Here is a 56,987-nt window from a genome sequence, read left to right on the forward strand (position 1 = left end):
GACGTCAACATGGAAATAGCTTGCTAGGCGAAGAGATCTGGAAAGGTCTGCGATAAAAGGTAACAGCCCTGTAGCCAAAAGCGAGCGAAATTCCTAGACGGATCCTGAGTACGGCGGGACACGTGAAACCCCGTCGGAATCTGGCAGGACCATCTGCCAAGGCTAAATACTCCCTAGCGACCGATAGTGAAGCAGTACCGTGAGGGAAAGGTGAAAAGCACCCCGGAAGGGGAGTGAAAAAGAACCTGAAACCGTGCGCTTACAAAAAGTCAGAGTCCGTTAAGGGATGATGGCGTGCCTTTTGTAGAATGAACCGGCGAGTTACGTTTGCATGCGAGGTTAAGGTGATAAGCCGGAGCCGCAGCGAAAGCGAGTCTGAATAGGGCGAATTTTAGTATGTAGACGTAGACCCGAAACCGTGTGATCTACCCCTGTCCAGGGTGAAGGTGCGGTAACACGCACTGGAGGCCCGAACCCACGCATGTTGAAAAATGCGGGGATGAGGTGGGGGTAGCGGAGAAATTCCAATCGAACTCGGAGATAGCTGGTTCTCCCCGAAATAGCTTTAGGGCTAGCCTTGGAAAGAGAGTAGTGGAGGTAAAGCACTGATTGGATGCGGGGCCCCCCAAGGGTTACCAAGTTCAGTCAAACTCTGAATGCCACATACTTATATCCAGGAGTCAGACAGTGAGTGCTAAGATCCATTGTCAAGAGGGAAACAGCCCAGATCATCAGCTAAGGTCCCCAAGTGTGTGTTAAGTGGGAAAGGATGTGGAGTTGCAAAGACAACCAGGATGTTGGCTTAGAAGCAGCCATCATTTAAAGAGTGCGTAATAGCTCACTGGTCGAGTGACTCTGCGCCGAAAATGTAACGGGGCTAAACACACCACCGAAGCTATGACAACAGATGAATTTCTGTTTGGGTAGGGGAGCGTTGTGTACAGCAGTGAAGGTTGATCGTGAGGACAGCTGGAGCGTACACAAGTGAGAATGCCGGTATGAGTAACGAAAAGACAAGTGAGAATCTTGTCCGCCGAAAACCTAAGGGTTCCTGAGGAAGGTTCGTCCGCTCAGGGTAAGTCGGGACCTAAGGCGAGGCCGAAAGGCGTAGTCGAATGGACAACAGGTTCAAATTCCTGTACCACCAAAAACCGTTATGAACGATGGAGTGACGCAGTAGGATAGTGACGCGAGCCGATGGATATGCTCGTCCAAGCAGTGAGGCTGATGTGTAGGCAAATCCGCACATCGATAAGGCTGGGCTGTGATGGGGAGGGAAACTTAAAGTACCGAAGGTCATGATTTCACACTGCCAAGAAAAGCTTCTAGTCAGGTCAAGGTGCCCGTACCGTAAACCGACACAGGTGGGTGAGAAGAGAATTCTAAGGCGCGCGGAAGAACTCTCGTTAAGGAACTCGGCAAAATGACCCCGTAACTTCGGGAGAAGGGGTACCCCGGTAGAGTGAATAGCTCGAGGGGGTCGCAGTGAAAAGGCCCAAGCGACTGTTTAGCAAAAACACAGGTCTATGCGAAGCCGTAAGGCGAAGTATATGGGCTGACGCCTGCCCGGTGCTGGAAGGTTAAGGGGAGTGGTTAGGGAGCAATCCCGAAGCTGTGAACCGAAGCCCCAGTAAACGGCGGCCGTAACTATAACGGTCCTAAGGTAGCGAAATTCCTTGTCAGGTAAATTCTGACCCGCACGAATGGCGTAACGACTTGGGCGCTGTCTCAACGAGAGATCCGGTGAAATTTTAATACCTGTGAAGATGCAGGTTACCCGCGACAAGACGGAAAGACCCCATGGAGCTTTACTGCAGCTTGATATTGAACTTTGGTACGATCTGTACAGGATAGGTGGGAGCCTTAGAAGCCTGAGCGCCAGCTTAGGTGGAGGCAACGTTGGGATACCACCCTGATCGTATCGGAGTTCTAACCTACTACCGTATAACCGGTAGAGGGACCGTGTCAGGTGGGCAGTTTGACTGGGGCGGTCGCCTCCTAAAGAGTAACGGAGGCGTCCCAAGGTTCCCTCAGAATGGTTGGAAATCATTCGAAGAGTGCAAAGGCATAAGGGAGCTTGACTGCGAGACCAACAAGTCGAGCAGGGACGAAAGTCGGGCTTAGTGATCCGGTGGTACCGCATGGAAGGGCCATCGCTCAACGGATAAAAGCTACCCTGGGGATAACAGGCTTATCTCCCCCAAGAGTCCACATCGACGGGGAGGTTTGGCACCTCGATGTCGGCTCATCGCATCCTGGGGCTGAAGTAGGTCCCAAGGGTTGGGCTGTTCGCCCATTAAAGCGGTACGCGAGCTGGGTTCAGAACGTCGTGAGACAGTTCGGTCCCTATCTGTCGTGGGCGTAGGAAATTTGAGAGGAGCTGTCCTTAGTACGAGAGGACCGGGATGGACGTACCGCTGGTGTACCAGTTGTTCCGCCAGGAGCACCGCTGGGTAGCTATGTACGGAGGGGATAAGCGCTGAAAGCATCTAAGCGCGAAGCCCCCCTCAAGATGAGATTTCCCAATTAGTAAGACCCCTTGTAGACGACGAGGTTGATAGGTTGGAGGTGGAAGCACAGCAATGTGTGGAGCTGACCAATACTAATCGGTCGAGGGCTTATCTAAAAATTTTACGAAGTAAAGTTGCTTCGTAAGCATAAAGGTTTGTGCTGGTAGGTGTTTTCGTAAGAAAACCCGAGAAGCATGCTCTTATGTTATTCCATGTTTTACTTCACTTCAATTCGCATCTAGTTTTCAAGGTACAAACCATAGGGTTTGTAAATGGATCTGTTATCACTGTGAGTGATTACAGATTTTTTTGCGTTGTATGCAATAATTTCGCCGAAAGGTATTTCTGAACTGCTGAATAGCCTTGAACGGCTTGACTAATAATAATGAAGTAAGAGGATTTCCAACTAGGCCCTTGTCAATTGTTGCAGGTTTGATTATAATATAATTAAGGTCAAAGAAAGTCAAAGTCAATTAACACCGAGCGGAAAGGAGGGGAATGGATGCGTAACGTATCCGAAATCATTGAACAATATTTGAAGCAAATATTGCAGCAAAGCCCCGATCAGGCCGTCGAAATTCAACGCAATGAATTAGCTGAGCAATTTCAATGTGTTCCTTCACAAATTAACTACGTGATCTCGACTCGGTTTACTCTAGAAAAAGGTTACTTGGTTGAGAGTAAGCGTGGTGGCGGTGGTTATATACGTATTCAGAAGCTCTGTTTGCAATCGCATGCCTCGATTATTGATTTTATATTTCAGACGATTCAGGATCAGATTGATCAAGCTTCATCTGAGGGTTTGATATATCGTCTGAAAGATGGCGGACATATCACAGTTAGAGAAGCGAATCTGATGAAAACGGCTATTTCGAGAGAAACATTACAAATTAAATTGCCAATGCGTGATCAGCTTAGAGCGAGAATTTTAAAAGCGATGCTAATTTCTTTATTAAGTTAGTTGAAGGAGAGGTAACCTATGAACTGTCAAGAATGTGGTAAAAAACCAGCTTCCTTGCACTTCACAAAAATAGTAAATGGTGAGAAAACAGAATTTCATTTTTGTGAATCGTGTGCGCGGGAAAAAGGGGATCTATTGCCAGGTACGACAAATGGGTTCTCGATTCATAATTTACTATCGGGATTGCTTGATTTCGATCTGAGTAATGGTAACAATGGATTCACTGCAAAAACGGCACCAACAATTCATTGTGATCATTGTGGGCTTACGTACACACAATTTACGAAGCTGGGTCGTCTTGGATGTGTTGACTGTTATAACAATTTTGCCGAGAAGCTGGATGGGGTATTACGGCGAGTACATGGGAACACCGTTCATGTTGGGAAAGTGCCGAAGCGTTCTGGTGGTCTCATTAAATATAAGCGAGAAATTGAAGATTTGAAGAAGGATATGATGACACGTATTGAGCGTGAAGAGTTTGAACAGGCTGCAAAGATTCGAGATGAAATTCGTGAAATAGAGAAGAAGATATCCGCCCAAGAAGGATAACACTATTGAAGTGTTTGGAGGAGGGAATTGTATGGCATATGAACGGTTTACTCGTGAGGCGTTAAGTGATTGGATGAAGGGAGATGGTCCTGACTCTGATGTTGTCATATCATCGCGGGTTCGAATTGCTCGAAACCTGCGAGGTGTCCCTTTTCCGATGCTTGCCACGAATGCACAGTCTGAGCAAGTATTAAATCAAGTCACCGAGGCCGTTGCAAGCGAAGAATTAGGGACAATCGGTAATTTCACAATCGTACCTTTATCTGAATTAAATGAATTGGAAAAGAAAGTACTCGTAGAGAAGCATTTGATATCACCTAATTTAGCGAATGACTCGCGTAATGGGGCAGTCGTTTTAAGTGAACAAGAATCGGTCTCAGTCATGGTCAATGAAGAAGACCACCTAAGAATTCAGTGCTTATACCAAGGATTTCAGGTAAAAGAAGCATGGGACTTAGCTTCCCAAATTGACGATGTGTTTGAATCGCACCTAAATTACGGTTATGACGAGAAGAAAGGTTACCTAACTTGTTGCCCTACAAATGTAGGAACGGGTATTCGCGCTTCTGTGATGATGCATCTGCCAGCGCTTGTTCTGACGCAGCAGATTAATCGAATATTATCGGCTGTCACTCAAGTAGGATTAGCTGTAAGAGGCCTGTATGGTGAGGGTAGTGAAGCGGTAGGGAATATTTTTCAGATTTCTAATCAGATTACCTTAGGTCAATCTGAAGAAGAAATTATTAATAATTTGCATAGTGTAGCAAGACAGATTATAGAGCATGAACGTGCGGAGCGCCGGAAGCTCATGCTTGAGATGAAAACTCGCATTATTGATCGTGTTTCCCGATCACTCGGTACCCTCACCTATGCAGCGATCATGGACTCCAAAGAAGCTGCACAGCGCTTATCCGATGTGAGGTTGGGAATTGACTTAGGAATTATAGAAAATGTTTCTCCTACTGCGCTTAATGAGTTGTTAGTTATGACGCAGCCCGGTTTTTTACAGCAGATTGCAGGAGTTAAGCTCTCTGCAGAAGAAAGAGATATACGTAGAGCACAGATTATTCGTGATCAATTAAACGGAAGCAAGTAAATTTAGACGGTTAAACCGTCTCTCCTTGTAATAAAGATATCATTGGAGGTGTAACATTATGATGTTTGGAAGATTTACAGAACGCGCACAGAAGGTGCTGTCACTCGCACAGGAAGAAGCAGTTCGTTTAGGTCATAATAATATTGGTACGGAACATATTTTGCTAGGTTTAATTCGTGAGGGTGATGGGATAGCAGCAAAAGCGCTTATCGCTTTGAATCTTGGGTTAGAAAAAATTCAAGATGAGGTAGAATCTCTAATTGGAAGAGGTCAAGAACAGCCAACGAATATCGCTTATACACCACGGGCGAAAAAAGTAATCGAGCTATCCATGGACGAAGCTCGTAAGTTAGGGCATACGTATGTAGGAACCGAGCATATCCTTCTGGGCCTCATTCGTGAAGGAGAAGGGGTCGCGGCCCGTGTACTTGGCAATCTGGGCGTTTCCTTGAATAAAGCGCGTCAGCAAGTGCTGCAATTACTCGGTTCAAGTGAAGTCGTATCTAGTTCTCATGGCAACAGTTCCAATGTGAGCACACCTACACTGGATTCCCTTGCGCGTGATTTAACGGCTTATGCCAAAGAGGGTCACCTTGATCCGGTTATCGGTCGTGCTAAAGAAATTGAGCGTGTGATTCAAGTGCTAAGTCGTCGGACGAAGAATAACCCTGTTTTAATCGGGGAGCCTGGTGTAGGTAAAACAGCAATTGCTGAGGGACTTGCGCAACGTATTATTCTCAATGAAATTCCCGAAACGTTAAAAGATAAACGTGTCATGACACTAGATATGGGCTCAGTTGTGGCTGGTACGAAGTACCGTGGGGAGTTCGAAGACCGTTTGAAAAAAATCATGGATGAAATTCGCCAAGCGGGTAACATCGTCTTGTTCATTGATGAACTTCACACACTGATCGGTGCTGGTGGCGCAGAAGGTGCAATTGATGCTTCAAACATTTTGAAACCAGCTCTTGCACGTGGTGAATTGCAATGTATCGGTGCGACTACACTGGATGAATATCGTAAATATATTGAAAAAGATGCGGCTCTTGAGCGTCGTTTCCAACCGATTACGGTTGATCAGCCATCACCAGAAGAAGCCATTCAGATTCTTCATGGGCTAAGAGACCGTTATGAAGCGCATCACCGTGTCAAAATTACAGATCAAGCAATTGAAGAAGCTGTGAAATTGTCTGATCGCTATATTCCGGATCGCTTCTTACCTGATAAAGCAATTGACCTAATTGACGAAGCGAGTTCCAAAGTCCGACTTCGCTCTTATACAATACCACCTTCACTCAAACAGCTTGAAAATAAGCTTGAAGATATTCGTAAAGAGAAAGATGCTGCAGTCCAAAGCCAAGAGTTCGAGAAAGCAGCATCACTACGCGATACAGAGCAAAAGCTGCGTGAAGAGTTGGATAGTACGAAGAATGATTGGAAAGAGAAGCAAGGTCGTCTAGATACGGAAGTGACACCAGAAGATATTGCTCAAATCGTAGCTTCTTGGACTGGAATTCCAGTATCCAAATTAGCAGAGGAAGAAACAGCACGCTTGCTCAAGATGGAAGATATTCTTCATGAGCGTGTCATTGGGCAAGAAGAAGCTGTTAAAGCGGTATCCCGTGCGGTAAGACGTTCCCGTGCAGGTCTTAAAGATCCGAAGCGTCCGATGGGTTCCTTTATATTCCTAGGTCCTACGGGTGTTGGTAAAACGGAGCTTGCTCGTGCACTCGCTGAATCCTTGTTCGGTGATGAGAATGCTGTCATCCGCATCGATATGTCGGAATATATGGAGAAGCATTCAACTGCTCGTCTAGTTGGGGCGCCTCCAGGGTATGTTGGATTTGATGAAGGTGGTCAATTAACGGAGAAAGTACGCCGTAAGCCATATTCGGTTGTCCTTCTTGATGAAGTAGAAAAAGCGCATCCTGAAGTATTTAATATTTTGCTTCAAGTTTTAGAAGATGGTCGTCTAACGGATTCGAAAGGACGTACCGTTGACTTCAGAAATACGCTCATTATTATGACATCCAACGTAGGTGCTGAAGCAATCAAGAAAAACTCTTCGCTTGGTTTTACAGCTGTGCAGGATTCGGGTCGTGATTACAACAACATGAAGGATAAGGTCATGTCGGAGCTTAAGAAATCTTTCCGTCCTGAGTTCTTGAACCGGATTGATGAGATTATCGTATTCCACTCACTGGATGAGAAGCATATTGCAGAGATTGTATCGATCCTTGCGAACGAATTGCATAAACGTTTAAAAGAACAAAGCATTGATTTCTCTTTAACTGATACAGCGAAAGCATTTCTTGCCAAAGAGGGTTATGATCCGACTTATGGTGCAAGACCTCTGCGTCGGGCTATTCAAAAGCACATTGAGGATCGTTTATCTGAAGAGTTGTTAAGAGGAAACATTGTAAAAGGTGATTCCGTGACAATTGATGAAAAAGATGGGGAACTTGTCGTACTTCGCAATGAAGGAGTAACAGTTCAATCGTAATACAAATTTTTAATAGGTAAGTAATCCGGGAGATAACTCTCCCGGATTTTTTTGTGTAAAAGTATTTATTGTGATAAAAAAATCATAGCATGGTTTTACTTTTATATCTGGTGCAGAAATGGTAAACTTTGAAGGGTATGTATAGTTCGGTAAATGAAGGGGTAACAAGAGAAGGGGCGTCTAATCGTAGTGAGTAAAACTAAAACAAAATTTGTTTGTGGGGAGTGCGGTTACGAATCACCCAAATGGATGGGGAAATGTCCGGGTTGTCAAAATTGGAATACGATGACGGAAGAAGTAGAATCGGTTATCAAGACACAAGGAGTTTCGGCATCTTCTTTTTTACGAACGAAAGAAAAGCCAATTTCAATCATACATATAGAAAGTAGTCCGGAACCGAGGGTGGTAACTTCGAATGAAGAGTTTAATCGAGTGCTCGGCGGAGGTATTGTTCCGGGTTCGCTTATTCTAGTTGGTGGCGATCCTGGTATTGGTAAATCGACATTATTGCTGCAAACTTCGCATTCACTAGCTGAAGCAGGGCAAAAAGTCCTTTATATCTCTGGCGAGGAATCGATTAAACAGACAAAGCTGCGTGCAGATCGCTTACAGACTGTATCCCCGCTGCTTTTTGTACTGTGTGAGACAAATTTAGATCATATCGAAGAAGCGATTTCGGAGATTGCGCCGGATATTATGGTAATTGATTCGATTCAAACCGTCTATCATCCTGCCAATACATCAGCACCAGGAACTGTTGGTCAGGTGCGTGATTGTACGGGGCACTTTATGCGTATAGCTAAGACAAAAGGAATAGCAACCATACTTGTCGGACATGTGACTAAAGAAGGAGCTATTGCAGGACCAAGGCTCCTTGAACATATGGTGGATTGTGTGCTTTACTTTGAAGGAGAGCGGCATCACAGTTATCGTTTGCTTCGCGCGGTAAAGAATCGATTCGGATCAACGAATGAAATCGGCATTTTCGAAATGCGTGAGCAGGGTTTAGTTGAAGTGAGCAACCCTTCAGAGTTATTTTTATCAGAACGGCCATTAGGAGTTGCAGGTTCGACTGTTGTTGCTTCAATGGAGGGAACAAGACCTATTTTGGTGGAGATACAGGCACTTGTCTCTGCCACTAATTTCCCATCACCAAGACGGATGGCTACAGGTATTGATCATAATCGATTATCACTCATTATTGCTGTATTGGAAAAACGTATCGGCATGTTTTTACAGAATCAAGACGCATACTTGAATGTAGCAGGTGGCGTGAAGCTGGATGAACCAGCTGTTGATTTAGCAGTCGCGATTGCTATTGCGTCTTCTCTAAAGGAAAGACCTACTCAACCTTATGATGTTGTTTTTGGTGAGATTGGGTTAACAGGAGAAGTTCGTGGTGTATCAAGGATTGATCAGCGGGTGAAGGAAGCACAGAAGCTTGGTTTTCGCCGGGTGATTTTACCTGAAAAAAGCATGAAAGGTTGGCAGCATCCCGAAGGTATTCAATTGATCGGAGTAAATACAGTTGCTGAAGCGTTAAAAGCAGCATTTGAATAAAAAGAAAGAGGAACCTTAAGTTTCAGGAGGAAACAACATGACGAAAGAAGAAATAAAAAGGGATGTCATGAGCCAATTGTTGCAGTTAGTTGCACCTGGCACAGCATTGCGGGATGGGTTAGAGAATGTCCTGCGTGCAAAGACGGGTGCGCTGATCGTGGTCGGTTGTAATGAAGATGTTATGAGTGTTGTTGACGGTGGATTTTCGATCAATTGTGATTTCTCACCTGCTTATTTATATGAGCTTGCTAAGATGGATGGTGCAATTATTCTTAGTGAGGACGGCAAGAAGATATTATATGCGAATACGCAACTTAACCCCAGCCCAGATGTTGCATCGACAGAAACAGGGATTCGCCATCGTACAGCTGAGCGAGTAGCGAAACAAACGGGTAAGCTTGTCGTATCCATTTCACAAAGACGCAATATTATCACGCTCTATCAAGGTAATCTGCGGTATTCACTTAAAGATATTGGTGTCATTCTGACAAAAGCGAACCAAGCGATTCAAACGTTGGAGCGCTATAAGGTCGTGCTTGATCAGTCCATCACTAATTTGGGTGCGTCCGAATTTGAAGAACTTGTGACATTACACGATATTATCCATGTCTTGCAACGTATTGAGGTTGTTTTACGTATAAAAGGTGAGATCAATAAATTTATTAATGAGTTAGGTACAGAAGGAAGACTCATTTCCATGCAGTTAGAAGAGATGGCTGGCAATATGGAGGTAGAAGCTCGTTTAATTATTAAAGATTATGTACGTGAACTGACGGATGAAAAAGTAAAAGAAGCTTTCGCTGGTTTGACTCGTGTTTCTAACGGTGATGAGCTGCCTGATGCGCATCATATTATTCGATTACTTGGATTTCTTCATACCAGCTCTATTGCAGATGAACAGGTTTCACCAAGAGGTTTCCGCGTACTCAATAAAATTCCAAGATTACCGTCGGTTATTATTCATAACCTCGTAGAGGAGTTTGGACATTTACCTCAGATTGTAGCGGCAACAATTGAAGATCTGGATGAAGTTGACGGAATTGGTGAAGTTCGAGCACGAGCAATTAAAGAGGGGTTAAAAAGAATTCAGGAGCAAGTGTTCATTGACAGACATATCTAATTTGCATACAATCGTAATATTGATCTTTCGTTTAGGGAACAGTAGAACTTAGAGGTGACAATAATGATAAAAAAATCATTGCCCAATCTTTTTACAATAGGAAATTTATTTCTCGGTGTACTTGCGATTATTCTCGTGTTTAACAACCATGCTGATCGCGCAGCTGTACTCGTCATCATTGCGATGCTTTTAGACGGACTTGATGGCCGTGTAGCACGAGCGCTTAATGTACAAAGCGAATTTGGTAAGGAATTGGATTCTCTCTCTGATGTCATTTCGTTTGGTGTAGCACCAGCTTTCATCATGTACTATGTGGCATTTACAGAACTAAACCCAGTTCTTGCTTGGACGGTAACAGCTCTTTTCCCAATCTGTGGTGCAATCCGTTTAGCAAGATTTAACGTAGTTGCAGGAACTCCAGGTTATTTTATCGGCTTGCCGATACCAGCAGCAGGCGGTATCTTGAGTACATTAGCGTTGTTCCATAATGATATGCCGGCTGCAGTAACAGTAATCGCTACAATCCTTTTATCATACTTAATGATTTCTCGTTTGAAATATCCAAACTTCAAGAAGTCTGGTATTCCGAAAGCAGCAATTTGGGGTACACCTGTAGTGATCGGGGTTGCGATTTACTTAGCTCTTCAATTTCCGACATATATCTCTAACGGTATATTAGTCCTCTTGTTGCTATATGCGCTTTTGGGCTTAAAAAAAAACGTTGATGGAGTCTTCACCAAATTGCGTAGAAAAAAACGTAACGAAAAATCAGGCGAAGATGTAAATCAGAAATTGAATTTCTAAATGCAAATGAATGATGTGAGAAAATAAAAAAGCATTTATTACTCCGAAGCTGGAGTGATAAATGCTTTTTTTTGCGTTGTTATTGCTTTTGTTAAGACATATTAAATAATCCAAGAGTGGAGCATTTTTGAGATTCTTTTTGAAGGGTTTCTTGAAGATCAACGTCAAGTAAATTAGATAGTGCTGACAAATAAAAGATGTGCTTGCCTATCTCGGATCGTACGACTTCAGCACAATGTTCGCATAGATGTCCATTCATATGTGTTCCGATGTTTTCCTGCGCTTCTTCAAGGGACATATCAGGTGTATAAGGTTGCTTGGAAGCATTGACTTCTACACATCCGCATTCCGTAATCGCTTTAATGACAGAGCGGTTTACTGCCGCACCTGATTGTTGGAATTTAGACAGGACATCAAGCAAGCTTCGGTGACGGAGCAATAATTCAGAAACTTGGTCCTGAAATTGTTTAAGTGTCATCACGTTCAATCCATTCACCTCTTTTGTTATTCATTGGTAACTATTATATAAGAAACTGGGTATTATTTCAATTTTATGATTACCAAGTCAATTTTTGGACCATAATTATAAATAGATGGAAGAAAATAGAATAAATATTGTAGGAGGTGAATCTGCCTTGAAAAAATGGATTGGATTTTTATGTGCAATTATGGGTGGTTTATATGGGTACCAATGGAGTGATACCCTCATTCGCGTTCTTTTTATTTCTGAAGGCAGTGGACAAGCCCTTATTGTAAAATTGATTACGATAGTGAGTTTGTTTGCAGTGGGTGCAGGGGTAGGAAGAGTAGTTGTTAAGTTATTGCATCAAGGAGAAGTCTCAGCAACACAAGTTTCAATTGGGGATTTGTTTTCTGGGGCAGCTGGCCTTGTTTTGGGGCTATTAATATCGGTATTATTGTTCCCTTCGTTAAATAATTTCGCAGGGTATGAGCCATTACTTCCACTGGTAGTGACGGCTATTCTCGGAATCCTAGGTTATCGAATTGGTTTGAGTAAAAGGGAAGAGCTATCACAATGGGTTGGTAAATTGCGTTTGCAGATGAGTGGTGCTCCAGCAGTAAAACCAACTGCCGAACATAAAATTTTGGATACATCCGTCATTATTGACGGCCGCATTTCGGATATATGCAAAACTGGATTTATCGAAGGAACCTTAGTCATTCCTGAATTTGTTCTGGAGGAATTGCAGCACATTGCAGATTCATCAGATCTGCTCAAACGTAATCGCGGACGCAGGGGTCTTGATATTTTGAACAAAATCCAAAAAGAACTTGATGTGAAAGTGTTGATTTATGAAGGTGACTTTGAAGATGTATCTGAGGTCGATTCCAAGCTGGTTAAATTGGCTAAAGTATTGGGTGGAAAAGTCATTACAAATGATTTTAACTTAAATAAAGTGTGTGAATTGCAAGGTGTAGCTGTACTAAATATTAATGATTTAGCAAATGCAATAAAGCCAGTGGTACTACCCGGTGAAGAAATTCTGGTCCAAGTGATTAAAGATGGGAAAGAACATGGGCAAGGCGTTGCTTATTTAGATGATGGCACAATGATTGTCGTAGAAGGTGGACGCGACTTCATCGGTATGATGCTGGAGGTTATGGTAACGAGTGTTCTTCAGACTTCAGCGGGAAGAATGATATTTGCCAAACCAAAACTATTGGAAAAAGCCCAGTAATCCTTGTATGATTGTGTTAGAAATATATTCTTACACGAATTGATGGATATACCGGGGGTAGAGATGACAAAGCTAGGCGTAGTTGTGGTAGCGGCGGGCAGAGGGGCGCGTATGGGGACGGCAGAAAGTAAACAATATTTACTCCTCGGCGGTAAACCGATTCTCGCTCATACTTTGGCAAGATTGGATCAGATGGCAGACATTAACTCCATCGTACTTGTCGTAGGACAAGATGATGTCGCTCGTTGCCAAGCTTACATAGAAATGTATGGCTTCACCAAGTTGCGTTCAGAGGATGTAATCGCAGGAGGCCTAGAGCGTCAAGATTCTGTGCGAGCAGGGATTAATCAACTTCCAAGCGACGTAGAATGGGTGCTAGTCCACGATGGGGTGCGTCCATTTGCATCTGAAGCGCATATTGCGGCTTGTTGGCGTGAGGCAATGAAGCGGGATGCTGCGGTACTTGCTGTTCCTGTAAAAGATACAATTAAAGTTGTCAATGAACAAGGTGGAATTCAATCGACACCTGACCGTAGAAGCTTGTGGGCTATTCAAACCCCACAGGCTTTTCGACTGTCTTTATTAAAAGAAGCACATCGCCTGGCGAGCGAAGAAGGTTTTGTAGGGACAGATGATGCAATGCTTGTAGAGAGACTAGGCGTAACGGTACAAGTTGTTGAAAGTGATTATTATAATATCAAAATAACGACTCCAGAGGATTTGCCATGGGCGGAGTGGATTTTGCACAACGTGAGGGGAGAGACGAAATCATGATTCGAGTAGGACAAGGGTTTGATGTTCATCAGCTAGTAGAGGGGCGCAAGTGCATTATTGGAGGCGTGGATATTCCATATGAAAAGGGGCTTTTAGGTCACTCTGATGCAGATGTGCTGCTGCACGCAGTGACAGATGCAATTCTAGGAGCGCTGGCACTTGGGGATATTGGCAAGCATTTTCCGGATACAGATGCAGCATTTAAAGATGCAGATTCATTGAAATTGCTTAAAGCAGTTTGGGTAATGGTACGAGAGCGTGGTTACCGTCTAGGAAACATCGATTCTACAATTATCGCTCAAAAGCCTAAGATGTTGCCTTACATTCCACAGATGGCTGCTATTATTGCTGAAGCACTGGATGCAACATTGGATCAGGTCAATGTAAAAGCGACAACAACCGAGCAGCTTGGTTTTGCCGGTAGAGGAGAAGGAATTGCCGCGCAATCTGTTGTTTGTTTAGTGAAAGATATGCTATGATTGGCTATCGATAATATACATGTTCGTGTTTACATCTTAAGGAGAAATGAGGAATTTCCATGACAAAGCCAGTTCGTGTGCGTTATGCACCAAGTCCAACGGGTCTTCTACATATTGGTGGCGCTCGTACAGCACTTTTTAATTATTTATTAGCTCGAAAAAATAACGGATCCTTTATCGTTCGTTTTGAAGATACAGATCAGACAAGACATTTAGAAAGCGGAATCGACTCCCAATTAAACGGTCTTCGTTGGTTGGGTATCAATTGGGACGAAAGTGTGGACATCGGCGGTCCTTATGGTCCTTACCGTCAGATGGAGAGATTGGATATTTACCGTCCTTATGTCGAGCAACTAAAACAGGATGGGCATGCTTACCCATGCTATTGTACAGAGAGTGATCTGGAGAAGGAGCGGGCTGAGCAAGAGGAACGTGGCGAGACGCCAATGTATTCTGGCAGATGTCGTAACTTAACAGCAGATCAGCGTGCACAATTTGAAGCGGAAGGTCGTAAACCGTCGATTCGTTTCCGTGTACCTCAAGATCGCATCATTAAATTTGTCGATAAAGTGCGTGGTGAAGTTGAATTCGATACGAACGGTATCGGTGATTTTATTATCATGCGTCCTGATGGCATTCCAACTTACAATTTTGTTGTCGTAATCGATGACTTTATGATGAAAATGAGTACGGTAATTCGTGCGGAAGAACATCTGACGAATACACCGCGCCAAATTATGATTTATGAAGCATTGGGTCAGGAGTTACCTGAGTTTGCGCATTTATCGTTAATTTTGAATCCAAATCGTAAAAAGATGAGTAAGCGTGACGCCAATCTCATTCAGTTTATCGAACAGTATCAAGAGCTAGGTTATATGCCAGAAGCTGTTGTGAACTTCATTGTTCTCATTGGCTGGTCGCCAGTTGGAGAAGAAGAGTTCTTCACAATCGAAGAACTTATTGAGCAATTTGATCTGGATCGCGTAGCCAAGAGTCCAGCCGTGTTCGACATGGATAAATTGAACTGGATGAACAATCATTATATTAAAAAAGCACCTATAGAGCGTGTTGTTGAACTCGCATTGCCTCATTTGCAAAAAGAAGGCCGTTTGCCAGCTGAACTTGATGATGCAACACGTGATTGGGCAGTGAAATTAATTGCCCTTTACCAAGAGCAGTTAAGATTCGGTGCTGATATTGTGAACCTATCCGAAATGTTCTTCAGTGAGGAGTTTACAATGGAAGATGAAGGGGTAACTGTTATGCAAGAAGAGCAAGTTCCTGCCGTTCTTCGCTCCTTCTTGGCACAGGTAGAAGCTTCAGAATCATTTGCAGCGGAAGATATTCAGCCATTAATTAAAAAGGTTCAAGCAGAGACAGGTACGAAGGGCAAAGGTTTGTTCATGCCAATCCGTGTTGCATTAACAGGTCAAGTACATGGCCGTGATCTCAATATGACGATTCATTTACTTGGAAAAGAAAAAGTTATCGCGCGTCTGCAGAAAGCCTTGGCATAAAGGGTTATTTTCGCTTATACTAAATCAATCCACACGATGTGTGTTATGAAGATTGCTTCGAAGATATCTGCAGCAGGTTAATCTTCATCGCACAAACGTAATCAAACAATAGCTACGAATAGGAGAAGTACGCTTATTCAGGGTTTTCAGAGAGGGCGAACGAGGTGTCAATGCACCTTGTGCTGAGAGTCGTCTAATCCCGATAAACGGAACATGCGCCTAGGAGCTGCTGTGTCGATCTGTATGGAATGTTTACAGGGTAGATTCAGCCGGTTTGCTACCGTTATTAGCTATTGAGTTGGCGATCAATTAAATCGTCAAAGCAGAGTGGGACCGCGCATATATGACGCCTCTGCAGCCATGTTTCCGGTATTGGGATGGCTGCAGAGGCTTATTTATTTTTAAGCTGATAATGGAAAGGTGACACACGATGTGGGAAAGAATAAAAGCAGATATCCAAGCGGTTTTCGAGAATGATCCAGCTGCCCGCAGTAAATTTGAAGTTGTGTTTACCTATTCCGGTCTACACGCGATTTGGCATCATCGTTTTGCACATTGGTTTTATAAGAAGAGGTTCTTCACAATCGCACGTATAATATCGCAAGCCTCTCGATTTATTACTGGAATTGAGATCCACCCGGGTGCGCGTATCGGCAATCGATTGTTTATTGATCATGGTATGGGAGTAGTCATAGGGGAAACTTGTGAGATAGGTGACGATGTTGTGTTATATCAAGGGGTAACCCTTGGAGGTACAGGCAAAGAAAAGGGCAAGCGTCATCCCACTATTGGTAACAATGTCGTTATCGCTTCTGGCGCTAAAGTGCTCGGATCATTCAGTGTGGGAGATCATTCGCGGATCGGTGCCAACTCTGTCGTGTTACAAGAAGTACCACCAATGAGTACAGTAGTAGGTATACCCGGTAAAATCGTCAAACGAGACGGCGTACGTGTCAATCGATTGGATCATGGGGTTCTTATTGACCCGGTTATCGAGATTTGCCGTAAGCTTCAAACCCAAATTGATGAAATGCAGTGCTTATGTGAACAAATCAATGAAATTCCGAAGTTGCGGGAACAAATCGTGAATTTGAAGCACCAGCTCGAAATCGAGCGTACCAAGAATGGAGGCGTAAGCAGATGACATTACACATTTACAACACCATGTCACGGCAAAAGGAGCAATTCGTTCCACTCGAGCCAGGCAAAGTCAAAATGTATGTATGCGGTCCAACCGTTTATAACTATATTCATATTGGAAATGCACGTCCGGCTATTTTTTTCGATGTCGTTCGTCGGTATTTAACACACATTGGCTATGATGTGAATTATATTGTCAATTTTACAGATGTAGATGATAAGTTAATTCGTAAGGCAGAGGAGACAGGGGAAACCGTCCCTGAACTTAGCCAACGGTTTATTGACGCCTATCTAGAGGATGTGAAGGCAGCAGGAATTCGCCCAGTATCCCATCATCCGCGTGTAACCGAGAACATCCAAGAAATCATTGATTTTGTACAAAAGCTAGTTGAGACAGGTTATGCTTACCCAAGTGGAGGCGACGTATACTATAGAACTTCCAAGTTCACGGAATATGGAAAGCTATCGCATCAGAACTTAAGTGAGCTGCAGTTCGGCATTCGAATTGAAGTTGACGATCGCAAAGAAAACCCACAGGACTTCGTCCTATGGAAAGGTGCGAAACCTGGTGAGATTTCATGGACTTCTCCGTGGGGTGAAGGTCGTCCAGGTTGGCATATCGAATGCTCCGCGATGGTGCATAAATATTTGGGAGAGACGATTGATATTCATGGCGGTGGTCAAGACTTACAATTCCCACACCACGAATGTGAAGTGGCTCAAACTGAGGCGATGACAGGTGTACCGATGGCGAAGTACTGGATGCATAACGCATTTATTAACATCGATAATGAAAAAATGTCCAAATCGCTCGGTAATGGTATTTTACTGCGTCAAGTATTAGAACAAGTGCGTCCGCAAACGTTCCGCTTCTTTATTTTGAACGCGCATTACCGCAATCCACTTAACTTTAGTGAAGATAGTATTACTCAAGCTGATAATTCCGTCGATCGTATTCTCAACTGCGTAACTAATTTACGTCACCGCCTAGAAACAGCACTAGAAGGTGAACTTGCGGAAGGTGTTATGGATCGAATTAATCAGATCAAATCGCAGTTTGATAGCAAAATGAATGATGACTTTAACACACCAGATGCGATTACCGCATTGTTTGAACTCGTCTCAGAAGCAAATGTGTATTTGCAGCAGGAGCAGGTAACGGCGTCAACACTACGAGCATTGCTTGATGCATGCCTAGTGTTTGATAATGTACTTGGCTTACTTACTGAGGAGACCGATGAACTTCTGGATGAAGAGATCGAACAATTGATCGTGGAGCGTATTGAAGCTCGTACATTGAAGAATTGGGCTCGTGCAGATGAAATTCGGGATTTACTTACGGAGAAAGGGATTTTCCTTGAAGATACGCCACAAGGCATCCGCTGGCGCCGAAAATGAGTGATATGTTGAATCCATTTTTCATCCCGCCAGGAAAGAAGCCGAATTTGATCCAGCCGCTAGTACTAGCTTATTTAGGGGATGCTGTCTTTGAAATGTTCATCAGACAGCATGTCATTACACAGCCTAATCATCGACCCAATCACTTACATCGTTCATCAACAAAATACGTGTCAGCCAAAGCGCAGGCACGTATTTTGGAGCGCTGGATGCCGATACTTAACGAAGAAGAACTGGATATTGTTCGGCGTGGACGTAATGCGAAGTCAGGTACAGTTCCGAAAAATGCAGACTTATTGGAGTACCGTCATGCCACAGGTATGGAGTGTCTTGTCGGTTATTTATACTATAAAGAGGAATACACGAGGTTACGTGAACTACTAGAAATCGCCGTGGCTCCGTAAACGAGAGCATCATATATAGCATGCGAAGCCATTTGCTTTGCTTTAGACTTGGAGGGTTAATAACGAATGAGTAATGAAGAAGAATACATCGCAGGGAAACACTCAATCATTGAAGCGCTGCGTGCTGGGCGACCAATCAATAAAATTTGGGTTGCTGAAAATGCACAAAAGGCACTCACACAGCCAATCATCGCAGAGGCGAAAAACCATGGGATCATCGTGCAGTTTATTGACAAGCGTAAGCTGGATCAAATGACACCAGGGGTTCAGCATCAAGGTGTTGTGGCACAAGCTGCCGCTTATGAGTATGTAACCATAGAGGATATTTTGGATGTTGCTAAGCAAAAGGGTGAAGATCCATTCATTTTGATTTTAGATGAAATTGAAGATCCACATAATTTGGGTTCCATTTTACGGACTGCGGATTGTACGGGTGTGCATGGTGTCATCATTCCGAAACGCCGTGCGGTTGGTTTAACTGCAACAGTATCCAAGATCTCTGCTGGCGCTGTGGAATATGTGCCTGTAGCACGTGTAACAAATATTGCACAAACAATTGAGAAGCTGAAAGAGCAAGGTGTATGGGTAGCGGGTACGGATGTGACAGCAGCCGAAAATGTATATCGTAACAATTTTAAACTCCCACTTGCCCTTGTGATTGGGAATGAGAATAAAGGTGTCGGTCGATTGATTAAAGAGAAATGTGACTTTCTTGTTAAATTGCCGATGCATGGACGAATTAATTCACTCAATGCTTCCGTAGCGGCAGGCGTGCTCATGTACGAAGTTGTGCGTCAAAGAAGTACGAGCTGATGATCGATGCAGGAGTTTCTTGTCGTAGACGGCTATAACATAATTGGGGCATGGCCGGAGCTTAAACAGCTAAAAAATACGAAACTTGAAGAAGCTAGAGAGCTGTTAATTCATAAGCTCTCCGAATATCAGTCCTTCTCAGGTATGAAAGTGTATGTGGTCTTTGACGCCTATCAAGTATCTGGTCTGGGTAAAACGTATAATCAGGGTCGGCTAACAATTCTATACACCAAGGAGAAAGAGACCGCGGATGAATTGATTGAGAGCTTGGTTACAGGTTTGATTGGTAGAAGGAAACAAGTGTATGTGGCCACTTCAGATATGATTGAGCAGCACGTTATATTTGGAGCGGGTGCATTGCGATTAACAGCAAGTGAGTTACGAACGAAGGTTCGACAAAACCAAGAAGAAATCAAGGGAATGATCAAATCTGAGAAAATTTACAGAAGAAATACGGTAAGTGGAAGTATGGATGAGAAGACCTTGGCGCTACTCGAACAGATGAGGAGGGGCAAATAGCGCGTCACTAAGCCAAAAAGACTGATTATTCCCGTTGACGTCCTCGGAATTATTCATGTATACTTGACCTATCTTTACTTTGTGAAATGGTAGCACTTTTAGGCCGGGCCGGAGGGATTGTAGGTGAGTGTCGACCTCAAGGATTTAAGGATTGGCGATTTTGATCTGGTTTCAGATGAAGATATAATCGAAGCGGTTCGCCACGGGAATAGTGATGCGCTTGAGTATTTAATTCATAAATATCGAAACCTTGTTCGAGCAAAGGCTCGTTCCTACTTTTTAATTGGCGCAGATCGCGAAGACATCGTACAAGAAGGCATGATCGGCTTATATAAATCGATTCGCGATTTTCGAGGAGATAAGCTGGCATCTTTTAAAGCCTTCGCAGAAATTTGTATAACCAGGCAAATTATCACCGCAATCAAAACCGCAACAAGGCAAAAGCACATCCCCCTCAACTCCTACGTATCGCTGGACAAGCCCATCTATGATGAAGATTCAGATCGTACATTGCTGGATGTTATATGTGGATCACGCGTATCAGACCCTGAAGAACTCATTATTAATCGTGAAGAATTTACAGGTCTTGAAGATAAGATGGGAGAAATATTAAGTGAATTGGAACGACGGGTATTGATGCTTTATCTGGATGGCAGGTCATATCAGGAAATCGCAGTTGATTTAGACCGTCATGTCAAATCGATCGATAACGCCTTGCAGCGTGTGAAACGTAAGTTGGAACGGTATTTAGAAGTTCGTGATTTAATATAAACAAACGGATTGAAGTAAGTGCTCACGATGTTGAGCACTTTTTTTGTTGTACATATCATGATTTTCGCAAAATAGTACCTGCTGTGCTAATTGTTGGTACGTGTTTATTATCATCATCGTTGATAAATCCGTTTAAGGCCGCGGGGATTCGTACATAATGGTTAGTATGAACGCGTGAATGGAAGTGCTTATAACATGTTTGTATAGCTCTTGTGCACTAGAGTTTTTCTTGACATGAAAATTCACATATGCTAAAGTATTGCAGGTAGCCCTGTATAGCGCTTTTTTATGATGCACAAAAACGGGGCGGAATTGAAGTATGTCTCGGGAGGTGTATCGCATGCGGGTTTTCATTACATTAGCGTGTACAAATTGCAAACAAAGAAACTATACATCCGTTAAAAATAAGCGCAACAATCCAGACCGTATGGAACTTAAAAAATATTGCAGACACTGCAATGAACATACCGGTCATCGTGAGACTAGGTAGTTAGTGGGGGTGTAGTTGTGGCTTTATTTACGCCAGTAAAACGAAGCTTTTCATCCATGTTCAACTTTTTTAAGGAAAGTGGTACTGAACTTAAGAAAGTAAAGTGGCCAAGCCGCAAAGAATTAACTAGTTACACTCTAGTTACTCTTGGCTTAGTTGCTTTCATCGCTATTTATTTCTTCTTACTTGACCTTGGTATCAGTAAACTGTTAAGGACGATAGTATAATTGTGATGGAAACTATGGAGAAAAGATGGTATGTCGTACATACCTATTCAGGGTATGAAAACAAAGTCAAAGCCAATTTAGAGAAACGCGTTGAATCAATGGACATGACGGACAAGATCTTCCGCGTCCTTGTTCCGATGGAAGAAGAAATCGTGAACAAAGATGGTAAGAAGAAGTCTGTTATGCGAAAAGTGTACCCAGGCTATGTGCTTGTGGAAATGATTCAAACTGACGACTCTTGGTATGTAGTACGTAATACACCCGGTGTAACCGGATTTGTGGGCTCGACGGGCTCTGGTTCCAAACCGACAGCTCTTTTACCGGAAGAAGTAGAAGCTATCCTTAAACATATGGGTATGGATGAGCCGAAGCCGGTAATTGATTTCGAATTGAAAGATAATGTTCGTGTTATGGTAGGTCCGTTTGCTAACTTTGTCGGCACGATCGAAGAGATCATTGTTGAGAAAAGTAAGCTAAAAGTTCACGTCAATATGTTTGGCAGAGAAACCCCGCTAGAGTTGGATTACACTCAAGTGGAGAAGCTATAGATCAAGTTGTGTTATTGTGATCTCACAGAACACTTCTGAACAAAGTTTGGTTTCTTCTGGCCTGTTCCTGATTGAGGAGTAGGCCTTTTCAGTGGGAGGGAACTATCATCCCGTCTGACCACAATACGAGCAAGGAGGTGTCTCACATGGCTAAAAAGGTAATTAAAATGGTGAAACTGCAGGTTCCTGCAGGGAAAGCGAATCCAGCTCCACCGATTGGTCCAGCTTTGGGTCAAGCAGGGGTTAACATCATGGCTTTCTGTAAAGAATTTAACGCTAAGACTGCTGATCAAGCGGGACTAATTATTCCGGTTGAAATCACAGTATTTGAGGATCGTTCGTTTACGTTTATCACGAAAACTCCTCCTGCTGCTGTCTTGCTTCGCGTTTCCGCTGGTATCGAAAAAGGATCAGGCGAACCGAACAAGAAGAAAGTTGCAACTGTTAAACGCGATGTAGTTCGCGAAATCGCTGAGCAAAAAATGCCTGACCTTAACGCTGCATCTGTTGAAGCTGCAATGCGTATGGTTGAAGGTACAGCTCGCAGCATGGGCATCACGATCGTTGACTAATTCCATTTGTAAGGCAGCTATCTAGCTGCAATCGGTGGGAGGACTATCCGTTAATACCACAAAGGAGGAACTAACATGGCTAAACATGGTAAGAAATATGTTGAAGCGGCTAAGCAAGTAACAGCGGAAACGTTGTACGAGCCGCAAGAAGCTATCGAACTAGTAAAGAAGCTTGCTTCTGCTAAGTTTGATGAGACTGTTGATATCGCTGTTCGCTTGGGCGTTGACCCAAGAAAACAAGACCAAGCTGTTCGTGGTGTAGTTGTATTGCCACACGGTACTGGTAAAACTAAGCGTGTCTTGGTATTCGCTAAAGGGGAAAAAGCAAAAGAAGCGGAAGCTGCTGGTGCTGACTTCGTAGGCGATGCTGACATGATTAACAAAATCCAACAAGGCTGGTTCGAATTCGATGTCTGCGTTGCAACTCCTGACATGATGAGTGAAGTCGGTAAATTGGGTCGTATTTTGGGTGGTAAAGGTTTAATGCCTAACCCGAAAGCAGGCACAGTTACTTTCGACGTAACGAAAGCTGTTAATGAGATCAAAGCAGGTAAAATCGAATACCGTCTTGATAAAGCAGGACAAATTCATGCTCCACTTGGTAAAGTATCTTTCGATGCTGATAAGTTGGCTGACAACTTCAAAGCATTGCTTGATGCGCTTGTAAGAGCGAAACCAGCTGCGGCGAAAGGTCAATACCTTAAAGGTGTTGCCGTTTCTTCCACAATGGGACCAAGCGTACGTGTGAACCTGCAATCCTTTAGATAAGATTTCTTCCAAATAGAGGATATGAATTGACTTTCGTAGTCATTCATGATAATCTATCTAAGGTTGTAAAAACGAATAGTAGACCGTAGACAGCAGGTGTCGAAAGACTTAATGTCCTGCCGAGGTGTTGTGATATAAAGTTCACTTATCTCGGACTCGTTCCGAGATAAGAAGAACACAACATGCCTTCGTATTGTCTGCGAAGGCATTTCTTTTGCCTCAAAGCAAAGGAATGCTGAAATCAATATCTGTTTGCAGCATGCAAACGATTATGCGATCGAAGTGAGGTGTAACAAATGGCAAACGCAAAAATTATCGCTAGCAAAGAACAATTGGTATCCGAAATTTCCGGTAAATTCCGTGATAGCTCTTGTGCGATCGTAACTGACTACCGTGGTCTTAACGTGGCTCAAGTAACTGAACTACGTAAAACACTACGTGAAGCTGGTGTTGAATTCGAAGTTTTGAAAAACACAATGTTGCGTCGTGCGACTGCAAGCACAGAGTTGACTGAACTTGATCAATATCTAGTTGGTCCAACTGCGATTGCATTTAGCAAAGATGATGTTGTTTCTCCAGCTAAAATCTTAACTGATTTCGCTAAGAAAAATGACAAACTTGAAGTTAAAGGTGGCGTAGTTGAAGGTAAAGTTGTTGACTATGCACAAATTAAAGCTTTGGCAGATCTACCATCCAGAGACGGTCTTCTGTCCATGCTACTCAGCGTCCTTCAAGCTCCTGTACGCAACTTCGCCCTTGCGGTTAAAGCTGTATCCGAGAAGCAAGAAGGCGCACAAGCGTAACACTAGGTTTGGATTTACTTTTTTACAAAAAAAAATTATATCGATTTAATCGATCAATAAATGGAGGTATAACCATGAGCAACGAACAAATCTTGGAAGCTATCAAAGGCATGACAATTTTGGAATTGAACGACTTGGTTAAAGCAATCGAAGAAGAATTTGGCGTAACTGCAGCAGCACCTACAGTGGTAGCAGCAGGTGGCGGCGCAGCAGAAGTTGCTGAGCAATCCGAATTCGACGTAATCCTTAACAACGCTGGTGCATCCAAAATCAACGTTATTAAAGTAGTACGCGAAATCACAGGCCTTGGCTTGAAAGAAGCTAAAGATCTTGTTGACAACGCACCAAAAGCTCTTAAAGAAAAAGTGGCTAAAGAAGAAGCAGAAGCTATCAAAGCTAAGCTTGAAGAAGCTGGCGCTTCCGTAGAAGTGAAATAATCATATATTTCATTTTCAAACCTCTTGAGGCGATAGCTTCAAGAGGTTTGCTTTATTTCAAAAGTAATTAATATCTGAAGAAGATTTTCTATAGTGAGATTGAAGGTTTTTGAAATAATGCAAAGGAGGCTGAATATGGCTGAGCACTACTATTCACCTAAGCCAACTGTCGGGCATGATCAACATCAATTAGAAGTTACACTTCGCGGGTATAAATTTAAATTTGTAACAGACGCAGGTGTATTTTCAAAAAAAGGCATTGATTACGGCAGCAAGGTATTAATAGAAGCGATGCAAATAGAAGCAGGTTCCGCAGTGCTTGATGTAGGTTGTGGTTATGGACCAATTGGACTTACTGCTGCTTCGATGTCCCCGGATAATCAGGTGACGATGCTTGATATTAATGAACGTGCAGTTGAACTGTCCAAAGGGAATGCGGATCGAAATGGCGTGAGTAATGTTACGGTATTGCAAAGTGATACATTAGCAGAAGTGCGGGGTCAAAGTTTTGATGTTGTTCTCACTAACCCTCCAATTCGTGCGGGGAAAGAGGTTGTCCATCGGATTTTTGAAGAAGCACATGAGGTTCTGCGATCTGGCGGCTCATTGTGGGTTGTGATTCAGAAAAAACAGGGTGCACCTTCTGCGTTTAGTAAACTGGAGTCTCTTTTCGAGCAGGTAGAAGAAGTGACAAAGGATAAAGGCTACCGTATCATCAAAGCCATAAAATAAACGTTATGAATCAGGTTGTCTATGGAAAAAATATTTGACTTGACTTTTTTATTGTGGTATCATTAAAAAATGTCAGTATTAAGATGCCCATAATTTCGTTACAAACAAAAAAGTCAAGAGTTTTTGAGAAATTCGCGTATATTTTTGAAAATCAAGGTATATTGTTAGATTTTTGGGCAAATCTAACAAAATGAGTAGAAAAATATGGAATTTCCTTGCAGAATCAACGAGAAAAACCTCCATCCATGATTATCACAAGCTAGGGGTGGCCGCTTTATGGCGAACCGACATCTGGCAGGAGTCAATGTGAGAAGTTTTTCTTATTTATTTTTAAAAAGATATTGAGTAGACTCGAGGGGTGATGAAGTTGGCGGGACATCTTGTTCAATTTGGTCGACGTAAACGCAGGACTTATGCTCGAATCAATGAGGTGCTTGGCATTCCGAACCTGATTGAAATCCAGCAGAAATCATATGAATGGTTCTTGGATGAAGGGCTTCGTGAAATGTTTCAGGATATCTCCCCGATTCAAGATTTTACGGGAAATCTCGTATTAGAATTCATTGATTATAATTTAGGGGAGCCTAAATATTCTGTTGATGAATCCAAAGAGCGCGACGTTACTTATGCAGCACCGCTGCGTGTAAAAGTGCGTTTAATTAATAACGAGACGGGCGAAGTGAAGGAACAGGAAGTGTTTATGGGAGATTTCCCTGTTATGACAGAAACGGGAACCTTCATTATAAACGGTGCAGAACGAGTTATCGTCTCCCAACTAGTTCGCTCCCCGAGTGTTTATTATAGCACGAAAGTGGATAAGAACGGTAAAAAAACATACACGGCAACGGTCATTCCGAACCGCGGTGCATGGCTTGAATTGGAGACAGATTCGAAGGATATCATCTACGTTCGTATTGACCGTACACGTAAAATTCCGGTTACGGTATTGCTTCGTGCAATGGGCTTTGGAACAGATGCTGAAATTTTGGATTTGCTCGGTGAAGACGAGTATATCCAGAATACCTTGGATAAAGATAATACGGACTCTACGGAAAAAGCACTTATTGAAATCTATGAGCGCTTGCGTCCAGGTGAGCCGCCTACGATCGATAATGCGCGTTCATTGCTTGTTTCGCGTTTCTTTGATCCGAAGCGTTATGACTTGGCGAATGTAGGTCGTTACAAAATTAACAAAAAGCTTCATATTAAGAACCGCTTATTCAACCAGAAGCTAGCGGAAACTTTGTATGATCCGGATACAGGTGAAATTATTGCAGAGACGGGTCAAACACTTGATCGTCGTCTTTTGGATAAGATTCTTCCGTTCCTGGAAAATGGCGTTGGCATGAAGGCAATTAACGTGCCTAACGGTATTTCTGGAGCTGATGAAATCCCAGTCCAAGCGATTAATGTGTACTCACCAAGCGAAGATGGAAAAGTTGTGAAAGTTATTTCCAACGGTTTCATCGATAAAGCAGTGAAGAACATTACTCCGGCAGATATTATTGCCTCGATTAACTATTTTATGAATTTACTACGTGGAATTGGCAGCACGGACGATATTGACCACTTGGGTAACCGTCGTCTGCGTTCCGTTGGTGAACTTTTACAGAATCAGTTCCGTATTGGTCTATCCCGTATGGAGCGTGTTGTTCGTGAGCGTATGTCCATTCAAGATGCGAATGTGATTACGCCTCAGGCATTGATCAATATTCGTCCAGTTATTGCTTCAATTAAAGAGTTCTTCGGAAGCTCCCAATTGTCGCAGTTTATGGATCAGACGAACCCGCTTGCTGAACTTACGCATAAGCGCCGTTTATCTGCCCTAGGACCCGGTGGTTTGACGCGTGAGCGCGCGGGCTTTGAAGTGCGTGACGTCCATCACTCCCACTATGGTCGTATGTGTCCGATTGAGACACCAGAGGGACCAAACATTGGTTTGATCAACTCCTTGTCCACGTTTGCCCGTATTAATGAGTACGGCTTCATCGAAGCGCCGTATCGCTGGGTTGATCCGAAGACAGGTATTGTAACAGATAAGATTTCTTATTTGACGGCTGATGAAGAGGATAACTATGTTATCGCTCAAGCGAACGCTATTCTTACTGAAGAAGGTAACTTCCAAGAGGATCAAGTTATCGTTCGTTTCAAAGATGATATCTTGACATTGCCAATCGAACGTGTCGATTACATGGACGTTTCGCCTAAGCAGGTTGTTTCCGTGGCAACGGCGCTCATTCCGTTCTTAGAGAACGATGACTCTAACCGTGCGCTCATGGGATCGAACATGCAGCGGCAAGCTGTTCCACTTCTGATCCCTAAAGCACCGCTTGTAGGTACAGGAATGGAGCACAAAGCTGCGAAAGACTCCGGTGTATGTATCGTCTCGAAGCATGATGGTGTGATTGAGCGAGTTTCTGGTAACGAGATCTGGCTTCGTCGTCATGAAGCAATTGACGGTAAGCTAGTGAAGGGCGATCTTGTGAAACATAAGATTCACAAGTTTATGCGTTCTAACCAAGGAACTTGCATCAACCAACGTCCGATTTGCAAATTAGGTGACGTTGTTCGTAAGGGTGACATTCTAGCTGATGGACCTTCAACAGAACAAGGTGAATTGGCACTAGGTCGTAACGTAGTTGTTGCGTTTATGACTTGGGAAGGTTACAACTATGAGGATGCGATCCTACTAAGCGAGAAACTAGTTAAAGAAGACGTTTATACGTCTATTCATATTGAAGAATACGAGTCTGAAGCTCGTGATACGAAGCTCGGACCTGAAGAGATCACACGCGACATTCCGAATGTCGGTGAAGATGCTCTGAAAAACCTTGACGAACGCGGCATTATCCGTGTAGGTGCGGAAATTAACGCGGGAGACATTCTAGTTGGTAAAGTAACCCCTAAGGGTGTAACGGAACTAACTGCTGAAGAGCGCTTGTTACATGCAATTTTCGGTGAAAAAGCGCGCGAGGTTCGTGACACATCCCTACGTGTACCTCATGGTACCGACGGTATCGTTGTTGACGTTAAAGTATTTACCCGTGAGAACGGCGATGAGCTGCCTCCTGGTGTGAATCAACTCGTTCGTGTGTATATCGCTCAGAAACGTAAGATTTCTGAAGGGGATAAGATGGCGGGTCGTCACGGTAATAAGGGTGTTATTGCCCGTATTTTACCGGAAGAAGATATGCCGTTCCTACCTGACGGAACACCTGTCCAAGTCGTGCTAAACCCACTAGGGGTACCATCACGGATGAACATCGGTCAAGTACTCGAAGTTCACATCGGTATGGCTGCTAAAGCGCTTGGTATTCATGTTGCAACACCAGTATTTGATGGTGCGCATGAGTATGACGTGTTTGACACGATGGAAGAAGCAGGTATGCAGCGTAATGGTAAAACTCGTTTGTATGATGGTCGTACAGGAGATCCATTTGAGCGCGAAGTAACAGTTGGCGTCATGTACATGATCAAACTGGCGCACATGGTTGATGATAAAATCCATGCTCGTTCCACTGGACCTTACTCACTCGTTACGCAACAACCACTCGGTGGTAAAGCGCAATTCGGTGGTCAGCGTTTTGGTGAGATGGAGGTTTGGGCACTTGAGGCGTACGGTGCAGCTTATACGTTGCAAGAGATCTTGACTGTGAAGTCCGATGATGTTGTCGGCCGCGTGAAGACGTACGAATCAATCGTCAAAGGTGAGAATGTTCCAGAACCAGGTGTTCCTGAATCATTCAAAGTATTGATCAAAGAGCTTCAAAGCTTAGGTATGGATGTTAAGATTCTTTCTGGAGATCAAAAAGAGATCGAAATGAAAGAAAGCGATGATGAAGATGATGCAGCGAATGACAAGCTCAACTTGAACATCGAAGGCTCCGAAATGGGAGAAGAGTAAGTTCAAATAGAAGTTATTGCTAAGGGGACTACCACTAGGTAGTTTCCTTGGCGTAATTTCCAACATTCGTTGTATTAGCATAATAGATGATTGTTTGTAGGTTCGTTACATGTTTTGAAAAAGAGTCAGCATATCTGTAAGGAGGGTTGCTCCTTGTTGGACGTTAACAACTTCGAGTTCATGAAAATCGGCTTAGCTTCGCCTGACAAAATTCGTTCCTGGTCCCGCGGTGAAGTCAAAAAGCCGGAGACGATTAACTACAGAACCTTGAAGCCTGAAAAAGAAGGCTTATTCTGTGAGAAAATCTTTGGGCCGACTAAAGATTGGGAATGTCATTGCGGTAAGTACAAGCGTGTTCGTTATAAAGGTGTAGTCTGTGACCGTTGCGGTGTAGAAGTAACGCGTCAAAAAGTACGTCGTGAACGTATGGGACACATTGAATTAGCAGCACCCGTATCACACATTTGGTATTTCAAGGGGATTCCATCCCGTATGGGTCTTGCTCTTGATATGTCTCCACGTTCTTTGGAAGAAGTAATCTACTTCGCTTCCTACGTGGTAACAGATCCAGGTGATACACCGCTTGAGAAGAAACAACTGCTTTCCGAGAAAGAATATCGTTCTTATCGTGAAAAGTACGGATATGCGTTCCACGCTGGTATGGGTGCAGAAGCTGTAAAGAAACTTTTACAGGACATCGATATCGATAAAGAAGTGGATTCGCTAAAAGAAGAACTGAAGACTGCACAAGGCCAACGTCGTAATCGTGCGATTAAGCGTCTTGAAGTCATGGAAGCTTTCCGTAACTCCAAGAACCACCCAGATTGGATGGTACTTGATGTGTTGCCGGTTATTCCACCAGAACTTCGTCCGATGGTTCAATTGGATGGTGGACGTTTTGCGACTTCCGACCTTAACGATTTGTACCGTCGTGTTATTAACCGTAACAACCGTCTTAAGCGTCTACTTGATCTAGGTGCTCCAGACATTATCGTTCAAAATGAGAAGCGTATGTTGCAAGAAGCAGTAGATGCTCTTATCGATAATGGCCGTCGTGGCCGTCCTGTTACGGGTCCTGGTAACCGTCCGCTTAAATCTTTAAGCCACATGCTTAAAGGTAAGCAAGGTCGTTTCCGTCAAAACTTGCTCGGTAAACGTGTTGACTACTCGGGTCGTTCCGTTATCGTAGTAGGTCCAAGTTTGAAAATGTACCAGTGCGGTCTGCCTAAAGAAATGGCACTTGAACTATTCAAGCCTTTCGTTATGAAAGAGCTTGTGAATAAAGGTTTGGCTCATAACATCAAGAGTGCGAAGCGCAAAGTTGAACGCGTGTCTCCAGATGTATGGGATGTACTAGAAGAAGTAATTCGCGAACATCCGGTATTATTGAACCGTGCACCAACGCTTCACAGACTTGGTATTCAAGCATTTGAACCGATTCTAGTTGAAGGTCGCGCGATCAAATTGCATCCGCTTGTTTGTACGGCTTATAACGCTGACTTTGACGGTGACCAAATGGCGGTTCACGTTCCGCTTTCCGCTGAAGCTCAAGCTGAAGCACGTGTGCTTATGCTTGCTTCCGGTAACATTTTGAACCCGAAAGACGGTAAGCCAGTTGTTACTCCGTCTCAGGATATGGTTCTAGGATCATTCTACCTGACTACGGATAACATTCATGCTCGTGGTGGTTGTATCATCGTTCGTACTGTACATGAAGCAGTATCTGCTTACCAAAGCGGTAATGCTGAATTGCATGCTCGTGTTGCAATCCCGGTTAAAGCTCTGAATAAGCAAAGCTTTACAAGTGCGCAGCAAGAAGCAATGTTAGTGACGACGATTGGTAAAATCATCTTCAACGAGATTTTCCCAACAGACTTCCCATTCATTAATGAAGCAACGAGAGCCAACTTGTTAAATGGTGCATCGGATAACTACTTCATTTTTGGTAAAGGTGAAGATGTTCGTAAACAATTACGTGAACTTCCAGAAACAAAAGCCGTTGGTAAAGACTATTTAGGTTCAATCATTGGCGAATGCTTCCGTAAGTATCACACTACCCAAACGTCAATGATTTTGGATAAAATCAAAGAGCTTGGTTTCACTTATTCCACAAAAGCCGGTATTACGGTTGCTGTAGCGGACGTTATCGTACCACCTGAAAAGGATCAGATTCTTGCAGATTCCGATGAGAAGGTTCGTACAGTTACAATGCAGTATCGTCGCGGTTTGATCACAGATGATGAGCGTTATGACCGTGTCATTGCGATTTGGAGTCGTGCAAAAGACGAAATCACGGATATCCTGATGAAGTCTCTTGATAAGTACAACTCCATCAACATGATGGTTGAGTCCAAAGCGCGTGGTAATAAATCACAGATTACACAGCTAGGCGGTATGCGTGGTTTGATGGCGAATCCGTCCGGTAAAATTATCGAGTTGCCGATTAAATCGAACTTCCGTGAAGGTCTGACAGTACTCGAGTACTTTATTTCAACGCATGGTGCACGTAAAGGTTTGGCCGATACAGCACTACGGACAGCTGACTCAGGTTACCTGACTCGTCGTCTAGTTGACGTTGCACAGGACGTTATCGTTCGTGACGAAGACTGCGGTACAGATAAAGGCTTCACAGTAAGTAAGATTCAAGATGGTAAAGAAGTGATCGAAGACCTGTTCGACCGGATCGAAGGACGTTACTCTTTTGCAACGATTCGTCATCCACAAACAGGTGATGTCATTGTTGCGCGTAATCAGCTGATTGAAGCTGACGAAGCGAATGCAATTATTGACGCTGGAATTGAAAAATTACAGATTCGTTCCGTTCTTTCCTGTCGTTCCAAACATGGCGTCTGCAAAAAGTGCTATGGCCGTAACTTGGCTACAGGACAGCATGTAGAGATCGGGGAGGCAGTTGGTATTATTGCTGCTCAATCCATTGGTGAGCCAGGGACACAACTTACAATGCGTACGTTCCATACAGGGGGCGTTGCGGGAGACGATATTACACAAGGTTTGCCTCGTATTCAGGAGCTTTTCGAAGCTCGTAATCCGAAAGGTCAAGCGCTTATTACTGAAATGGACGGTATTGTTAAAGATATTCGTGAAGCTAAAGATCGTCGTGAAATTGAAGTTCAAGGCGAAGCAGAATCTCGCGTATATTCCGTTCCTTACGGTTCTCGTATTCGTGTCTCCGTAAATCAGCAAATCGAAGCAGGGGATGAACTGACAGACGGTTCTATCGATCCTAAAGAAATGTTGCGCATTAAAGGTATCCGCGGCGTGCAAAACTACATTTTGCAAGAGGTACAACGCGTTTACCGTAACCAAGGGGTAGAAATTAACGATAAGCACGTCGAAGTAATGATCCGTCAAATGTTACGTAAAATCCGCATCATTGATGCAGGTGATACAACACTATTGCCGGGTGCATTCGTCGACATTCATGAATATGAAGATGCGAATAAAATCGCCCTTATGGCAGGTACAGAACCTGCGGTTGCGAAGCCAATCCTACTCGGGATTACGAAGGCTTCACTTGAAACGGACTCCTTCTTGTCAGCAGCATCCTTCCAAGAGACAACTCGTGTCTTGACTGATGCAGCGATTAAAGGTAAAGTTGACCAACTTCTTGGACTTAAAGAGAACGTTATTATTGGTAAGTTAATTCCAGCTGGTACGGGTATGCCTCGTTACCGTAATGTTAGAATTACGACACCATATGACGAAATTGAGTCTGCAGATGTGGAAAAAGAAACCGTAGCTGTTGAGTAAAACTTAAGCAATACGTTGATATAACGAATCAATTTCAGGATGTTAAAGCGTTGTGGAATTGATTCAGAACAAGAGAATAGGTGCCTGTCTCAGGTTGAGATAAAATAAATCTTACCGGAGGCAGGCAATTTTCTTGACATGCACTGGATGAGGTGCTAATATATCAAAGTGTGCCTAGGAAATATGGATACAATGCATTACTTTGGAGGATATGACACATGTCTTACGAAAAAGTGAAGCAGGCTGAAAAGCTGAGTATTGGCACAAAGCAAGCTACAAGAAGTGTTGAACTTGGCAAGGCTAAAGCAGTTTTCATTGCCAAAGATACGGACTTGCGGTTGCTCAATAAGATTACAGCACTTTGTCAAAGAATGGACGTAGAGATTACTTATGTAGACTCTATGAAATTACTAGGTAAAGCTTGTGGAATCGATGTTGGCGCTGCGATGGTAGCGATTGTAAATGAGTAGAACAGACCGTTTTTGCTGGAGGAGAATTGTGCGAAGCGCTAAATTCCTCAGGTAAAAACTTTCTCTTTGCCCAATTGCGATTCGCCTGGATCTGTGGGCTTGCAAAAATAGCATTGAGTAGGGTTTATTATTAGAGAGGAGGTGGCGACATGCCAACAATTAACCAATTGGTACGTAAAGGCCGTCAAGCGAAAGTGGTTAAATCCAAGTCTCCAGCTTTGCAAAAAGGTTTCAACGCATTGAAGAGAGAAGCAACGGATTTGAGCGCTCCGCAAAAACGTGGCGTATGTACTCGTGTAGGCACAATGACACCGAAAAAGCCGAACTCGGCTCTTCGTAAATATGCGCGTGTACGTTTGACTAACCGTGTAGAGGTAACTGCTTATATTCCAGGTATCGGACACAACTTGCAAGAGCATAGTGTGGTGTTGATCCGTGGAGGAAGAGTAAAAGACCTTCCAGGGGTTCGTTATCATATCGTTCGTGGTGCACTTGATACTTCAGGTGTTAACAATCGTATGCAAGCTCGTTCCAAATACGGAACTAAGCGTCCTAAAGTTAAAAAATAATAACCTAATGATGATGAGTCATTTGGGATTAATCTTTTGAGAAAGGGGGATTACTATGCCTCGTAAAGGTCCTGTTACAAAAAGAGATGTATTGCCAGATCCGATTTATAGCAGCAAATTGGTTACTCGTCTAATCAACCGCATCATGATTGACGGTAAAAGAGGAGTAGCACAATCCATTTTATATAACGCTTTTAACATCGTGAAAGACCGTACTGGTAAAGACCCGATGGAAGTGTTTGAGACAGCAATCAAGAACATCATGCCAGTTCTTGAAGTTAAAGCTCGTCGTGTAGGTGGAGCTAACTATCAAGTTCCAATCGAAGTTAAACCAGAGCGTCGTACGACACTTGGTCTTCGTTGGTTGGTTAACTACTCTCGTCTTCGTGGTGAGAAAACGATGGAAGAAAGACTAGCTTTCGAGATTATCGATGCTAGCAACAGCACAGGTTCTTCCGTTAAGAAACGTGAAGATACACACAAAATGGCGGAAGCAAATAAAGCATTTGCTCACTACCGTTGGTAGGATAAAATTCGCAATATAGTTAGGAGACGATTTAATGACTAGAGAGTTCTCCTTAAAAGATACGCGTAATATCGGGATCATGGCGCATATTGATGCTGGTAAAACGACTACTACAGAGCGTATCTTGTTCTTCACAGGCCGTACTCACAAAATCGGTGAGGTGCACGAAGGTGCAGCTACAATGGACTGGATGGAACAAGAGCAGGAGCGCGGAATCACAATTACTTCCGCTGCTACTACCGCTGCTTGGAAGGGTCACCGCATCAATATCATCGATACCCCGGGACACGTTGACTTCACTGTTGAAGTTGAACGTTCCCTTCGCGTATTGGATGGAGCAGTTGGTGTATTTAGTGCAAAAGAAGGCGTAGAGCCACAGTCTGAAACTGTATGGAGACAGGCTGACAAATATGGTGTTCCTCGTGTTGCTTATGTTAACAAAATGGACATCATTGGTGCGGATTACTTAAACGTAATCGAATCCATGCGTCTTAAATTGGGTGCTAACGCAGTAGCGATTCAGCTTCCAATCGGCGCAGAAAGTGACTTCGCAGGTATTATTGACATCGTTGAAGAGCGTGCTCACATGTTCAGAGACGACAAAGGTCTTAATATCGAAGTTACTGACATTCCTGAAGAATTCAAGGAAAAAGTTGCTGAACTTCGTGTAGAGCTTATCGAGAAAGTGGCTGAGCTTGATGAAGAATTGACAATGAAGTACCTTGAAGGTGAAGAAATTACAACTGCTGAAATCAAAGCAGCGCTTCGTAAAGGCGTATGTGAAGTGAAAATCTTCCCTGTTATCTGTGGTTCCTCTTACCGTAATAAAGGGGTTCAATTGATGATGGATGCTGTTGTTGATTACTTACCAGCTCCAATTGACGTTCCAGACATCAAGGGTACTCTTGATGATGGTACTGAGACTGTACGTAAATCTTCTGACGAAGAGCCGTTTGCTGCTCTTGCATTTAAGATTGCTACGGATCCTTTCGTTGGTAAACTCACGTTCTTCCGTGTGTATTCCGGCGTATTGCAATCCGGTTCTTATGTAATCAATGCAACTAAAGGCAAGCGTGAGCGTATCGGTCGTATCCTTCAAATGCATGCGAACAGCCGTCAAGAAATCTCCGAAGTTTACTCCGGTGATATTGCAGCTGCAGTAGGTTTGAAAGATACAGGTACAGGCGACACACTTTGCGACGAGAAACATCCGGTAATCTTGGAGTCCATGAACTTCCCTGATCCGGTTATCGACCTTGCAGTTGAGCCAAAAACAAAAGCTGACCAAGACAAAATGGGTATTGCGCTTTCCAAATTGACGGAAGAAGATCCGACATTAAGAGCGCGTACTGATGAAGAGACTGGTCAAACTATCCTTTCGGGTATGGGTGAGCTTCACCTTGAGATTATCGTAGACCGTATGCGTCGTGAGTTCAAAGTTGAGACTAACGTGGGTAAACCACAAGTTGCATACCGCGAAACATTCCGTGCAGCTGCGAAAGTTGAAGGTAAGTTCGTTCGTCAATCCGGTGGCCGTGGTCAATACGGACATTGTTGGGTTGAGTTTGAACCACTTGAAGCTGGTACTGGCTTTGTGTTTGAAAGCAAAATCGTCGGTGGTGCGATTCCTCGTGAATACATCGCTCCGATCCAAGCTGGTATTGAAGAATCCATGAAGAACGGTGTTATTGCCGGCTTCCCATTGGTTGACGTTAAAGCAACTGTCGTAGACGGTTCTTACCATGATGTCGATTCCAATGAGATGGCGTTTAAGATCGCTGGTTCCATGGCTCTTAAAGCAGCTAAAGACAAGTGTAAACCTGCACTTCTTGAGCCAATCATGAAGGTAGAAGTTACAGTTCCAGAAGAGTACATGGGTGACGCAATGGGTATGCTTAACTCCCGTCGTGGACGTGTTGAAGGGATGGATTCCCGTCACGGAGCACAGTTCATTCGTGGTAAAGTGCCATTGTCCGAAATGTTCGGATTCTCCACTGTTCTTCGTTCTGGTACACAAGGTCGCGGTACTTATTCTATGGAACTTTCTCACTATGAAGAAGTGCCTAAGAATATCGCTGACGAAATTATCGCGAAGCACAAAGGCGAATAATTGCAAATCTAAGCGGATCGACATATCTGTGGTTCAATCCAATTGGATATTTCGATCTGCTTAAATAATATATTATTTTTTAATCTAAGGAGGCTATGTTTGAAATGGCTAAGTCAAAATTCGAACGTAATAAACCGCATGTTAACATCGGTACAATTGGTCACGTTGACCATGGTAAAACAACTTTAACTGCTGCAATCACAACTGTTCTTTCCACAAGATACGGTGGTGCTGCTGTAGCATTTGACCAAATCGACAAAGCTCCAGAAGAGCGCGAACGTGGTATCACGATCTCCACAGCTCACGTTGAGTATGAGACTCCTAACCGTCACTACGCTCACGTTGACTGCCCTGGTCACGCTGACTACGTTAAGAACATGATTACTGGTGCTGCTCAAATGGACGGCGCGATCTTGGTTGTATCCGCAGCTGACGGTCCTATGCCACAAACTCGTGAGCACATCTTGTTGTCCAAACAAGTAGGCGTACCTTACATCGTAGTATTCATGAACAAATGCGACATGGTTGAAGATGATGAGCTTCTTGAGCTTGTTGAAATGGAAATCCGTGATTTGCTTAGCGAATACGAATTCCCAGGCGACGACACTCCAATCATCCGTGGTTCTGCGCGTGAAGCGTTGCAAAACCCTGCAGGTGAGTGGGCTGACAAAATCATCGAATTGTTCGAGCAAGTGGATACTTACATCCCATTGCCTGAGCGTCAAACTGACAAGCCTTTCCTTATGCCTGTTGAGGACGTATTCTCCATCACTGGCCGTGGTACAGTTGCAACTGGCCGTGTAGAGCGTGGTACTGTTAAAGTACAAGACGAAGTTGAAATCGTTGGTATCGCTGAAGAAACTCGCAAATGCGTAGTTACAGGCGTTGAGATGTTCCGTAAACTTCTTGATTCCGCTCAAGCTGGTGACAACATCGGAGCATTGCTTCGTGGTGTAGACCGTAACGACATCGAGCGTGGTCAAGTATTGGCTAAAGTTGGTTCCGTTAAGCCACACACTAACTTTTCCGCTCAAGTATACGTATTGACTAAAGAAGAGGGTGGCCGTCACAAGCCTTTCTTCACTGGTTACCGTCCACAGTTCTACTTCCGTACAACTGACGTTACAGGTATCATCAACTTGCCAGAAGGCACTGAGATGGTAATGCCTGGTGATAACATCACTGTAACAGTAGAATTGATCAACCCAATCGCTATCGAAGAAGGTACTCGTTTCGCTATTCGCGAAGGCGGACGTACTGTTGGTGCGGGCGCGGTTGCTACAATCTCCAAATAATTTACCATTTAAGATTGCTTAAATGCGTATATAGGAAATCCATTATCCTTTAGGATAGTGGATTTCTTTTTTTGTTTTTTGTAGTGAAATTTTAGAACATTGGACATAATTGAACAGAAAATAAAGCAGGCAATACATAAATTAAATAAATCATAGTAAAATAGTAGGATTTAGTATTGCGCTTTTAGAGTTATTTGTTATACTAGTTCCTATCTATTAAAAAAGACATAATCCGGGAGGTTTCGACATGAGCAGAAAATGGCTAAGATTGGCAACAACAGCAACACTCATGTTAGTGATGATTATTGCGACTGCTTGCGGTAGCAAAGGAGAAAATCAAGCAACACCAAGTACAGGAGGAGAAGCTGGTACAGCAAAAGCAGGCGGTAGTATTGTCATTGCTGTTCAGGATGATCCAAAAGCGATAAATCCGTTATATGCATCAGATCGTGTAACACTGACGATTGATCAAACGTTATTTGCTCCATTCTTTAATATTAATGATGGTAAGAAATCCTTTGTACTTGCGGAGAGCCTGACTCCTTCAGAGGATCATTTGAAATATACAATGAAGCTTCGCAGTGGTTTGACATGGCATGATGGTCAGAAGCTGACAGCAGATGATGTAGTGTTTACTTTTAAGAGCATTCTTGATGAGAAGCAGCATAGCTTCTTGCGCAGCTTATTTGTCCTAGATGGCAAGCCAATTGAAGTGACGAAAGTGGATGAGCTAACTGTTGAATTCAAGTTGCCTCAAGTCACTGCGGCATTTGAAGGAGCACTTGTACAAGTGTCACCGATTCCGAAACACATTTTTGAAGGAGAAACAGATTTAGAAAAGTCTACGAAGAATGCTACGCCAGTTGGTTCTGGTACTTATAAATTTAAAGAATATCGCCCAGGTGAATATGTAACGTTAGAACGTTTTGATAACTATTTTGGTGGAAAAGGAAATCTCGACACGATCACATATCGTGTAGCGAAAGATGCGAATGCATCGAACCTTGCTTTGCAAAATGGCGAAATTCAAATGAAAATGATCGACACACAAGACTTTAAGAAATTAAATGACTCTGGCAAATTTGAGATGCTGACATATCCTGAAGGCCGTCTTTCTTACATGGTATATAACTTCAATATAGATGTCCTGAAGAAGAAAGAGGTTCGTCTAGCGATCGCTTATGCTTTAGATAAAAATGAATTGATTAAAGCAGCATATTCGTCTAGCGATTTCGCAGAACCTGCTCCATCGGTTTTGACGCCAGACACACTTTATCATTCTAAAGATGTACCGACTTATGATTATAATTTAGACAAAGCAAAAGAGCTGCTTAATAAAGCAGGCGTTTCTGGATTGAAACTTAAACTTGCTTATGCTAACTCGAATAAAGCTCAGGCAAGTATGGCATTATTTGCACAGCAAAAGTTAAAAGAAATTGGAATCGAACTACAGTTAATGCCAATGGATATTACGGCATATGGCAATAAAACATTAGATAAGAACAATAAAGATTTTGATCTATTCTTCAATGGCTACATCATGGGCTCTGAACCTGATTCATACAAGTCCTTGTTTATGAGTGACGCTGAATACAATTATTCACACTATGTAAATAAGGATTTAGATGCTTTGTGGATAAAAGCGGCAGTGGAAGTTGATGATGCGAAAAGAGCTGATTTGTACAAGCAAATTCAACATACATTGGCAGATGAATTACCAGTATTACCAATTGCCTATACAAAAGCGATCGTAGCTGTAGATAAGAAGTATGGCGGATTGCAAGAAGCTACTCCTAAGCCAGTCGTTATGTTTGAGAACTTAGCTAAAATTTTCTTGAAGTAAGAATAGAAGTCACTGAAAATAAGCTGTTCGACACAGCTTATTTTCTCATTTCAAGCGTTAGTCAGAGATATCTATACTGCTTCAGGAGGAGAGCTATTTGAGTAAATTCATTTTACGCCGCGTGCTGCAGGCGGTACCCCTTTTGCTTTTTATTTCTATCGTATCGTTCTTATTGATCAAGCTCGCTCCTGGTGATCCAGTAAGTTCGTTTGTTACACCGAATATGAATCCAGCTGATGTAGAGCGTATTCGAATTAGTCTTGGACTTGATCAACCGATGTATGTTCAATATTTAATTTGGTTAAAGAATATTTTGACGGGTGATTTCGGATATTCACTTATCAATCATCGTCCTGTGTTGACACTCATTCTTGAACGTATTCCAGCAACAATTGGGCTCATGGGATCAGCACTTTTAGTCTCATTAATTCTCGCCGTTCCACTAGGGCTTTTATCAGGTTTAAAAAAGAATAGTGTACTCGATAAGTTTTTAAGCTTAGTTTCGTACATTGGGATTTCAATCCCGAGCTTCTGGTTTGCGATTATGATGATTTATATATTTTCCGTCACATTACATTGGTTGCCTAGCATGGGGATGCGAACAATTGGTGTAGACTCAGTTTGGGATATTGTAAAACATGGCATTATGCCATGTATCGTTCTGAGCTTAATGAATGTATCGGTCTATATGCGATACATTCGATCAAATACGATTAGTCAGTTGGAAGAGGATTATGTACAAGTGCAATATGCATATGGTTCAACAAAATCGAGAGTACTTGTACGACATGTATTGAAAAATGTATTGTTACCGATCATTACGATTTTAGGTTTATCTATCCCAGAATTAATTGCAGGTGCTTTTATTACAGAAACCGTCTTCTCATGGCCAGGTATGGGTTCACTTGGTATCACATCTGTTTTTGGGCTTGATTATCCGGTCATTATGGGGATTACGATGCTCTCGTCATTGCTGCTCATTATCGGTAACATGGTTGCTGATATACTTTACGGAGTAGTTGATCCGAGAATTAAGACGATGAGGTGAACGAGATGAATCAACTGAAATGGCGCTTTTTAAAAGCGCAGCTTATCGAGCAAAAAGCTGGTTTCGCTGCACTCATCGTGCTTGCCGTTTTTGGACTTGCTTCTATATTTGCTTTTCTAGCTCCTCATGATCCGAATGCGATTGCAATAAGTGATCGATTACTTCCACCTAGTGCAGAACATTGGTTTGGAACGGATGATTATGGACGTGATTACTTTGCCAGAGCATTATATGGGGGCCGGGTATCCCTGAGTGTTGGATTTTTAGCGATGGCAATTGCACTAATTGTAGGGACAGCAGTCGGTACGATAAGTGGATACTTTGGTGGATGGCTAGACAACGTATGTATGCGTACGGTTGATATATTTATGTCGATCCCTTCTTTCTTCATTATGTTGATCTTGAATGCATATTTAAAACCAGGTATATCAACAATTGTTATCATTATTGGACTATTAAGTTGGATGAATATAGCTCGGATTGTTCGTGCAGAGACGTTATCCGTTAAAGAAAGAGAATACGTTCTGTATGCGAAAGGATCCGGTCAAAGTAAGTTTAGAATCATTACAAGGCACATCATTCCGAGTGTGATGCCCACAATCATTGTTGCAGCAACCATTAATATCGCGAATGCGATCTTGATGGAATCCTCGCTTAGTTTTCTAGGGTTAGGTATTCAACAACCTAATTCCTCATGGGGAAGTATGCTGAATAGCGCACAAAGCTTAATTGGTGAATCACCATACTTGGCGTTGTTCCCAGGGCTATTTATTCTCCTTACAGTACTAAGTTTTAACTTCTTAGGTGATGTATTCCGAGCGGCTTTTGAGCCGAGAGTGAACAAACGATAAATCATGATACAAAAATGAAATGTAGAGTGTCATGCAAAGGAGTGAAGCAGTATGGCAGAACTATTGACGGTTCATAACTTAAAAACGTCGTTCTTTACACGCGGAGGAGAAGTGAAGTCCGTCCGAGGTGTCAGCTTCACAATTGGTGAAGGAGAAATGGTAGGCATTGTTGGAGAATCGGGCAGTGGTAAAAGTATCACAGCCAAATCGATTCTTCGATTGATAGCACCTCCAGGTGAAATTGTGGAGGGTGAAGTATCTTTTCGCGGAGAGAATTTAAGGGAAATGTCTGATGAGAAGATGCGCAGCATTCGTGGTAACCAGATTGCAATGATTTTTCAGGATCCAATGACTTCCCTTAACCCTGTTATTCGGATCGGAAATCAGCTAGTGGAAGTGATTCGCAGGCACAAGAAAGTGGATAAAAAGACCGCGCGTACAGAAGCAATTGAGCTCCTTCGCCAAGTTGGAATTCCATCAGCAGAGAAGCGAATTGATCAATATCCACATGAGTTCAGCGGCGGGATGAGGCAGCGTGTGATGATTGCAATGGCTTTGTCCTGTAAGCCAGAGCTTTTAATCGCGGACGAACCTACAACTGCGCTGGATGTAACCATACAAGCTCAAATCCTTGAATTGATGAAAGATCTTCGAGATTCTACCGGAACATCAATTCTTCTTATTACACATGATTTAGGTGTTGTTGCTCAAGTATGCACACGGGTAATCGTGATGTATGGGGGCTTGATTATGGAAGAAGGAGCTGTAATTGATATTTTTGAATCGCCTCAGCATCCTTATACTCAAGGCTTAATGCGTTCACTTCCACAACCGTCAGAAGGTATGAGGGAGCGTCTAGTCCCAATTGAAGGCACGCCGCCTAATCTACTGGATCCGCCTTCTGGGTGCCCCTTTAAAGAACGGTGCCCACATGCGATGGAGCTTTGCAATCATCGACCGCCTTATTTTGAGACAGGTGATGGGCATAAATCCATGTGCTGGCTGTTGGACTCACAAGTGCAGGCTGGAGGCGCAGATGAGCTTAATAAGAAACTGACACGTGAAGCAAGTGTGAAGGAGGGACGTGGGCTATGAACACACCTCAAGAACCGAGAGTAAGTCGTAAGCAAGATGTACTCGTTGATGTCAAACACTTAAAGAAACACTATCCAATAGAAAAATCATTGTTTGGACGTACAACGAAAGTGTTAAAAGCCGTAGATGATGTTAGTTTCCAAATTGTTCGTGGTGAAACGTTCGGTTTAGTTGGAGAATCTGGTTGTGGGAAATCAACAACTGGACGATCCATCATTCGTCTGCACGAGGTTACATCGGGAGAAATATTATATGATGGCAACGATCTTGCCCATATGTCAGAAAGAGAACTACTGCCTTTTCGCAAGCGTATGCAGGCTATTTTCCAGGATCCTTATTCGTCCTTAAACCCGGGAATGACTGTCATGCAGTTAATTAGTGAGCCTCTTGAAATTCATGGTTATAGTAATCGAGCAGAGCGTAAAGAAATTGTGCTTCAATTATTATCTAAAGTTGGGTTAAAATCAGAGCATGCGGAGAGGTTTCCTCATGAGTTTAGTGGTGGGCAGCGGCAGCGGATTAGTATTGCTAGATCCCTTGCTGCAAAGCCGGAATTTGTACTCTGTGATGAGCCGATCTCAGCACTTGATGTTTCTGTACAGGCACAGGTCATTAATATGCTTGAAGATTTACAGGGTGAACTAGGTCTTACGTATTTATTTATTGCTCACGATTTATCGATGGTTCGTCACATTTCCAACCGTATCGGTGTCATGTATTTGGGGAAACTCGTTGAAATTGCTCCAAGTGATGAATTGTATACGCACCCTGGTCATCCTTATACGAAGGCATTGCTGTCCGCTATTCCAATACCGAATCCCAGATTGGTTACATCTAGACGGAATCTACTGCAGGGCGATCTGGCAAGTCCATTAGAAGAGACCACGGGATGTAAATTTCGTTCTAGATGTCCTTTTGCTGTTGGACGCTGTGCAGAAGTTGAACCAGAGATGAGAGAAGTATCGCCAGGCCATTTTGTCGCATGTCATTTGAATGATTAGGATAATGGAGAGGGGAAATTAAAATGGCGCAACAAATTCGATTGTCCCAGAACACAGCAATTTTATTAGAGCATGCAAGAAAGTTTATCTCAGATGAAGTGCTATTAACAAGCGTGGCGACAGGAGACGTATCTGAGCTTGCTGCGGCTGAAACTGACCATTACAGCTATGAAGATTTTGTTACCTATGCAGCAGATCATAATGAAGATTTGGATCTAGCTATTCGTAATGGTTATCGCATGACTTTTAACACTTTCCGTGGTCTTCAGGTATGGCTAAGAGCGAAGTTTGGTATACAAGAAGGAACCGACTTCAAGGCGTCAGAAGGGCACTTATCGGGCTTCAAATTAAGTGTTGAAGATGCACAATTGCTCGAAGCTAGATTAGCGCCTAACTGGGTAATGAATCGTAATGAAATTGAAGGTACATTGGATCTAGTAGTAAGAGGCTTGAACTCTACGAATTAATATTAGAAGGTGCTCTATCCCGTAACTGGTAGGGCACCTTTTTGCTTATTATTATGTTTGTCTTATTTTTTCTTCTATAATACATGTTGAGAATGGTTCAGGCCGGTTCGATCATAAATGCACTTTTAAAATACGATTTAAAAAGAATTATGTAGAATGAATAATGGTAAATAGTTATATGAATTATTTTTGCTTGCATTAAGCGGAAATATTATATATAATAGACAGCGTTGGTCTGAGACGTTGCGATGACGTGAGAGGTTGCTGACACACCCGGCCCCTTTGCCATGGGAAAGGATGTCAGGGGATTTTCACTGAGTATGTCCGATACGAAATTGGGCGATAGAAGGAGGGACTTATAAATGGCAAAGCAAAAAATCCGTATCCGTTTGAAGGCGTATGATCACCGTGTAATCGATCAGTCCGCTGAGAAGATTGTGGAAACTGCGAAGCGTTCTGGTGCTGGTGTATCCGGTCCGATTCCACTTCCTACTGAGAAACAAATCATTACGATTCTTCGTGCGGTACACAAGTACAAGGATTCTCGCGAGCAGTTCGAAATGCGCACACACAAGCGCTTGATCGACATCGTGAACCCAACGCCGCAAACTGTTGATGCGTTGATGAGATTGGATCTGCCGTCCGGTGTGGACATTGAAATCAAATTGTAATTCTTAGCTATATAAGCAAAAAAGAAACGAGGTGTCAACGATGACAAAAGGTATCTTAGGTAAAAAACTTGGAATGACTCAAGTGTTTACACCAGAAGGTCTAGTGATTCCAGTAACTGTGATCCAAGCGGGTCCTTGTGTGGTTCTTCAAAAGAAGGACATCGAGAACGACGGTTACGAATCCATCCAGATCGGTTATGGTGAGAAGAAAGAAAAAAATGCAGTTAAACCGGAAATCGGTCATGCGAAAAAAGCCGGCGCAACTCCTAAGCGCTACGTAAAAGAAATCCGCGGCGTTCAAATGGGTGACTATGAAGTTGGCCAAGAACTGAAAGCTGATCTCTTCACAGAAGGTGAATTCGTTGACGTAACTGGAACTTCCAAAGGTAAAGGGTTCCAAGGTGTTATCAAACGCCACAATCAATCAACAGGTCCAATGGCTCACGGTTCCCGTTACCACAGAGGACCAGGTTCCATGGGTTCCATTCAAGCTAACCGCGTACCAAAAGGTAAGAAATTGCCAGGTCACATGGGTAGCGAAACAGTAACATTGCAAAATCTTCAAGTTATTAAAGTAGACGCAGAACGTAACGTTTTGTTGGTAAAAGGATCGATTCCTGGCCCTAAAAACTGCTACGTAACTGTGAAGTCTGCAGTTAAAAAGTAAGAAAGGAGGAATTACGATGCCAAAAGTAGCTTTATATAATGTAACTGGAGCACAAGTTGGAGAAGTGGAATTGAACGATTCCGTATTCGGAATTGAGCCTCATATCCACGTTCTACATGAAGCTGTTCTTATGCAGCAAGCATCTTTGCGCTCAGGAACACACAAAACTAAAGGCCGTTCTGAAGTACGCGGTGGCGGACGCAAGCCGTGGAAACAAAAAGGAACTGGTCGTGCACGTCAAGGTAGCATTCGCGCACCTCAATGGAAAGGTGGCGGTACGGTTTTCGGACCAACACCACGCAGCTACGCTTACAAATTGCCTAAGAAAGTTCGTCGTCTAGCAATCCGTTCTGCATTGTCTTCCAAAGTGATCGATAACGAATTGATCGTACTTGATTCATTGCAATTGAACGCACCTAAGACGAAAGAATTCGCAGCAATCTTAAACAATCTTAAAGTAGAACGCAAAGCACTAGTTGTTGCAGCGAGCTTCGATGAGAATGTGGCATTATCCACTCGTAACATCCCTGGAGTGAAATTTGTAGTTGCTGATGGAATTAACGTTCTTGATGTAATGACATATGACAAATTGATCATCACTAAGGATGCGGTACAGAAGGTAGAGGAGGTGCTTGCTCAATGAAAAATCCACGCGATATCATTAAGCGCCCCATCATTACCGAACGCACAAGTGAAATGATGGCGGATAAAAAGTACACTTTTGAAGTAGAAATGAAATCCAATAAAACTGAGATCAAACAAGCAATTGAAGCGATCTTCGGTGTTAAGGTAGCTAGTGTAAATACGCTTAGAATGCCTGCTAAACCTAAACGTTATGGCAAACATTCTGGTTACACTTCCGAGTGGAAAAAAGCGTTCGTTAAGCTTACTGCTGAAAGCAAAGACTTGGAAATTTTCCAAGGTTAAGATTAATTTTTTGAAGTAAGGAGGGAATCAAGGTGCCAATTAAAAAGTATAAACCAACTTCACCGGCACGACGTGGTATGTCCGTCTCCACTTTTGAGGAGATCACAACGTCAACACCGGAAAAGTCATTGTTAGCTCCACTAAGCAAAACTGCTGGACGTAACAACCAAGGTAAAATTACGACTCGTCACCATGGTGGTGGACACAAGCGTAAATACCGTATTATCGATTTCAAACGTAACAAGGATGGAATACCAGGTCGCGTTGCTACAATCGAATACGATCCAAACCGTACAGCGAACATTGCATTGATTCACTATGCGGATGGTGAGAAAAGATATATTCTTGCTCCTAAAGGTTTGAAAGTTGGCGATGTGATTCAATCAGGTATCGGTTCCGATATCAAAATTGGTAACGCACTTGCGCTAGAAAACATTCCTGTAGGTACAGTTATCCACAATATCGAGTTGAAACCAGGTGCTGGCGGTCAAATGGTTCGTGCAGCAGGTACTGAAGCTCAATTGTTGGGTAAAGAAGAAAAATACGTAACGATTCGTCTTTCCTCTGGTGAAGTTCGTAAAGTCTTAAAAGTTTGCCGCGCTACTATCGGTTCCGTAGGTAACGAAGACCACGAATTGATCAAGATCGGTAAAGCTGGACGTAACCGCTGGTTAGGCAAGCGCCCTGAAGTTCGTGGGGTAGTAATGAACCCTAACGATCACCCACACGGTGGTGGTGAAGGCCGCGCTCCAATCGGACGTAAATCTCCAATGTCTCCATGGGGTAAACCAACTCTTGGATTCAAAACTCGTAAAAAAGGCAAAGCTTCTGACAAGTACATCGTTCGTCGTCGTACGAAGTAAGTTTTGCAGTGATAGAAATATCCAGATGCAGAGAAGGGAGGAGTATCAATGGGACGCAGCTTAAAAAAAGGACCTTTTATTGACTCTTACATGCTGAAGAAAGTTGAAGAAATGGATGCAACTGGCAAGAAGACTGTCATTAAAACTTGGTCTCGCCGTTCTACTATTTTCCCACAATTCGTTGGACATACTTTCGGCGTATACGATGGAAGAAAACACGTGCCTGTGTATGTAACTGAGGACATGGTAGGTCACAAGCTAGGTGAATTCTCACCAACTCGTACTTACAAAGGTCACGATGACGATAAGAAAACAGGTAAGCGCTAATTGATTTTTTGTTAAGAGAGGAGGTACTACCATGCAAGCAAAAGCTGCTGCGAATTTCGTTCGGATTGCTCCTCGTAAAGCTCAACTCGTTGTTGACTTGATCAGAGGGAAGGCTGTAGGTGACGCGATTGCAATTCTTCGTCACACACCTAAGTCTGCTTCTCCGATTGTAGAGAAAGTCGTGAATTCTGCTATCGCAAATGCAGAGCATAACTTCTCCATGGATCCTAACAACTTAGTGATCAGTGAGATTTACGTAAATCAAGGACCGACTCTGAAACGCTTCCGCGCTCGTGCGATGGGACGTGCAAGTCGCATTAATAAGCGCACAAGCCACATTACTGTTGTGGTATCTGAAAAATAAGGAGGGATAACGTGTGGGTCAAAAAGTAAACCCAGTAGGACTTAGAATAGGTATTATTCGTGATTGGGAATCCAAATGGTTCGCTGAGAAGGATTTCGGTAAACTTCTTATTGAAGACGTGAAAATTCGCGAATACTTGAAGAACAAACTGAAAGACTCTGCAGTTTCCCATTTTGATATTGAACGTGCGGCTAACCGCGTAAACGTGACAATTCATACTGCCAAGCCAGGTATGGTAATTGGTAAGGGTGGAGCAGAAGTTGAAGTGATCCGTACTCATCTTGCAGCATTGACTGGCAAGAAAGTCCACATCAACATTGCAGAAATTAAACATGCTGATCTTGATGCTATCCTAGTTGCTGAGAGTATTGCTCAACAATTGGAGCGTCGTGTATCTTTCCGTCGTGCAATGAAACAAGCGATGCAAAGAACAATGAGATCAGGTGCAAAAGGTATTAAAGTTGCGACTAGCGGCCGTCTTGGCGGAGCTGAAATCGCTCGTAGTGAAGGATATAGCGAAGGAACGGTTCCACTTCATACACTTCGTGCGGATATCGATTATGGTACTGCTGAAGCACACACGACTTATGGTCTAATTGGTGTGAAAGTATGGATCTATCGTGGAGAGGTTCTTCCGACTGCTAAGAAGAGAGTTCAATCGGAAGGAGGCAACTAATCATGTTAGTACCTAAACGTGTAAAACACCGTAAAGAACACCGCGGTAGCATGAAAGGTCGCGCTAAAGGCGGCACGGAAGTGTCCTTTGGCGAATACGGCTTGCAGGCGCTTGAGCCGGCTTGGGTAACCAACCGTCAAATCGAAGCAGCTCGTATTGCGATGACACGTTACATCAAACGTGGCGGTAAAGTATGGATCAAAATTTTCCCTTCTAAACCAGTTACTCAAAAACCTCTAGAAGTTCGTATGGGTAGCGGTAAAGGTAACGTTGAGAAGTGGGTTTGCGTGGTTAAGCCAGGTAAAGTAATGTTTGAACTTGCTGGCGTTAGCGAAGAAATTGCTCGCGAAGCGATGCGTTTGGCAATGCATAAGTTGCCAATCAAATGTAAGTTCGTGAAGAGAGAAGAAGTGGGTGGTGAAGTAAATGAAGGCTAGTGAGTTCCGCAACCTTACCACTGCAGAGATTGAACAAAAAATCACCGGATTTAAAGAAGAGCTCTTTAACCTCCGTTTTCAACTAGCTACCGGTCAACTGGAGAACCCAGTACAAATTCGTGAATTGCGTAAAGAGATCGCACGTGCGAAGACCATTTTGCGTGAGAGAGAATTGGGTATTGGTTAAGAAATCTTAAGAAGAGGAGGTTTCTCAAAATGACTGAAAAGCGTAATGAACGTAAAGTTCAGCTTGGCAAAGTTGTCAGCGACAAAATGGAAAAAACCATCGTTGTAGCTGTTGAAACTTACAAGAAGCATGATCTCTATCACAAGAGAATCAAATATACTAAGAAATTCAAAGCGCATGATGAAAACAACGAAGCTAAAATTGGCGATGTTGTAAAAATCATGGAAACTCGTCCACTTTCTAAGGATAAAACTTGGAGACTGGTTGAGATTGTTGAAAAAGCGGTTATTATATAAAGTAGAAGACCTGAAACCCGAGAGGAGGGAATACAATGATCCAACCTTTTACTCGTTTAAGCGTTGCTGACAACTCCGGTGCTAAGAAATTGATGTGCATCCGTGTGTTGGGTGGTACAGGACGTCGTGCTGGTTACATCGGCGATTTGATCGTTTGCTCCGTGAAAGAAGCAACACCAGGGGGCGTTGTCAAAAAGGGTGATGTAGTTAAAGCAGTTATCGTGCGTACGAAGAATTCGACACGCCGTAAAGACGGTTCCTATATTACATTTGACGAAAACGCAGCAGTAATCGTAAAAGAAGATAAGAGCCCACGTGGTACTCGTATTTTCGGACCTGTTGCTCGCGAACTTCGCGACAGAGAGTTCATGAAAATCGTGTCCCTTGCTCCAGAGGTAATCTAATACGGTATATTGATACCGTAGAGTGAATCCTTACGCAGTAAGTTTTCCTTTAGGAGGTGTAATCCACAGTGCCAAAAACTAAAAAGAGACTTGAGTCTCATAATAATAAGCTTCATGTGAAAAAAGACGATATGGTATTCGTAATCACAGGTAAGGATAAAGGTAAAAAAGGCCGCATCCTTGCTGCTTACCCTCGTCAAAACCGCGTGTTGGTTGAAGGTGTAAATATGGTTAAGAAACATACAAAACCTTCCCAACTGAACCCGCAAGGCGGAATCATCTCTAAAGAAGCAGCAATTCACGTTTCCAACGTAATGCTTGTTGATCCGAAGAGTGGTAAGCCTACACGCGTAGGTTATAAAACGCTTGATAACGGAGATAAAGTTCGCGTAGCGAAAAAATCCGGTGAAGTAATCGATAAATAAGAGCCAAGGAAAGGAGGACCTTAACTCATGGCAGTAAGAATGAAAGAGCGTTACCTTAATGAAATTACTCCTGCGTTAATGCAGAAGTTCAACTATACGACTGTAATGCAAGTTCCAAAGATCGAAAAAGTAGTTATCAACATGGGTGTTGGTGAAGCTGTTTCCAACTCTAAAGTGTTAGATAGCGCTGTAGCTGATTTGGAAAAGATCACTGGTCAAAAACCAGTAATCACAAGAGCGAAAAAGTCTATTGCAGGTTTCAAACTTCGTGAGAATATGCCAATCGGGGCAAAAGTAACACTACGCGGTGAGCGTATGTACTTCTTCCTTGATAAATTGTTTAACGTTTCACTTCCACGTGTACGTGACTTCCGCGGTGTATCATCAAAAGCATTTGATGGTCGCGGTAACTACACACTTGGTTTGAAAGAACAATTAATCTTCCCTGAGATCGAGTACGATCAAGTGGATAAAACACGCGGTATGGATATTGTTATCGTAACAACTGCAAAGACCGATGAAGAGTCCCGCGAATTGCTTACGCAATTGGGAATGCCTTTTGTAAAATAAAGGAACCGAGTTTTCATGAGTGAAAACTTTCAGGAGGTGTAATCTGAAGTGGCAAAAACTTCGATGATAGTAAAGCAACAACGTCCACCGAAGTTCAAAGTGCAGGCCTATACACGCTGCGAGCGTTGTGGTCGTCCGCATTCCGTACTTCGCAAGTTTAAAATTTGCAGAATTTGTTTCCGCGAACTAGCATACAAAGGTCAGATTCCAGGTGTTAAAAAAGCAAGCTGGTAATCAATCGATTTTCGGGAAGGAGGTTTACACAAATGGTTATGTCAGATCCAATTGCAGATATGCTAACTCGTATTCGCAATGCTAATATCGTCCGTCATGAGACAGTAGAAATCCCATCTTCCAAGTCGAAGAGAGAAATCGCTGAAATCCTTAAAAAAGAAGGATTCATTCGTGATGCTGAATATGTAGAGGACAACAAGCAAGGGATTATCCGTTTATTCTTGAAATACGGCTCAAACAACGAGCGTGTAATTTCCGGTCTAAAAAGAATTTCCAAGCCAGGTCTTCGCGTGTATACGAAAAGCCAAGAGATTCCTCGCGTACTTGGAGGACTTGGAATTGCCATTATCTCCACTTCTAAAGGGGTAATGACAGACAAAGAAGCTCGTCAATCCAAAGCTGGTGGCGAGGTAATTTGCTACGTTTGGTAATTAAACGCAATTGAATGGAGGTGCAAAGACATGTCACGTATTGGTCGCAAGCCCATTACAATTCCTAGCGGTGTGACTGTAACCCTAGATAATACCTTGATTACAGTAAAAGGACCGAAAGGTACTTTAACTCGTGATCTTCATAAAGATATGAAAGTCAGCGTTCAAGACGATATGATTAACGTAGAACGTCCATCCGAACATAAATTGCATCGCTCCCTGCACGGTACAACTCGCAGCGTGATCGCAAACATGGTTAACGGTGTAACGGAAGGTTACGTTAAGTCCCTTGAGCTAGTAGGCGTAGGTTATCGTGCTAACAAAACTGGCGACAAGCTAGTTTTGAACGTAGGATACTCTCACCCAGTAGAATTCACTCCTGCAGCAGGCATTGAGTTCGAAGTTCCTGTGAATACGAAAGTAATCGTTAAAGGAATCGATAAAGAACTTGTTGGTGCAATTGCTGCTAAAATTCGTTCCGTACGCGAACCTGAGCCATACAAAGGTAAAGGTATTAAGTACGAAGGCGAACGCATCCTTCGTAAAGAAGGTAAAGCTGGTAAGAAGAAATAAGACCGCTAATTGGCTAGCCTTTCAATCAATCATAGTCTTTTACAAAGAGATGTTTGATTCCAAGATGGCTAATTCATCTAAAGAGGCAAAGGCTTCTTAATAAAGATGAAAGGAGTACAATCCATGATTACTAAAAGCGACAAAAATAAAGCGCGCTTGAAGAGACATCTTCGTGTACGTAAAAAAATCGAAGGTACGACTGCTCGTCCTCGTTTGAACATATTCCGTTCTTCGAAACACATGTACGCACAAATTATTGATGACGTTCAAGGCATTACACTTGCTGCTGCATCAACTCAAGAGAAAGAATTGAGCGAAGGCAATGGCGGTAACGTAGAAGCTGCTCGTAAAGTTGGAGCACTAATCGCGACTCGTGCTAAAGAAAAAGGCATCGATAAAGTGGTATTTGACCGTAGCGGATATTTATATCATGGTCGTGTTCAAGCGCTTGCTGATGCAGCGCGTGAAGCAGGACTTGAATTCTAGTCAGTAAATTTAAAAGGAGGTATAGACTTGCGAGTAGATCCGAATACTTTAGAACTCACTGAAAAAGTTGTTCATATTAACCGCGTTGCTAAAGTAGTAAAAGGCGGACGTCGCTTCAGCTTTAGTGCACTCGTTGTTGTAGGCGATGGCAAAGGCTGGGTAGGCGCAGGGATCGGTAAAGCTTCCGAGGTTCCAGATGCGATTCGTAAAGGAATCGAAGATGCTAAGAAAAACTTGATCCATATTCCTATCGTAGGAACAACAATTCCTCACTTAGTGAACGGAAAATTTGGTGCAGGACACGTACTTCTGAAACCTGCATCACAAGGTACTGGAGTTATTGCTGGTGGTCCTGTACGTGCAGTACTTGAACTTGCTGGTATTGGCGATATTTTAACAAAATCTCTTGGTTCCTCGAATTCCATGAACATGGTAAACGCTACTTTGGAAGGGTTGTCCCGTCTGAAGAAAGCTGACGAGGTAGCAAAGCTTCGCGGTAAAACCGTAAAAGAGCTGTTAGGTTAGGAGGGGTAAACATGGCGAAACAACTTCAAATTACCCTAAAGCGCAGTCTTATTGGTCGTCCAGAGGGGCAAAGAGTAACAGTGAACACACTTGGTCTACGTAAGTTGCACCAAACTGTAGTTCAAGCTGACAATGCTGCAATCCGCGGCATGGTTAACCAAGTGTCTCACTTGGTAGAAGTTAAAGAAATCGAAGCGTAATGCTTACAATAGCTTAGAGGAGGTGCAACGATGAAGTTACATGAGCTTAGTTCTGCTGTAGGTGCTCGTCATACTCGTAAACGTGTCGGCCGTGGTGCTGGTAGTGGTATGGGTAAAACGTCAACTCGCGGTCACAAAGGTCAAAATTCGCGTTCTGGCGGCGGTGTTCGTCCAGGATTCGAGGGTGGTCAAAACCCATTGTACCGTCGTTTGCCGAAGCGTGGATTTAACAACCCGAATCGCAAAGTATTTGCGATTGTTAACTTGACAGAACTTAACCAATTTGCAGAAGGCACAGAAGTGACTCCAGAAGTTTTAATGACATCTGGAATTGTCAAATCTCCTAAAGACGGCATCAAGATCTTGGGCAACGGTGAACTAACTGTTAAATTGACAGTTAAAGCAAATAAGTTCTCTCAATCTGCGGTGGATAAAATCCAGGCTGCCGGTGGTCAATCTGAGGTGATTTAATGTTTCGTACCTTATCCAATATTTTTAAAGTAATGGATTTACGTAAACGGATAATCTTCACCCTACTTGTATTAATTATTTATCGCGTCGGTGCTTTTATTCCAGTACCGAATATCAATGCTGATGCACTTCGTCAAATTGACCAAACTGCAACAACAAACATATTCGGATTGCTCAACACATTCTCGGGGGGCGCATTGTTTCAATTCTCCATTTTTGCGATGGGGATTATGCCTTACATTACGGCCTCCATTATCGTGCAATTGCTCTCGATGGATGTTATTCCTAAATTTGCTCAATGGGCAAAAGAGGGCGATGTCGGTAAGAAGAAGTTGACGCAAATTACTCGGTATGGCACGGTCGTGTTAGGGGTAATACAAGCGTTTGGATTTTCGATCGGATTTAACAATATGTATAGAGGTTTGGTAATTAACCCATCCCTCACTACTTATGTGTTAATTGCGATCGTGCTTACAGCAGGTACATCTTTCTTAATGTGGCTAGGGGAACAAATCACTGAAAATGGAATCGGCAACGGTATCTCCATTATCATTTTTGCAGGTATCGTAGCAGCTATTCCAGGCGGTATTGGTAAGATTGCTACGCAGTTGTTTACTGATGCTGGGGATGCTTTATTCATGAACATTATTAAAGCAGTTCTGATTCTAGTTGTTGCAATCGCGATTGTAGTCTTTGTTATCTTCGTACAACAAGGGATTCGCAAGATTCCGGTTCAATACGCTAAACGCGTGGTTGGACGCAAAATGTACGGTGGACAATCGACTCATATTCCTATGAAAGTAAATGCTGCGGGCGTTATTCCGGTTATTTTTGCTAGTTCATTAATGACCTTTCCATCGATCGTAGCTTCGTTCTGGGTAGGAAGAAGCTGGCTTGCAGACTGGATCAGTCACAATTTGAATATATCTACAGGCGCACCGCTTGCGATGGTCCTGTATGTATTGCTAATTGTCGGATTCACGTTCTTCTATACGTTCGTACAGATGAATCCTGAACAAATGGCAGATCAAATGAAAAAGAACGGTGGTTACATTCCGGGCGTTCGTCCAGGAAAAACAACTACCGTATACTTGACCCGCATTATGACACGTATTACTTTAACTGGCGCATTTTTCCTTGCTTTGATTTCCATTTTGCCAATGATCTTTGGTAAAGCGGCAGGGTTGCCTAGCTCGATTTCGATCGGTGGTACATCGATCTTGATTTTAGTTGGTGTAGCTCTTGAAACGATGAAAACAATTGAAAGCCAGCTAATCAAGCGTCATTACAAAGGGTTTATTAATAAATAGCTAAATAGGTTCTGATGGTTGCGCTTTTGGCGACATCGGCACCTATTGTGCTGTTTCGTTGTCAATCGCGATGGGAGGGTATCGGAGTGAACGTTATATTTATGGGTCCTCCTGGTGCAGGTAAAGGCACACAGGCGGAAAGAATTGTAAGTGCGTTTCATATTCCTCATATCTCTACCGGAGATGCGTTTCGTTTGGCAATGAGTCAAGAAACTCCTTTAGGTATTGAGGCAAAGGGATACGTAGATAAAGGTTTGTTAGTGCCTGATGAAATAACGAATGGAATCGTAAGGGAACGGCTTCAACAGCCTGATTGCAATGAAGGCTCCTTGCTTGATGGATTTCCAAGAACGATTGCTCAAGCAGATGCGCTTGAAGGAATCATGGAATCCTTGGGTAAAAAGATCGATCACGTGATCAATCTTGCAGTTGATCGTAATCTACTGTTGGCTAGACTTACAGGCCGTCGGATTTGTAAATCATGCGGCGCCACGTACCATGTCGTGTTTAACCCACCTAAACAAGAAGGCGTATGCGATAAATGTGAAGGTGAACTGTATCAGCGTTCTGATGATACAGAAGAAAAGGTTGGAACTCGTTTAGATGAGTACGTAAACAAAACTGCTCCGCTTTTGGAATACTATCGTGGTAAAGGTTTGCTTCGTGAAGTCAACGGGGACCAGGACATCGACGTGGTTACTTCAGAAATTAGCTCACAATTGCGAGGTTAAGCTTAATGATCACTTGTAAGTCCGAAGTTGAACTTGAATTAATGCGGGAAGCCGGACGTATCGTAGCAGATACACATCGTTTGCTCAAGCAAGCGATTCGACCGAACATCACAACAAAGGAACTTGATCAAATAGCTGAGGAATATATTCGCAGTCAAGGAGCAATTCCATCTTTTAAAGGCTATGGCGGTTTTTCTGGCTCAATCTGTGCATCCGTCAACGACGAATTGGTTCACGGTATACCCGGGCCGCGTAAGCTGAATGAAGGCGACATTATCTCCATTGATATAGGAGCGCAATATAAGGGTTATCACGGGGACTCTGCATGGACTTACCCAGTTGGTGAAATATCCGACACGGCGAAACGATTGCTTGAAGTGACCGAACAATCTTTATATGCTGGCCTTAATGAAGCAAGACCGGACGTAAGACTGTATACAATTTCTCATGCGATTCAAAAATGTGCTGAGGAAGCTGGATTCTCGATTGTGCGTGAATATGTAGGGCATGGCATTGGTACTGAACTGCATGAAGACCCACAAATTCCGAATTATGGATTTCCGAATAAAGGCCCACTTTTGAAGCCAGGCATGGTGCTTGCCATCGAGCCGATGGTTAACGTAGGAGAGCGCTACGTGAAAACGTTGCAGGATAATTGGACAGTCGTTACTGTGGATGGTTCCTTTTGCGCTCACTTTGAGCATACGATTGCAATTACTGCTGACGGCTATGAGATTTTGACGAAGTCAAATGATTAGCATCGCAGAACGTAGGTGAGGATGAGTGGAAGAACAAGGAACACCTCAAGTTGGACAGATCGTCAAGGTGCTGCGTGGTAGAGAAGAAAGTAAATTTGCTGTAATTGTTAGTATCGTGGATAATAAATTTGTTCTCATTGCTGACGGAGACAAGCGAAAGTTCGATTTACCTAAAAAGAAGAACATTCTTCATTTGCAGCTCATGGATGAAATCCCTTCTGAAGTGGAAACCAGCTTGAAGGAAACAGGACGTGTTACAAACGGAAAGTTGCGATTTGCGCTGAAACGATTTTCAGATAAAATGCAATT

At 43.1% G+C, this 56,987-nt stretch carries 64 protein-coding genes, 1 rRNA gene and 1 other annotated feature (2 of these 66 cut by a window edge); of the genes, 64 read left to right on the top strand and 1 reads right to left on the bottom strand.

Features of this window, described 5'->3' with window-relative positions; all coding sequences use genetic code 11:
- From ACSBOP_RS01105 to pssA, 8 genes are all read left to right on the top strand, one after another.
- Window positions 1-2,626: ribosomal RNA gene (locus ACSBOP_RS01105) — 23S ribosomal RNA — on the top strand (it extends 303 nt beyond the left edge of the window).
- A 386-nt stretch (window positions 2,627-3,012) separates the two neighbouring features.
- A complete protein-coding gene (locus tag ACSBOP_RS01110) occupies window positions 3,013-3,471 on the top strand; it encodes a CtsR family transcriptional regulator (RefSeq protein WP_442602691.1) in 459 nt (152 codons plus the stop codon).
- A gap of 18 nt (window positions 3,472-3,489) precedes the next feature.
- Window positions 3,490-4,020 carry a UvrB/UvrC motif-containing protein gene (locus ACSBOP_RS01115; protein ID WP_442602692.1) on the top strand — a complete coding sequence of 177 codons (531 nt, stop codon included), beginning with the start codon at window positions 3,490-3,492 and terminating at the stop codon, window positions 4,018-4,020.
- Between the two features lie 31 nt (window positions 4,021-4,051).
- Window positions 4,052-5,116: a protein arginine kinase gene (locus tag ACSBOP_RS01120; protein ID WP_442602693.1), complete on the top strand. Its 1,065-nt coding sequence runs from the start codon at window positions 4,052-4,054 to the stop codon at window positions 5,114-5,116.
- Between the two features lie 58 nt (window positions 5,117-5,174).
- The gene (gene clpC / locus ACSBOP_RS01125) at window positions 5,175-7,619 is read left to right on the top strand and encodes an ATP-dependent protease ATP-binding subunit ClpC (RefSeq protein WP_442602694.1); all 2,445 of its coding nucleotides are present in this window, start codon (window positions 5,175-5,177) and stop codon (window positions 7,617-7,619) included.
- 189 nt (window positions 7,620-7,808) lie between these two features.
- Entirely contained in the window at window positions 7,809-9,179 is a 1,371-nt protein-coding gene (gene radA / locus ACSBOP_RS01130) for a DNA repair protein RadA (RefSeq protein WP_442602695.1), read from the top strand.
- A gap of 37 nt (window positions 9,180-9,216) precedes the next feature.
- Entirely contained in the window at window positions 9,217-10,299 is a 1,083-nt protein-coding gene (disA, locus tag ACSBOP_RS01135) for a DNA integrity scanning diadenylate cyclase DisA (protein WP_442602696.1), read from the top strand.
- 63 nt (window positions 10,300-10,362) lie between these two features.
- Window positions 10,363-11,103: a CDP-diacylglycerol--serine O-phosphatidyltransferase gene (pssA, locus tag ACSBOP_RS01140; protein ID WP_442602697.1), complete on the top strand. Its 741-nt coding sequence runs from the start codon at window positions 10,363-10,365 to the stop codon at window positions 11,101-11,103.
- Window positions 11,104-11,194: 91 nt separating this feature from the next.
- Here the strand turns inward: pssA and ACSBOP_RS01145 are convergent, their stop codons facing one another.
- A complete protein-coding gene (locus ACSBOP_RS01145; RefSeq protein ID WP_442602698.1) occupies window positions 11,195-11,590 on the bottom strand; it encodes a DUF1573 domain-containing protein in 396 nt (131 codons plus the stop codon).
- A 106-nt stretch (window positions 11,591-11,696) separates the two neighbouring features.
- Here ACSBOP_RS01145 and ACSBOP_RS01150 point away from each other — a divergent pair, with 106 nt between their 5' ends.
- The 56 genes from ACSBOP_RS01150 to ACSBOP_RS01425 form a co-directional block, all read left to right on the top strand.
- A complete protein-coding gene (locus ACSBOP_RS01150) occupies window positions 11,697-12,803 on the top strand; it encodes a PIN/TRAM domain-containing protein (protein ID WP_442602699.1) in 1,107 nt (368 codons plus the stop codon).
- Between the two features lie 63 nt (window positions 12,804-12,866).
- On the top strand, window positions 12,867-13,577 hold the full coding sequence (gene ispD / locus ACSBOP_RS01155) for a 2-C-methyl-D-erythritol 4-phosphate cytidylyltransferase (RefSeq protein WP_442602700.1): 711 nt from the start codon (window positions 12,867-12,869) through the stop codon (window positions 13,575-13,577).
- Window positions 13,574-14,056: a 2-C-methyl-D-erythritol 2,4-cyclodiphosphate synthase gene (ispF, locus tag ACSBOP_RS01160; RefSeq protein ID WP_442602701.1), complete on the top strand. Its 483-nt coding sequence runs from the start codon at window positions 13,574-13,576 to the stop codon at window positions 14,054-14,056. Before ispD ends, ispF begins: the two co-directional genes overlap by 4 nt.
- A gap of 59 nt (window positions 14,057-14,115) precedes the next feature.
- Window positions 14,116-15,573, top strand: coding sequence for a glutamate--tRNA ligase (gene gltX, locus ACSBOP_RS01165; protein ID WP_442602702.1), 1,458 nt, complete (start codon window positions 14,116-14,118; stop codon window positions 15,571-15,573).
- Window positions 15,574-16,003: 430 nt separating this feature from the next.
- On the top strand, window positions 16,004-16,717 hold the full coding sequence (gene cysE / locus ACSBOP_RS01170; RefSeq protein ID WP_442602703.1) for a serine O-acetyltransferase: 714 nt from the start codon (window positions 16,004-16,006) through the stop codon (window positions 16,715-16,717).
- Entirely contained in the window at window positions 16,714-18,111 is a 1,398-nt protein-coding gene (gene cysS, locus ACSBOP_RS01175; RefSeq protein ID WP_442602704.1) for a cysteine--tRNA ligase, read from the top strand. The genes cysE and cysS overlap by 4 nt, the downstream gene beginning before the upstream one ends.
- Window positions 18,108-18,515: a Mini-ribonuclease 3 gene (locus ACSBOP_RS01180; protein WP_442602705.1), complete on the top strand. Its 408-nt coding sequence runs from the start codon at window positions 18,108-18,110 to the stop codon at window positions 18,513-18,515. Before cysS ends, ACSBOP_RS01180 begins: the two co-directional genes overlap by 4 nt.
- A 66-nt stretch (window positions 18,516-18,581) precedes the next feature.
- Window positions 18,582-19,328 carry a 23S rRNA (guanosine(2251)-2'-O)-methyltransferase RlmB gene (gene rlmB / locus ACSBOP_RS01185; RefSeq protein WP_442602706.1) on the top strand — a complete coding sequence of 249 codons (747 nt, stop codon included), beginning with the start codon at window positions 18,582-18,584 and terminating at the stop codon, window positions 19,326-19,328.
- 6 nt (window positions 19,329-19,334) lie between these two features.
- Window positions 19,335-19,847 (top strand): NYN domain-containing protein, encoded by a 513-nt coding sequence (locus ACSBOP_RS01190; protein WP_442602707.1) that lies wholly within the window; start codon window positions 19,335-19,337, stop codon window positions 19,845-19,847.
- Window positions 19,848-19,970: 123 nt separating this feature from the next.
- On the top strand, window positions 19,971-20,618 hold the full coding sequence (gene sigH / locus ACSBOP_RS01195; RefSeq protein WP_442602708.1) for an RNA polymerase sporulation sigma factor SigH: 648 nt from the start codon (window positions 19,971-19,973) through the stop codon (window positions 20,616-20,618).
- 340 nt (window positions 20,619-20,958) lie between these two features.
- A complete protein-coding gene (rpmG, locus tag ACSBOP_RS01200; protein ID WP_258209985.1) occupies window positions 20,959-21,108 on the top strand; it encodes a 50S ribosomal protein L33 in 150 nt (49 codons plus the stop codon).
- Between the two features lie 56 nt (window positions 21,109-21,164).
- The gene (gene secE / locus ACSBOP_RS01205) at window positions 21,165-21,335 is read left to right on the top strand and encodes a preprotein translocase subunit SecE (RefSeq protein ID WP_442604334.1); all 171 of its coding nucleotides are present in this window, start codon (window positions 21,165-21,167) and stop codon (window positions 21,333-21,335) included.
- Between the two features lie 14 nt (window positions 21,336-21,349).
- Window positions 21,350-21,883, top strand: coding sequence for a transcription termination/antitermination protein NusG (nusG, locus tag ACSBOP_RS01210; protein WP_442604335.1), 534 nt, complete (start codon window positions 21,350-21,352; stop codon window positions 21,881-21,883).
- Window positions 21,884-22,029: 146 nt separating this feature from the next.
- Complete coding sequence (gene rplK / locus ACSBOP_RS01215; protein ID WP_442602709.1) at window positions 22,030-22,455, top strand: 50S ribosomal protein L11; 426 nt, start codon at window positions 22,030-22,032, stop codon at window positions 22,453-22,455.
- A 75-nt stretch (window positions 22,456-22,530) separates the two neighbouring features.
- Window positions 22,531-23,223 carry a 50S ribosomal protein L1 gene (gene rplA, locus ACSBOP_RS01220; RefSeq protein ID WP_442602710.1) on the top strand — a complete coding sequence of 231 codons (693 nt, stop codon included), beginning with the start codon at window positions 22,531-22,533 and terminating at the stop codon, window positions 23,221-23,223.
- A 65-nt stretch (window positions 23,224-23,288) separates the two neighbouring features.
- Window positions 23,289-23,446, top strand: a sequence feature (ribosomal protein L10 leader region).
- Window positions 23,447-23,519: 73 nt separating this feature from the next.
- Window positions 23,520-24,026 (top strand): 50S ribosomal protein L10, encoded by a 507-nt coding sequence (gene rplJ, locus ACSBOP_RS01225; RefSeq protein WP_442602711.1) that lies wholly within the window; start codon window positions 23,520-23,522, stop codon window positions 24,024-24,026.
- Between the two features lie 74 nt (window positions 24,027-24,100).
- Window positions 24,101-24,463, top strand: a complete 363-nt coding sequence (rplL, locus tag ACSBOP_RS01230; protein WP_442602712.1) for a 50S ribosomal protein L7/L12 — start codon at window positions 24,101-24,103, stop codon at window positions 24,461-24,463.
- A gap of 135 nt (window positions 24,464-24,598) precedes the next feature.
- Complete coding sequence (locus ACSBOP_RS01235; RefSeq protein WP_442602713.1) at window positions 24,599-25,195, top strand: class I SAM-dependent methyltransferase; 597 nt, start codon at window positions 24,599-24,601, stop codon at window positions 25,193-25,195.
- Between the two features lie 361 nt (window positions 25,196-25,556).
- Window positions 25,557-29,099 (top strand): DNA-directed RNA polymerase subunit beta, encoded by a 3,543-nt coding sequence (gene rpoB, locus ACSBOP_RS01240; RefSeq protein WP_442602714.1) that lies wholly within the window; start codon window positions 25,557-25,559, stop codon window positions 29,097-29,099.
- A gap of 153 nt (window positions 29,100-29,252) precedes the next feature.
- Window positions 29,253-32,870, top strand: coding sequence for a DNA-directed RNA polymerase subunit beta' (gene rpoC / locus ACSBOP_RS01245; RefSeq protein ID WP_442602715.1), 3,618 nt, complete (start codon window positions 29,253-29,255; stop codon window positions 32,868-32,870).
- Window positions 32,871-33,088: 218 nt separating this feature from the next.
- Window positions 33,089-33,340: a ribosomal L7Ae/L30e/S12e/Gadd45 family protein gene (locus ACSBOP_RS01250; protein WP_442602716.1), complete on the top strand. Its 252-nt coding sequence runs from the start codon at window positions 33,089-33,091 to the stop codon at window positions 33,338-33,340.
- A 149-nt stretch (window positions 33,341-33,489) separates the two neighbouring features.
- Window positions 33,490-33,909: a 30S ribosomal protein S12 gene (gene rpsL / locus ACSBOP_RS01255; protein ID WP_442602717.1), complete on the top strand. Its 420-nt coding sequence runs from the start codon at window positions 33,490-33,492 to the stop codon at window positions 33,907-33,909.
- A 55-nt stretch (window positions 33,910-33,964) separates the two neighbouring features.
- On the top strand, window positions 33,965-34,435 hold the full coding sequence (gene rpsG, locus ACSBOP_RS01260) for a 30S ribosomal protein S7 (protein ID WP_258209974.1): 471 nt from the start codon (window positions 33,965-33,967) through the stop codon (window positions 34,433-34,435).
- A gap of 34 nt (window positions 34,436-34,469) precedes the next feature.
- Window positions 34,470-36,545, top strand: a complete 2,076-nt coding sequence (fusA, locus tag ACSBOP_RS01265) for an elongation factor G (protein ID WP_442602718.1) — start codon at window positions 34,470-34,472, stop codon at window positions 36,543-36,545.
- A gap of 104 nt (window positions 36,546-36,649) precedes the next feature.
- Window positions 36,650-37,840, top strand: coding sequence for an elongation factor Tu (tuf, locus tag ACSBOP_RS01270; protein ID WP_442602719.1), 1,191 nt, complete (start codon window positions 36,650-36,652; stop codon window positions 37,838-37,840).
- A 247-nt stretch (window positions 37,841-38,087) separates the two neighbouring features.
- Window positions 38,088-39,683, top strand: a complete 1,596-nt coding sequence (locus ACSBOP_RS01275; protein ID WP_442602720.1) for an ABC transporter substrate-binding protein — start codon at window positions 38,088-38,090, stop codon at window positions 39,681-39,683.
- Between the two features lie 97 nt (window positions 39,684-39,780).
- On the top strand, window positions 39,781-40,731 hold the full coding sequence (locus ACSBOP_RS01280; RefSeq protein ID WP_442602721.1) for an ABC transporter permease: 951 nt from the start codon (window positions 39,781-39,783) through the stop codon (window positions 40,729-40,731).
- Between the two features lie 5 nt (window positions 40,732-40,736).
- Window positions 40,737-41,582: an ABC transporter permease gene (locus ACSBOP_RS01285; protein WP_442602722.1), complete on the top strand. Its 846-nt coding sequence runs from the start codon at window positions 40,737-40,739 to the stop codon at window positions 41,580-41,582.
- Between the two features lie 51 nt (window positions 41,583-41,633).
- Window positions 41,634-42,677, top strand: a complete 1,044-nt coding sequence (locus ACSBOP_RS01290; protein ID WP_442602723.1) for an ABC transporter ATP-binding protein — start codon at window positions 41,634-41,636, stop codon at window positions 42,675-42,677.
- A complete protein-coding gene (locus ACSBOP_RS01295) occupies window positions 42,674-43,678 on the top strand; it encodes an ABC transporter ATP-binding protein (protein ID WP_442602724.1) in 1,005 nt (334 codons plus the stop codon). The genes ACSBOP_RS01290 and ACSBOP_RS01295 overlap by 4 nt, the downstream gene beginning before the upstream one ends.
- 23 nt (window positions 43,679-43,701) lie before the next feature.
- Complete coding sequence (locus ACSBOP_RS01300; RefSeq protein WP_442602725.1) at window positions 43,702-44,145, top strand: hypothetical protein; 444 nt, start codon at window positions 43,702-43,704, stop codon at window positions 44,143-44,145.
- Between the two features lie 362 nt (window positions 44,146-44,507).
- Window positions 44,508-44,816: a 30S ribosomal protein S10 gene (gene rpsJ / locus ACSBOP_RS01305; RefSeq protein ID WP_023482171.1), complete on the top strand. Its 309-nt coding sequence runs from the start codon at window positions 44,508-44,510 to the stop codon at window positions 44,814-44,816.
- Window positions 44,817-44,856: 40 nt separating this feature from the next.
- Window positions 44,857-45,483, top strand: a complete 627-nt coding sequence (rplC, locus tag ACSBOP_RS01310; protein WP_442602726.1) for a 50S ribosomal protein L3 — start codon at window positions 44,857-44,859, stop codon at window positions 45,481-45,483.
- A gap of 16 nt (window positions 45,484-45,499) precedes the next feature.
- On the top strand, window positions 45,500-46,126 hold the full coding sequence (gene rplD / locus ACSBOP_RS01315) for a 50S ribosomal protein L4 (protein ID WP_442602727.1): 627 nt from the start codon (window positions 45,500-45,502) through the stop codon (window positions 46,124-46,126).
- Window positions 46,123-46,410: a 50S ribosomal protein L23 gene (rplW, locus tag ACSBOP_RS01320; RefSeq protein WP_258209967.1), complete on the top strand. Its 288-nt coding sequence runs from the start codon at window positions 46,123-46,125 to the stop codon at window positions 46,408-46,410. Before rplD ends, rplW begins: the two co-directional genes overlap by 4 nt.
- Before the next feature lie 32 nt (window positions 46,411-46,442).
- On the top strand, window positions 46,443-47,273 hold the full coding sequence (rplB, locus tag ACSBOP_RS01325; RefSeq protein WP_442602728.1) for a 50S ribosomal protein L2: 831 nt from the start codon (window positions 46,443-46,445) through the stop codon (window positions 47,271-47,273).
- Between the two features lie 48 nt (window positions 47,274-47,321).
- A complete protein-coding gene (gene rpsS, locus ACSBOP_RS01330) occupies window positions 47,322-47,600 on the top strand; it encodes a 30S ribosomal protein S19 (RefSeq protein ID WP_442602729.1) in 279 nt (92 codons plus the stop codon).
- A 31-nt stretch (window positions 47,601-47,631) separates the two neighbouring features.
- Window positions 47,632-47,964: a 50S ribosomal protein L22 gene (rplV, locus tag ACSBOP_RS01335; protein WP_442602730.1), complete on the top strand. Its 333-nt coding sequence runs from the start codon at window positions 47,632-47,634 to the stop codon at window positions 47,962-47,964.
- Between the two features lie 13 nt (window positions 47,965-47,977).
- Window positions 47,978-48,640 carry a 30S ribosomal protein S3 gene (gene rpsC, locus ACSBOP_RS01340; protein WP_442602731.1) on the top strand — a complete coding sequence of 221 codons (663 nt, stop codon included), beginning with the start codon at window positions 47,978-47,980 and terminating at the stop codon, window positions 48,638-48,640.
- Between the two features lie 2 nt (window positions 48,641-48,642).
- Window positions 48,643-49,077: a 50S ribosomal protein L16 gene (gene rplP, locus ACSBOP_RS01345; RefSeq protein WP_442602732.1), complete on the top strand. Its 435-nt coding sequence runs from the start codon at window positions 48,643-48,645 to the stop codon at window positions 49,075-49,077.
- Window positions 49,067-49,264: a 50S ribosomal protein L29 gene (gene rpmC, locus ACSBOP_RS01350; RefSeq protein WP_442602733.1), complete on the top strand. Its 198-nt coding sequence runs from the start codon at window positions 49,067-49,069 to the stop codon at window positions 49,262-49,264. The genes rplP and rpmC overlap by 11 nt, the downstream gene beginning before the upstream one ends.
- A gap of 29 nt (window positions 49,265-49,293) precedes the next feature.
- Window positions 49,294-49,560 carry a 30S ribosomal protein S17 gene (gene rpsQ, locus ACSBOP_RS01355; RefSeq protein ID WP_442602734.1) on the top strand — a complete coding sequence of 89 codons (267 nt, stop codon included), beginning with the start codon at window positions 49,294-49,296 and terminating at the stop codon, window positions 49,558-49,560.
- Window positions 49,561-49,595: 35 nt separating this feature from the next.
- Window positions 49,596-49,964 (top strand): 50S ribosomal protein L14, encoded by a 369-nt coding sequence (gene rplN, locus ACSBOP_RS01360; protein WP_258209959.1) that lies wholly within the window; start codon window positions 49,596-49,598, stop codon window positions 49,962-49,964.
- A gap of 68 nt (window positions 49,965-50,032) precedes the next feature.
- Window positions 50,033-50,389 (top strand): 50S ribosomal protein L24, encoded by a 357-nt coding sequence (gene rplX / locus ACSBOP_RS01365; protein ID WP_442602735.1) that lies wholly within the window; start codon window positions 50,033-50,035, stop codon window positions 50,387-50,389.
- Window positions 50,390-50,416: 27 nt separating this feature from the next.
- Window positions 50,417-50,959 (top strand): 50S ribosomal protein L5, encoded by a 543-nt coding sequence (gene rplE / locus ACSBOP_RS01370; RefSeq protein WP_442602736.1) that lies wholly within the window; start codon window positions 50,417-50,419, stop codon window positions 50,957-50,959.
- A 48-nt stretch (window positions 50,960-51,007) separates the two neighbouring features.
- Complete coding sequence (locus ACSBOP_RS01375) at window positions 51,008-51,193, top strand: type Z 30S ribosomal protein S14 (RefSeq protein ID WP_171651094.1); 186 nt, start codon at window positions 51,008-51,010, stop codon at window positions 51,191-51,193.
- A gap of 32 nt (window positions 51,194-51,225) precedes the next feature.
- Window positions 51,226-51,624 carry a 30S ribosomal protein S8 gene (gene rpsH, locus ACSBOP_RS01380; RefSeq protein WP_258209955.1) on the top strand — a complete coding sequence of 133 codons (399 nt, stop codon included), beginning with the start codon at window positions 51,226-51,228 and terminating at the stop codon, window positions 51,622-51,624.
- Between the two features lie 30 nt (window positions 51,625-51,654).
- Window positions 51,655-52,197 (top strand): 50S ribosomal protein L6, encoded by a 543-nt coding sequence (rplF, locus tag ACSBOP_RS01385; RefSeq protein WP_442602737.1) that lies wholly within the window; start codon window positions 51,655-51,657, stop codon window positions 52,195-52,197.
- A gap of 123 nt (window positions 52,198-52,320) precedes the next feature.
- The gene (rplR, locus tag ACSBOP_RS01390; RefSeq protein ID WP_442602738.1) at window positions 52,321-52,683 is read left to right on the top strand and encodes a 50S ribosomal protein L18; all 363 of its coding nucleotides are present in this window, start codon (window positions 52,321-52,323) and stop codon (window positions 52,681-52,683) included.
- Between the two features lie 27 nt (window positions 52,684-52,710).
- On the top strand, window positions 52,711-53,208 hold the full coding sequence (gene rpsE, locus ACSBOP_RS01395) for a 30S ribosomal protein S5 (RefSeq protein WP_442602739.1): 498 nt from the start codon (window positions 52,711-52,713) through the stop codon (window positions 53,206-53,208).
- 11 nt (window positions 53,209-53,219) lie between these two features.
- Window positions 53,220-53,408, top strand: coding sequence for a 50S ribosomal protein L30 (rpmD, locus tag ACSBOP_RS01400; protein WP_258209951.1), 189 nt, complete (start codon window positions 53,220-53,222; stop codon window positions 53,406-53,408).
- A gap of 30 nt (window positions 53,409-53,438) precedes the next feature.
- Window positions 53,439-53,879: a 50S ribosomal protein L15 gene (rplO, locus tag ACSBOP_RS01405; RefSeq protein ID WP_442602740.1), complete on the top strand. Its 441-nt coding sequence runs from the start codon at window positions 53,439-53,441 to the stop codon at window positions 53,877-53,879.
- Window positions 53,879-55,189: a preprotein translocase subunit SecY gene (gene secY / locus ACSBOP_RS01410; RefSeq protein WP_442602741.1), complete on the top strand. Its 1,311-nt coding sequence runs from the start codon at window positions 53,879-53,881 to the stop codon at window positions 55,187-55,189. The genes rplO and secY overlap by 1 nt, the downstream gene beginning before the upstream one ends.
- 86 nt (window positions 55,190-55,275) lie before the next feature.
- Entirely contained in the window at window positions 55,276-55,920 is a 645-nt protein-coding gene (locus tag ACSBOP_RS01415) for an adenylate kinase (protein WP_442602742.1), read from the top strand.
- A gap of 5 nt (window positions 55,921-55,925) precedes the next feature.
- Window positions 55,926-56,678: a type I methionyl aminopeptidase gene (gene map / locus ACSBOP_RS01420; RefSeq protein ID WP_442602743.1), complete on the top strand. Its 753-nt coding sequence runs from the start codon at window positions 55,926-55,928 to the stop codon at window positions 56,676-56,678.
- A gap of 25 nt (window positions 56,679-56,703) precedes the next feature.
- Window positions 56,704-56,987 carry the 5' portion of a hypothetical protein gene (locus ACSBOP_RS01425; protein WP_442602744.1) on the top strand. The gene runs 25 nt beyond the window's last position, so only the first 284 of its 309 coding nucleotides appear in the window; its start codon is at window positions 56,704-56,706; its stop codon lies beyond the right edge, outside the window.

The organism is Paenibacillus sp. KN14-4R (assembly GCF_052180255.1).
Lineage (GTDB): Bacteria > Bacillota > Bacilli > Paenibacillales > NBRC-103111 > Paenibacillus_AM.

Excerpts from the sequence above, each read along its gene's own strand:
- disA (WP_442602696.1), top strand. The coding sequence starts at position 9,217 with ATGACGAAAGAAGAAATAAAAAGGGATGTCATGAGCCAATTGTTGCAG.
- rpoB (WP_442602714.1), top strand. The coding sequence starts at position 25,557 with ATGAAGTTGGCGGGACATCTTGTTCAATTTGGTCGACGTAAACGCAGG.
- secE (WP_442604334.1), top strand. The coding sequence starts at position 21,165 with ATGTTCAACTTTTTTAAGGAAAGTGGTACTGAACTTAAGAAAGTAAAG.
- rpsG (WP_258209974.1), top strand. The coding sequence starts at position 33,965 with ATGCCTCGTAAAGGTCCTGTTACAAAAAGAGATGTATTGCCAGATCCG.
- rpsL (WP_442602717.1), top strand. The coding sequence starts at position 33,490 with ATGCCAACAATTAACCAATTGGTACGTAAAGGCCGTCAAGCGAAAGTG.
- rplP (WP_442602732.1), top strand. The coding sequence starts at position 48,643 with ATGTTAGTACCTAAACGTGTAAAACACCGTAAAGAACACCGCGGTAGC.
- rpsJ (WP_023482171.1), top strand. The coding sequence starts at position 44,508 with ATGGCAAAGCAAAAAATCCGTATCCGTTTGAAGGCGTATGATCACCGT.
- rpmG (WP_258209985.1), top strand. The coding sequence starts at position 20,959 with ATGCGGGTTTTCATTACATTAGCGTGTACAAATTGCAAACAAAGAAAC.
- nusG (WP_442604335.1), top strand. The coding sequence starts at position 21,350 with ATGGAGAAAAGATGGTATGTCGTACATACCTATTCAGGGTATGAAAAC.
- ACSBOP_RS01300 (WP_442602725.1), top strand. The coding sequence starts at position 43,702 with ATGGCGCAACAAATTCGATTGTCCCAGAACACAGCAATTTTATTAGAG.
- ispD (WP_442602700.1), top strand. The coding sequence starts at position 12,867 with ATGACAAAGCTAGGCGTAGTTGTGGTAGCGGCGGGCAGAGGGGCGCGT.
- secY (WP_442602741.1), top strand. The coding sequence starts at position 53,879 with ATGTTTCGTACCTTATCCAATATTTTTAAAGTAATGGATTTACGTAAA.
- rplW (WP_258209967.1), top strand. The coding sequence starts at position 46,123 with ATGAAAAATCCACGCGATATCATTAAGCGCCCCATCATTACCGAACGC.
- ACSBOP_RS01190 (WP_442602707.1), top strand. The coding sequence starts at position 19,335 with ATGCAGGAGTTTCTTGTCGTAGACGGCTATAACATAATTGGGGCATGG.
- rplR (WP_442602738.1), top strand. The coding sequence starts at position 52,321 with ATGATTACTAAAAGCGACAAAAATAAAGCGCGCTTGAAGAGACATCTT.
- map (WP_442602743.1), top strand. The coding sequence starts at position 55,926 with ATGATCACTTGTAAGTCCGAAGTTGAACTTGAATTAATGCGGGAAGCC.
- ACSBOP_RS01110 (WP_442602691.1), top strand. The coding sequence starts at position 3,013 with ATGCGTAACGTATCCGAAATCATTGAACAATATTTGAAGCAAATATTG.
- cysS (WP_442602704.1), top strand. The coding sequence starts at position 16,714 with ATGACATTACACATTTACAACACCATGTCACGGCAAAAGGAGCAATTC.
- rpsS (WP_442602729.1), top strand. The coding sequence starts at position 47,322 with ATGGGACGCAGCTTAAAAAAAGGACCTTTTATTGACTCTTACATGCTG.
- rplA (WP_442602710.1), top strand. The coding sequence starts at position 22,531 with ATGGCTAAACATGGTAAGAAATATGTTGAAGCGGCTAAGCAAGTAACA.
- ACSBOP_RS01180 (WP_442602705.1), top strand. The coding sequence starts at position 18,108 with ATGAGTGATATGTTGAATCCATTTTTCATCCCGCCAGGAAAGAAGCCG.
- ACSBOP_RS01275 (WP_442602720.1), top strand. The coding sequence starts at position 38,088 with ATGAGCAGAAAATGGCTAAGATTGGCAACAACAGCAACACTCATGTTA.
- rplF (WP_442602737.1), top strand. The coding sequence starts at position 51,655 with ATGTCACGTATTGGTCGCAAGCCCATTACAATTCCTAGCGGTGTGACT.
- rplL (WP_442602712.1), top strand. The coding sequence starts at position 24,101 with ATGAGCAACGAACAAATCTTGGAAGCTATCAAAGGCATGACAATTTTG.
- rplK (WP_442602709.1), top strand. The coding sequence starts at position 22,030 with ATGGCTAAAAAGGTAATTAAAATGGTGAAACTGCAGGTTCCTGCAGGG.
- rplJ (WP_442602711.1), top strand. The coding sequence starts at position 23,520 with ATGGCAAACGCAAAAATTATCGCTAGCAAAGAACAATTGGTATCCGAA.
- fusA (WP_442602718.1), top strand. The coding sequence starts at position 34,470 with ATGACTAGAGAGTTCTCCTTAAAAGATACGCGTAATATCGGGATCATG.
- tuf (WP_442602719.1), top strand. The coding sequence starts at position 36,650 with ATGGCTAAGTCAAAATTCGAACGTAATAAACCGCATGTTAACATCGGT.
- ACSBOP_RS01115 (WP_442602692.1), top strand. The coding sequence starts at position 3,490 with ATGAACTGTCAAGAATGTGGTAAAAAACCAGCTTCCTTGCACTTCACA.
- ACSBOP_RS01290 (WP_442602723.1), top strand. The coding sequence starts at position 41,634 with ATGGCAGAACTATTGACGGTTCATAACTTAAAAACGTCGTTCTTTACA.
- ACSBOP_RS01285 (WP_442602722.1), top strand. The coding sequence starts at position 40,737 with ATGAATCAACTGAAATGGCGCTTTTTAAAAGCGCAGCTTATCGAGCAA.
- rplN (WP_258209959.1), top strand. The coding sequence starts at position 49,596 with ATGATCCAACCTTTTACTCGTTTAAGCGTTGCTGACAACTCCGGTGCT.
- ACSBOP_RS01250 (WP_442602716.1), top strand. The coding sequence starts at position 33,089 with ATGTCTTACGAAAAAGTGAAGCAGGCTGAAAAGCTGAGTATTGGCACA.
- ACSBOP_RS01235 (WP_442602713.1), top strand. The coding sequence starts at position 24,599 with ATGGCTGAGCACTACTATTCACCTAAGCCAACTGTCGGGCATGATCAA.
- rplV (WP_442602730.1), top strand. The coding sequence starts at position 47,632 with ATGCAAGCAAAAGCTGCTGCGAATTTCGTTCGGATTGCTCCTCGTAAA.
- ACSBOP_RS01150 (WP_442602699.1), top strand. The coding sequence starts at position 11,697 with ATGGAAGAAAATAGAATAAATATTGTAGGAGGTGAATCTGCCTTGAAA.
- rpmC (WP_442602733.1), top strand. The coding sequence starts at position 49,067 with ATGAAGGCTAGTGAGTTCCGCAACCTTACCACTGCAGAGATTGAACAA.
- rpsH (WP_258209955.1), top strand. The coding sequence starts at position 51,226 with ATGGTTATGTCAGATCCAATTGCAGATATGCTAACTCGTATTCGCAAT.
- rplC (WP_442602726.1), top strand. The coding sequence starts at position 44,857 with ATGACAAAAGGTATCTTAGGTAAAAAACTTGGAATGACTCAAGTGTTT.
- rplD (WP_442602727.1), top strand. The coding sequence starts at position 45,500 with ATGCCAAAAGTAGCTTTATATAATGTAACTGGAGCACAAGTTGGAGAA.
- ACSBOP_RS01295 (WP_442602724.1), top strand. The coding sequence starts at position 42,674 with ATGAACACACCTCAAGAACCGAGAGTAAGTCGTAAGCAAGATGTACTC.
- rplO (WP_442602740.1), top strand. The coding sequence starts at position 53,439 with ATGAAGTTACATGAGCTTAGTTCTGCTGTAGGTGCTCGTCATACTCGT.
- rlmB (WP_442602706.1), top strand. The coding sequence starts at position 18,582 with ATGAGTAATGAAGAAGAATACATCGCAGGGAAACACTCAATCATTGAA.
- ispF (WP_442602701.1), top strand. The coding sequence starts at position 13,574 with ATGATTCGAGTAGGACAAGGGTTTGATGTTCATCAGCTAGTAGAGGGG.
- rplE (WP_442602736.1), top strand. The coding sequence starts at position 50,417 with ATGGCAGTAAGAATGAAAGAGCGTTACCTTAATGAAATTACTCCTGCG.
- rpsQ (WP_442602734.1), top strand. The coding sequence starts at position 49,294 with ATGACTGAAAAGCGTAATGAACGTAAAGTTCAGCTTGGCAAAGTTGTC.
- rpmD (WP_258209951.1), top strand. The coding sequence starts at position 53,220 with ATGGCGAAACAACTTCAAATTACCCTAAAGCGCAGTCTTATTGGTCGT.
- cysE (WP_442602703.1), top strand. The coding sequence starts at position 16,004 with ATGTGGGAAAGAATAAAAGCAGATATCCAAGCGGTTTTCGAGAATGAT.
- clpC (WP_442602694.1), top strand. The coding sequence starts at position 5,175 with ATGATGTTTGGAAGATTTACAGAACGCGCACAGAAGGTGCTGTCACTC.
- pssA (WP_442602697.1), top strand. The coding sequence starts at position 10,363 with ATGATAAAAAAATCATTGCCCAATCTTTTTACAATAGGAAATTTATTT.
- ACSBOP_RS01120 (WP_442602693.1), top strand. The coding sequence starts at position 4,052 with ATGGCATATGAACGGTTTACTCGTGAGGCGTTAAGTGATTGGATGAAG.
- gltX (WP_442602702.1), top strand. The coding sequence starts at position 14,116 with ATGACAAAGCCAGTTCGTGTGCGTTATGCACCAAGTCCAACGGGTCTT.